The 41,357-nt window shown below is 41.5% G+C and carries 43 protein-coding genes (1 of these 43 only partly in view); 31 read left to right on the top strand and 12 right to left on the bottom strand.

What is annotated here, in order from left to right; translation table 11 throughout:
• A protein-coding gene (locus ED605_RS08245) for a toxin-antitoxin system HicB family antitoxin (protein WP_121978432.1) crosses the window boundary here: on the top strand, positions 1 to 84 show its 3' end. It extends 255 nt beyond the left edge of the window; only the last 84 of its 339 coding nucleotides appear in the window; its start codon lies off the left edge, out of view; its stop codon occupies positions 82 to 84.
• 6 nt (positions 85 to 90) lie between these two features.
• Positions 91 to 912, top strand: a complete 822-nt coding sequence (locus ED605_RS08250) for an SPFH domain-containing protein (RefSeq protein WP_121978433.1) — start codon at positions 91 to 93, stop codon at positions 910 to 912.
• Positions 913 to 968: 56 nt separating this feature from the next.
• On the opposite strand, the gene ED605_RS08255 is transcribed toward ED605_RS08250, so the two are convergent.
• Complete coding sequence (locus tag ED605_RS08255) at positions 969 to 1,610, bottom strand: matrixin family metalloprotease (RefSeq protein ID WP_121978434.1); 642 nt, start codon at positions 1,608 to 1,610, stop codon at positions 969 to 971.
• A 256-nt stretch (positions 1,611 to 1,866) separates the two neighbouring features.
• Between ED605_RS08255 and ED605_RS08260 the strand changes: the two genes are divergently transcribed.
• Complete coding sequence (locus tag ED605_RS08260) at positions 1,867 to 2,637, top strand: NUDIX domain-containing protein (protein WP_121978435.1); 771 nt, start codon at positions 1,867 to 1,869, stop codon at positions 2,635 to 2,637.
• Positions 2,638 to 2,750: 113 nt separating this feature from the next.
• Positions 2,751 to 4,178: a nicotinate phosphoribosyltransferase gene (locus ED605_RS08265; protein ID WP_121978436.1), complete on the top strand. Its 1,428-nt coding sequence runs from the start codon at positions 2,751 to 2,753 to the stop codon at positions 4,176 to 4,178.
• Positions 4,179 to 4,309: 131 nt separating this feature from the next.
• On the opposite strand, the gene ED605_RS08270 is transcribed toward ED605_RS08265, so the two are convergent.
• The gene (locus ED605_RS08270) at positions 4,310 to 4,807 is read right to left on the bottom strand and encodes a GNAT family N-acetyltransferase (RefSeq protein WP_121978437.1); all 498 of its coding nucleotides are present in this window, start codon (positions 4,805 to 4,807) and stop codon (positions 4,310 to 4,312) included.
• A gap of 227 nt (positions 4,808 to 5,034) precedes the next feature.
• Here ED605_RS08270 and croR point away from each other — a divergent pair, with 227 nt between their 5' ends.
• From croR to ED605_RS08295, 5 genes are all read left to right on the top strand, one after another.
• A complete protein-coding gene (gene croR / locus ED605_RS08275) occupies positions 5,035 to 5,724 on the top strand; it encodes a response regulator transcription factor CroR (protein ID WP_121978438.1) in 690 nt (229 codons plus the stop codon).
• Positions 5,725 to 5,759: 35 nt separating this feature from the next.
• Positions 5,760 to 6,938: a sensor histidine kinase gene (locus ED605_RS08280; RefSeq protein ID WP_121978439.1), complete on the top strand. Its 1,179-nt coding sequence runs from the start codon at positions 5,760 to 5,762 to the stop codon at positions 6,936 to 6,938.
• A 13-nt stretch (positions 6,939 to 6,951) separates the two neighbouring features.
• Positions 6,952 to 8,217, top strand: a complete 1,266-nt coding sequence (locus ED605_RS08285; protein WP_121978471.1) for a D-alanyl-D-alanine carboxypeptidase family protein — start codon at positions 6,952 to 6,954, stop codon at positions 8,215 to 8,217.
• A 140-nt stretch (positions 8,218 to 8,357) separates the two neighbouring features.
• Positions 8,358 to 9,143 (top strand): AzlC family ABC transporter permease, encoded by a 786-nt coding sequence (locus ED605_RS08290; protein ID WP_121978440.1) that lies wholly within the window; start codon positions 8,358 to 8,360, stop codon positions 9,141 to 9,143.
• An 18-nt stretch (positions 9,144 to 9,161) separates the two neighbouring features.
• Complete coding sequence (locus tag ED605_RS08295) at positions 9,162 to 9,491, top strand: AzlD domain-containing protein (RefSeq protein WP_121978441.1); 330 nt, start codon at positions 9,162 to 9,164, stop codon at positions 9,489 to 9,491.
• A gap of 75 nt (positions 9,492 to 9,566) precedes the next feature.
• Here the strand turns inward: ED605_RS08295 and ED605_RS08300 are convergent, their stop codons facing one another.
• Positions 9,567 to 9,947, bottom strand: coding sequence for a DUF1694 domain-containing protein (locus ED605_RS08300; protein ID WP_121978442.1), 381 nt, complete (start codon positions 9,945 to 9,947; stop codon positions 9,567 to 9,569).
• A gap of 375 nt (positions 9,948 to 10,322) precedes the next feature.
• Between ED605_RS08300 and ED605_RS08305 the strand changes: the two genes are divergently transcribed.
• The 4 genes from ED605_RS08305 to ED605_RS08320 all read left to right on the top strand — a co-directional run bounded on the left by ED605_RS08305 (position 10,323) and on the right by ED605_RS08320 (position 14,514).
• The gene (locus tag ED605_RS08305; protein WP_121978443.1) at positions 10,323 to 10,733 is read left to right on the top strand and encodes a hypothetical protein; all 411 of its coding nucleotides are present in this window, start codon (positions 10,323 to 10,325) and stop codon (positions 10,731 to 10,733) included.
• Positions 10,734 to 10,920: 187 nt separating this feature from the next.
• Positions 10,921 to 11,883 carry a hypothetical protein gene (locus ED605_RS08310; RefSeq protein ID WP_121978444.1) on the top strand — a complete coding sequence of 321 codons (963 nt, stop codon included), beginning with the start codon at positions 10,921 to 10,923 and terminating at the stop codon, positions 11,881 to 11,883.
• 320 nt (positions 11,884 to 12,203) lie between these two features.
• The gene (locus tag ED605_RS08315; RefSeq protein WP_263852944.1) at positions 12,204 to 13,199 is read left to right on the top strand and encodes an AI-2E family transporter; all 996 of its coding nucleotides are present in this window, start codon (positions 12,204 to 12,206) and stop codon (positions 13,197 to 13,199) included.
• A gap of 625 nt (positions 13,200 to 13,824) precedes the next feature.
• Positions 13,825 to 14,514 (top strand): 2,3-diphosphoglycerate-dependent phosphoglycerate mutase, encoded by a 690-nt coding sequence (locus ED605_RS08320; RefSeq protein WP_121978446.1) that lies wholly within the window; start codon positions 13,825 to 13,827, stop codon positions 14,512 to 14,514.
• Positions 14,515 to 14,605: 91 nt separating this feature from the next.
• Here the strand turns inward: ED605_RS08320 and ED605_RS08325 are convergent, their stop codons facing one another.
• Positions 14,606 to 15,073 (bottom strand): CinA family protein, encoded by a 468-nt coding sequence (locus tag ED605_RS08325; RefSeq protein WP_121978447.1) that lies wholly within the window; start codon positions 15,071 to 15,073, stop codon positions 14,606 to 14,608.
• A 229-nt stretch (positions 15,074 to 15,302) separates the two neighbouring features.
• On the opposite strand from ED605_RS08325, the gene ED605_RS08330 reads away from it, so the two are divergent.
• A complete protein-coding gene (locus ED605_RS08330; RefSeq protein ID WP_121978448.1) occupies positions 15,303 to 17,180 on the top strand; it encodes a DUF5776 domain-containing protein in 1,878 nt (625 codons plus the stop codon).
• A gap of 165 nt (positions 17,181 to 17,345) precedes the next feature.
• Here ED605_RS08330 and ED605_RS14625 read toward each other — a convergent pair whose 3' ends face one another.
• Entirely contained in the window at positions 17,346 to 17,507 is a 162-nt protein-coding gene (locus tag ED605_RS14625; RefSeq protein WP_162919781.1) for a hypothetical protein, read from the bottom strand.
• A 64-nt stretch (positions 17,508 to 17,571) separates the two neighbouring features.
• Positions 17,572 to 18,075 carry a DNA-3-methyladenine glycosylase I gene (locus ED605_RS08335; protein WP_191981361.1) on the bottom strand — a complete coding sequence of 168 codons (504 nt, stop codon included), beginning with the start codon at positions 18,073 to 18,075 and terminating at the stop codon, positions 17,572 to 17,574.
• A 320-nt stretch (positions 18,076 to 18,395) separates the two neighbouring features.
• Between ED605_RS08335 and arcD the strand changes: the two genes are divergently transcribed.
• Both arcD and ED605_RS08345 read left to right on the top strand, forming a co-directional pair.
• On the top strand, positions 18,396 to 19,838 hold the full coding sequence (arcD, locus tag ED605_RS08340; protein ID WP_121978450.1) for an arginine-ornithine antiporter: 1,443 nt from the start codon (positions 18,396 to 18,398) through the stop codon (positions 19,836 to 19,838).
• Between the two features lie 208 nt (positions 19,839 to 20,046).
• Positions 20,047 to 20,772, top strand: coding sequence for a hypothetical protein (locus ED605_RS08345; RefSeq protein ID WP_225419091.1), 726 nt, complete (start codon positions 20,047 to 20,049; stop codon positions 20,770 to 20,772).
• Between the two features lie 130 nt (positions 20,773 to 20,902).
• Here the strand turns inward: ED605_RS08345 and ED605_RS08350 are convergent, their stop codons facing one another.
• Positions 20,903 to 21,463, bottom strand: coding sequence for a C40 family peptidase (locus tag ED605_RS08350; RefSeq protein ID WP_121978451.1), 561 nt, complete (start codon positions 21,461 to 21,463; stop codon positions 20,903 to 20,905).
• Between the two features lie 253 nt (positions 21,464 to 21,716).
• Between ED605_RS08350 and ED605_RS08355 the strand changes: the two genes are divergently transcribed.
• The 6 genes from ED605_RS08355 to ED605_RS08380 all read left to right on the top strand — a co-directional run bounded on the left by ED605_RS08355 (position 21,717) and on the right by ED605_RS08380 (position 26,396).
• Positions 21,717 to 22,547: a hypothetical protein gene (locus ED605_RS08355; RefSeq protein ID WP_121978452.1), complete on the top strand. Its 831-nt coding sequence runs from the start codon at positions 21,717 to 21,719 to the stop codon at positions 22,545 to 22,547.
• 5 nt (positions 22,548 to 22,552) lie between these two features.
• Positions 22,553 to 23,383: a hypothetical protein gene (locus ED605_RS08360; protein ID WP_225419093.1), complete on the top strand. Its 831-nt coding sequence runs from the start codon at positions 22,553 to 22,555 to the stop codon at positions 23,381 to 23,383.
• 255 nt (positions 23,384 to 23,638) lie between these two features.
• The gene (locus tag ED605_RS08365) at positions 23,639 to 23,875 is read left to right on the top strand and encodes a hypothetical protein (protein ID WP_121978453.1); all 237 of its coding nucleotides are present in this window, start codon (positions 23,639 to 23,641) and stop codon (positions 23,873 to 23,875) included.
• Positions 23,876 to 24,333: 458 nt separating this feature from the next.
• Positions 24,334 to 24,960 (top strand): cation efflux transmembrane domain-containing protein, encoded by a 627-nt coding sequence (locus ED605_RS08370; RefSeq protein ID WP_121978454.1) that lies wholly within the window; start codon positions 24,334 to 24,336, stop codon positions 24,958 to 24,960.
• 68 nt (positions 24,961 to 25,028) lie between these two features.
• Complete coding sequence (locus tag ED605_RS08375) at positions 25,029 to 25,388, top strand: ArsR/SmtB family transcription factor (RefSeq protein WP_121978455.1); 360 nt, start codon at positions 25,029 to 25,031, stop codon at positions 25,386 to 25,388.
• A gap of 27 nt (positions 25,389 to 25,415) precedes the next feature.
• Complete coding sequence (locus ED605_RS08380) at positions 25,416 to 26,396, top strand: FAD:protein FMN transferase (RefSeq protein ID WP_121978474.1); 981 nt, start codon at positions 25,416 to 25,418, stop codon at positions 26,394 to 26,396.
• 56 nt (positions 26,397 to 26,452) lie between these two features.
• Here the strand turns inward: ED605_RS08380 and ED605_RS08385 are convergent, their stop codons facing one another.
• Complete coding sequence (locus ED605_RS08385) at positions 26,453 to 26,866, bottom strand: MerR family transcriptional regulator (RefSeq protein ID WP_121978456.1); 414 nt, start codon at positions 26,864 to 26,866, stop codon at positions 26,453 to 26,455.
• Between the two features lie 112 nt (positions 26,867 to 26,978).
• Between ED605_RS08385 and ED605_RS08390 the strand changes: the two genes are divergently transcribed.
• From ED605_RS08390 to ED605_RS08405, 4 genes are all read left to right on the top strand, one after another.
• Positions 26,979 to 27,995 (top strand): aldo/keto reductase, encoded by a 1,017-nt coding sequence (locus tag ED605_RS08390; RefSeq protein WP_121978457.1) that lies wholly within the window; start codon positions 26,979 to 26,981, stop codon positions 27,993 to 27,995.
• 15 nt (positions 27,996 to 28,010) lie between these two features.
• The gene (locus ED605_RS08395; protein WP_225419094.1) at positions 28,011 to 28,181 is read left to right on the top strand and encodes a hypothetical protein; all 171 of its coding nucleotides are present in this window, start codon (positions 28,011 to 28,013) and stop codon (positions 28,179 to 28,181) included.
• A 186-nt stretch (positions 28,182 to 28,367) separates the two neighbouring features.
• Positions 28,368 to 28,820 (top strand): CopY/TcrY family copper transport repressor, encoded by a 453-nt coding sequence (locus tag ED605_RS08400; RefSeq protein WP_121978458.1) that lies wholly within the window; start codon positions 28,368 to 28,370, stop codon positions 28,818 to 28,820.
• 190 nt (positions 28,821 to 29,010) lie between these two features.
• Positions 29,011 to 29,190 carry a hypothetical protein gene (locus tag ED605_RS08405; protein ID WP_121978459.1) on the top strand — a complete coding sequence of 60 codons (180 nt, stop codon included), beginning with the start codon at positions 29,011 to 29,013 and terminating at the stop codon, positions 29,188 to 29,190.
• A gap of 104 nt (positions 29,191 to 29,294) precedes the next feature.
• Here the strand turns inward: ED605_RS08405 and ED605_RS08410 are convergent, their stop codons facing one another.
• Positions 29,295 to 30,650, bottom strand: coding sequence for a threonine/serine exporter family protein (locus tag ED605_RS08410; protein ID WP_121978460.1), 1,356 nt, complete (start codon positions 30,648 to 30,650; stop codon positions 29,295 to 29,297).
• Positions 30,651 to 31,068: 418 nt separating this feature from the next.
• Between ED605_RS08410 and yjeM the strand changes: the two genes are divergently transcribed.
• From yjeM to ED605_RS08435, 5 genes are all read left to right on the top strand, one after another.
• Positions 31,069 to 32,589 (top strand): glutamate/gamma-aminobutyrate family transporter YjeM, encoded by a 1,521-nt coding sequence (gene yjeM / locus ED605_RS08415; protein ID WP_121978461.1) that lies wholly within the window; start codon positions 31,069 to 31,071, stop codon positions 32,587 to 32,589.
• A gap of 116 nt (positions 32,590 to 32,705) precedes the next feature.
• Entirely contained in the window at positions 32,706 to 33,479 is a 774-nt protein-coding gene (locus ED605_RS08420) for a hypothetical protein (RefSeq protein WP_121978462.1), read from the top strand.
• 39 nt (positions 33,480 to 33,518) lie between these two features.
• Complete coding sequence (locus tag ED605_RS08425; protein WP_121978463.1) at positions 33,519 to 34,178, top strand: endonuclease III domain-containing protein; 660 nt, start codon at positions 33,519 to 33,521, stop codon at positions 34,176 to 34,178.
• A gap of 93 nt (positions 34,179 to 34,271) precedes the next feature.
• Positions 34,272 to 35,006 carry an SDR family oxidoreductase gene (locus ED605_RS08430; RefSeq protein ID WP_121978464.1) on the top strand — a complete coding sequence of 245 codons (735 nt, stop codon included), beginning with the start codon at positions 34,272 to 34,274 and terminating at the stop codon, positions 35,004 to 35,006.
• Between the two features lie 234 nt (positions 35,007 to 35,240).
• A complete protein-coding gene (locus ED605_RS08435; protein ID WP_370824764.1) occupies positions 35,241 to 36,098 on the top strand; it encodes a GRP family sugar transporter in 858 nt (285 codons plus the stop codon).
• Between the two features lie 364 nt (positions 36,099 to 36,462).
• Here the strand turns inward: ED605_RS08435 and ED605_RS08440 are convergent, their stop codons facing one another.
• From ED605_RS08440 to ED605_RS08450, 3 genes are all read right to left on the bottom strand, one after another.
• Complete coding sequence (locus ED605_RS08440; RefSeq protein ID WP_121978466.1) at positions 36,463 to 37,866, bottom strand: uracil-xanthine permease family protein; 1,404 nt, start codon at positions 37,864 to 37,866, stop codon at positions 36,463 to 36,465.
• Positions 37,850 to 39,220: an amidohydrolase family protein gene (locus ED605_RS08445; protein WP_121978467.1), complete on the bottom strand. Its 1,371-nt coding sequence runs from the start codon at positions 39,218 to 39,220 to the stop codon at positions 37,850 to 37,852. The genes ED605_RS08440 and ED605_RS08445 overlap by 17 nt, the downstream gene beginning before the upstream one ends.
• 841 nt (positions 39,221 to 40,061) lie before the next feature.
• Positions 40,062 to 40,721, bottom strand: a complete 660-nt coding sequence (locus ED605_RS08450) for a TetR/AcrR family transcriptional regulator (protein WP_121978468.1) — start codon at positions 40,719 to 40,721, stop codon at positions 40,062 to 40,064.
• Positions 40,722 to 41,357: the final 636 nt, after the last annotated feature.

Here is a 41,357-nt window from a genome sequence, read left to right on the forward strand (position 1 = left end):
AATGGTCGAGTTGATAAGCATGCCCGCTACACAGTTATCGAAGCAAACGGCAATATATTGACTTTGCGAAAAATTAAGGAGTGATGAGCAATGCCCTTAGGAGTTAAGATTGTCCCGCAAAATAATCAGGGACTTGTTGAAACGTTTGGTAAATATCGCCGAAGTGTCACCTCGGGATTTCATTTTTATATTCCGTTGATTCAAAAGATTCGAAATGTTAGTTTGGCGATGGAACCCAAGGCATTACCAAATTATTCAATTATTACTAAAGATAACGCGGATGTTTCCGCCAGTTTAACGCTCAATTATCATGTCACGGATGCAGTTAAGTTTCAATATGAAAATACCGATTCAGTTGAATCCATGGCGCAATTGGTGCGTGGTCATCTCCGTGATATTATTGGCCGAATGGATTTGAATGAAGCACTTGGATCAACTGCCAAGATCAACCAGGAATTGGCGATTGCGATTGGGGATTTGACCAATACTTACGGCATCAACGTTGATCGAATTAATATTGATGAATTAACGCCCTCAACGGCCATTCAGGAAGCAATGGATAAGCAGCTAACGGCTGATCGGGAACGAGTCGCTGCCATTGCCAAGGCCGAAGGAGAAGCTAAGTCAATTGAGTTAACAACTAAGGCCAAAAACGATGCGCTTAAAGCAACTGCTAAAGCAGAGGCGGAGGCCACGCGAACCCGGGCAGACGCTGAACGTTACCGGATTGATACCGTTCAAGCCGGGCTTTCGTCCGCGGATGAGAAGTATTTTCAAAACCAGTCGATTAATGCCTTTTCTAATTTGGCAAACTCACCTACGAATCTGGTGGTTGTGCCGACTGATAAAGTCAGTGATCTGGGGCAACTCCCAGTCGCAGGCAAACTATTAAAAAAAGGTGCCGATTTGTAAGCGTAAATAAAAAAAGCGGGTCTCCGACTAATGACGGAAACTCGTTTTCTTATGGCTTAAGTTAATGATTGATCCCACTGAATTTTGTGGTAAAGCGTTGTTGGATCAAGTGGATCGTGAAAAGAAACGTCTTGAGATGTCGATGGAGTCGTCTCAAGTGGCGAAGCGTACAAATCCCGAACACCGGCAACGTCAACCGGCTGAATACCATAGTAACGATTAGCAGCGTACATCACGCTTTGCTTATCAGGATTGTGATATAAACCGATTGCATGGCCTAGTTCGTGTTCCGCAACGTTAGTTTCCTGGGATGGCAAGTACCCGGCATTGGCTAAGACCTTGGTATTGAGTGTGCTGGTCGCTTGAAGAATGATTCCTTGATTGCTGATTGTTAACTGCGTTATTCCTGAATCTCTATTCGGGAGATTTGTTTCCGAGTTTGCAATTACTTGAGCGTTTGGATCCTTAGACAACGAGAAGTTGAAAGCGCCCGTATTATTCCAAGCCCGAATCGCGTTCATCCAAATTGTCTTGTATGAATTACGGTTGTTGCTAATGTTAATAGTGGCATTTGGTGTCTCAAAGCGTGCAGTGCCATGTGGGGTAACCGGTGCCGCAAGCGCTCCGACTGAGAAAACGGTCAAAAGAATCGAAAGTAACAATAAAGACAACGAAAATAGAAGGGTTTTTCTACGCATCGGTCCCACTTCCTTTAACTAGCAAACATGGCCAACAATTAAGCAAGTTGCTTTTAAGGATAGGTGATTGATTAACAGCATGATGGATCTTTAGTACAAGCTAATTTTAAGGGTGAAGGGAAGTAATCACAACTAAATGCACGTCAATTAACGGCAGTTTGATCAATTTTGTAGTTTCCTACAACGCTAAAAAAGTTTATGATGAACTTGTCGTAGAAAAACGTTTTAATCAAAAAGTGGAAGGGAGGGCTTGCGTATGGATTCAGCTAATATTTTGGAGCAACCATACATTAACATTACCAACATTATTTGGAGCTTTGACAAAATCACTAATCAGGTCAATATTTTATTTGTCAAGCGAAACAATGACCCCTATAACGGCTATTGGGCATTACCCGAAACGTTTATGCGAACCAATGAAAGTGCAGATGACGCAGCGCTCAGGCTGGTAAAGGAAAAAATTGGGATGGCTTTATCTAACAGCCACACAGAACAACTGGCAACCTTTACCAATCGTTTACGAACCCCCGATCAACGGACGTTATCGTTAGCCTACATGACTTTTTTGCCGGATAAGCCGACGTTAAAACCGGGTTATGGGGCTTCGGATGCCCGCTGGTTTGGCATGGATTATACTGAGACAACGTATCGTTTTTCTGACGGGCAACTAACATTTTCGACGGCCACCAGTCAAACAGAGTCACAGTACTACGCCGAGTTGGCAGCGGCTGGTGATCGTAAAAGGCACTTGGCATATGATCACGAGTGGATTTTAAAGGTGGCCTGTGAACGAATTAAAAATAAATTGGATTATCAACCTAATATCCTGTTGGTACTCGGTCCAACGTTTACTTTAAAGGATGCTCGGCTGGTTTACGCCCCATTTTTAAAAGTTTCGTTTGATCAAATTGATAATTCAAACTTTAAAAAGAGCCACCGTCATTTATTCACGGATGTTGGCACTTCCACTTCCAAACATCCTGGACGACCGGCCAGAATTTATAAATTATCCCACTTAATTTCTTGATATTTTTGGAAATGAGCGTTAACGTAGAATAAAAGTTAGAGCGACTTTTATTTCTAGTTACATAAAAGTAACGATCACCTTTATTATGTTGAGTATTCGAAAGGAATTTAGATATGGATAATTTATCAATGCTAACGGATTTGTATGAATTTTCAATGGCTAATGGTTATCGGCAAACGGTCAAGGATGAAGAGGGTGTTTTTGACATCTTTTTCCGGAAAGTACCAGATAATGGTAGCTTTGTCATTTGCGCCGGTCTGCAGCAAGTGGTTGATGAACTGAAAAATTTCCATTTTTCAAAAACTGACGTAGATTATTTGAGAACGTTAAAGCTGTTTAAAGAAAACTTTTTGGATTATTTAAGTAATTTTCGTTTTAGTTGTCGAGTTTCAGCAATTCCCGAAGGAACGCCGGTTTTTCCCAGAGAACCATTATTAACGATTCAGGGACCACTTCTTCAAACACAATTGTTCGAAACCCTGCTGTTAAACATTATGAATCATCAATCATTAATTGCGACTAAGGCTCGTCGGATCACCTTTGCGGCTGGCAATAAGCCGATTATGGAATTTGGGGCACGGCGGGCTCAAGGGCCAAGCAGTGCCACTTTTGGTGCCCGAGCAGCTGTTATTGGCGGGTGCACCAGTACCTCGAATGTGTTAGCGGCTGAGAAGTTTGGCATTCCGGCAGCTGGGACGATGGCTCACGCTTGGGTTGAAGCTTTTCCAGATGAATTAACAGCCTTTAAGAAGTGGGCTGAAGTTTATCCGGATAATGCATCACTGCTGGTTGATACGTACGATGTTTTAAAATCAGGTGTGCCAAATGCCATTAAGGTCTTTACCGAATTAAAGAAAAACGGTCATCAACCGGTGGGCATTCGAATTGATTCAGGTGATATTACCCAATTGGCAAAGGGCGCTCGGCGAATGTTGGACGAGGCCGGCTTCCCGAATGCTAAAATTACGGCCTCTAATGCGCTTGATGAACACGTTATCCAATCCCTGTTGAACGAGGGCGCACCATTGGATAACTTTGGGGTTGGTGAAAAGTTAATTACCAGTTCGACTTCACCGGTTTTAAGTGGGGTTTACAAGCTGGCAGCAATTAGTCAAAATGGCCAATTGATTCCCAAAATCAAGGTGAGTGCCAGTCGTGAAAAATTGACTTTACCAGGATTAAAGCAGGTTTATCGGTTATATCGGCCAGGGACCAGTCAGGCATTTGCCGATATCATTGCCTTAAGTGATGAAGCCTTAGATCGACCGATGGACGTTGTGAAGGCTAATCCATTGGCAACTGAACGTCACCAATCAATTGAAAATTATGAAGCTAAACCACTTCAGGAGAGTGTCATGGATGGCGAAACGGTTAAAGTTGAATTGCCGGATGTATTTGCTATTCAAAAACACGCTAAACAGATGCTAAAAGAAATTCCGGCTGCTACACAGCGTTTGGTCAATCCGGATGAGTATCCGGTTTATATGACACCTAAATTAGCTCAATTACAGGAAAAATTAGTCACTGAAGAAAAGAAATAAATTAACGAGAATTTGATCTAACCGTTAAGGGTCAAATTTGTGACGGTAATTTAATTAAGAAATGTTAAAGCGTCCCAAAAGTTGGCATATTCAGATACACCAACTTTTAGGACGCCTTTTTTTAATCAATCTTACCGGTATCGGCGACCGAGAATGTCGAGGTCCCTTCTTTGACCATCCAATTCGGCGACTTCAGGTAAGTGGCCCCAGACTTCAAACCCATTTTTCTTAAATAATCCCAAGCTGGGCAAATTATGACCAAAGATAAATGAAACGATGGTGTCAATATCCAAGCGCACCAGCTGAGTCGCGATAAAATTCAACGCTTGTTGCCCAAAGCCGTGGTGGCGAAACTGTTGATCAATGTAAAGGCTGATTTCAGCTGTGTGGCAATAAGCAGCTCGGCCGTAAAAGTCTTCTAAACTAATCCAACCAACGATTTGGTTATTGAAAATGATTTTCCAAATAGGACGACGATTCGGCGTGAACGCATTGAACCAGTCACGTCGATCGGCAACCGTGACCGGTTCCAAATCGGCAGTGACCATGCGACTAGCAATGGTTTGATTATAAATCTCAACGATGCGGGGCAAGTCGATGAATTTTGCGTATGTAAAGGTGGCAGTCATTTTAGATATCCTCCGTAGAAATTTTGTTTAATCTGTATTATAGTATAGTTTCAAACCGCGCGTACAGGCCGATGGCAAAAAATGGATCGATTAATTATCTTTAAAGTTCTGATTGGGATGAGTTGTCGTTTTGGCCAAATAGTGTAGAATCAATATTGAAACTGTGAATTTTAAAAGAACTTACAAATATCATAAATTCGAATTAATAGTAATGAGGTAATTAAATTATGAAAATTTTAGTTGTTGACGATGATAAAGAAATTGCTCAGCTGCTTGAGATTTATATCAGAAATGAAGGATACGAACCAGTTTCGGCTTACAGTGGCAGTGAGGCTCTAACAAAATTGCGGACTGAGAGTGATATTGGCTTAATGATTCTTGATATTATGATGCCGGGGATGAATGGGATTGAAGTCATTAAAGAGGTTCGTAAGGATTCTCAAATTCCAATCATCATTTTATCAGCTAAGACAGAGGATATGGATAAAATTCAAGGGTTGATCAGTGGTGCGGATGACTACGTGACCAAGCCGTTTAATCCGTTGGAAGTGATGGCCAGAGTTAAATCACTGCTTAGACGAACGGAGGAACATGTTACGAACGATACGCCTGATGTATTGGACATCGGGCCGTTAACGATTAATAAGGATTCCCATGAAGTCAAAACCATTACCGGCACAACCATTCAGTTGACGGCACTTGAGTTTGGAATTCTTTATTTATTGGCCAGTCATCCCAACCGGGTCTTTTCTGCTGACGAAATTTTTGAGCGGGTTTGGCGTCAGGAAAGTATTGTTTCGGCCAAAACGGTCATGGTCCACGTCAGCCATCTTCGAGATAAGATTGAAGAAGCAACTAATGGTGAAAAGGTCATTCAAACCGTTTGGGGTGTGGGCTATAAGATTGAAGCACATTAGACATTGAATTTGTTTAGATAGGGATGGCTTAAAACGTGAAATTAACGGGTCGCGAAAAAACCGAATTATTTCTAGAGGGGATTGTCACAGTCATCTTACTGCTGATGCTCAACCTTTCAATCATTGTCTTAATCAATCAGTCGATCCATACGAATCCCGGCTTGCGAGACGGCATTTTCATCATCAAAAAATCTGTGTTAATTGGTCCAAATCATTATCATCTGTGGAGTTGGGAAAATACCTTCATCACACTGATGCTGATTTTTGACGCTGCCGTGGTATACTGGCGACTGATTCGACGTTATCATCAAATGCAACTGAGACACATTATCAGTGAGTTGCATTATATTGCCAATGGTCATTTGGACCATCGAATTGGGTTTAAACTCAAAGGAAACACCCAATCGGTTGTCGAAAGCATTAACGCGTTAGTTGATAGTGTGATCAAGTCGATGAATGAGGAACGGGCAATTGAAAGCTCTAAGGACGAACTGATTACGAATGTCAGTCATGACTTGAGGACACCCTTGACTTCAATTCTCGGGTATTTAGGCCTGATTCAGGATAAGCAGTATAAGAGTCAGGAAGATTTACTGAAATACACCGAAATTGCGTACTTGAAAGCCAAACAGATGAAATCACTGGTGGATAATTTATTTGAATATACGAAGGTCAAACAAACCGGAACGCCGTTATCGATTAATCGAATCGATTTGAGTCAGATGATGGAGCAGCTGGTTGCCAGTTTTGAATTGGAAGCAGAAAAAAGTGGCCTTCAGATTACAGCCAAAGGGACTGATCAGCCACTTTATATTGAAGCTGATGCCGAAAAATTGGGCCGAGTGTTCAATAATTTGATTTCCAATGCCATTAAGTATGGTAAGGGTGGTCATCATATTTATTTAAGCTGTCAGGTTGGTCGGCCTAACGAAGCCGTTGTTCATGTGTCAAACGATGGGCCGGAAATTCCCAAGGCATCTTTAAACCAGATTTTTGAACGATTTTATCGAGTTGAAGGTTCGCGAAATAAAGATACAGGCGGCTCTGGGCTTGGCTTGGCGATTGCTCAAAGCATTATTGACTTGCATGGTGGGTACATTGCGGTGACCTCGGCCAATCAACTAACCACCTTTGCCGTTCATTTGCCCTTGAAGCATGGGGAAAAACTGACCCGGCCTGATGAAGAAGCGGCTGGATCAACAACTTCGAAATAGAAAGGTTTTTTCAATGAAGTTTAAGTTTAAATTGTTGTTATTGATCGTTGGCTTGATTGGGCTACCAGTCAGCATGCAGACCAGCGCTTATGCCGCGACTGTGCAAACCAGTGAACCGGCAATTTATGCCAAGTCGGCAATTGCTGTCGATGCTGATACCGGTCAAATCCTCTATGAAAAAAATGCACATCAACCTTTGGCCATTGCGTCGATTTCAAAGTTGATGACGGTTTACATTGTCCGTCAGCAAATCAAGCAGGGAAAATTATCCTGGCATGATCGAGTCACTATTTCACCAGCAGTTGCCAAACTAAGCACGGCGAGCGGGTTAACCAATGTTCCTTTGAAGGCCGGTAAATCGTATCAGGTTCGTGATTTGGTCAAAGCAGCTCTGATTGTCTCCGCTAATGCTGCCGCAATTGTACTTGGTCAAAAGGTTGCCGGTAGTGCGCAAAAGTTTGCCCAAAAGATGACCAAAACGGCACACCATCTGGGCATTCACGATGCCAAATTTTATAATGCGGCGGGGTTAACCAATAAATTAACCGGTTCACTCGAGCTAAAAAAAGTGAATGCAAATTCGGAAAATCTCATGTCGGCCAAAGATGTGGCACTACTTGCCAGCCGGCTTGAGAAAACGTTTCCCAGCTTAACTAAAATCACCAGTCAGTCGAAAATGACTTTTGCCGGTCGATCCTATGCTGGCCACAACCAGCTGTTGTCTGACCATCAGATTGCCAAGGGAGCGGTGGTTAATGGGTTGAAAACTGGGACTTCGGACGAGGCTGGGGCCTGTTTTGCGGGCTCGGCAACTTATCACGGTCGCCGGATTGTGACAGTGATTCTTGGTGCTCGAAATACCAGTGCGACGGATCCGGCAAGATTTATCCAAACTGCTAAATTGATGAAGTTGATTTTTAGTAAGCAGCATCCAATTAAAATTGCCAGGCATACACAACTGAAGGGACTCAGTAAGGCTAAAGTACCGGATGGCAAGCAAACGACAACCCGGTTGGTTAATCAAAAGCCGACTTGGGTGTGGGTACCCAAGTCAATTAGTCAAAAAGAGGTTAAAGGTCATTATGTTAAAAAGCCTAAGAAATTAACGGCACCGGTCAAGAAAGGCAAACCGGTTGCTTCGGCCAATTTAGTTTACGATCATCAATTTTTGAAGTATCTAAATACATTTCCAGACAAGGTGACCTTGACACCAAGTAAATCGATTGATAAGGCGAATATTTTTGTGCGCTTTTGGAGAGCGCTTTCGCGACTTTTTTAAATGATAATTCGGTGAAAAGTGTTTATTAATTGTTCGATTTCTCATATAATTGAACTTGAATTGTGTTTACATTATTTTTACACGGATGATCGTAAATGGACTGATTTCAAATTTACGGTTATTTAGATGGAGGATTCCTTTTGGGTAAGTTTGCAGAAAGATCAGACGCTGACGCACCGTATTGGAAGAAAATATTAGACGCTTCGTTACCGGTTGATCTAAGTTACATACCAATCGGACTGGCATGCGGCATTTTATTGAATGCTTCCGGATTTAATGTTTGGACAACACTGATGGTTTCGGTCATGGTGTTTTCTGGTGGTGCTCAGTTTTTGATTGCATCTTTGTTGGCCACTAATGCCCCAATGCTATCAGTTCTGTTAATGATGTTTTTCTTGGAATTACGATATGCATTACTTGGGTCAAGCCTTTCGAAATATTTACATCACCAATCGTTAGGATTTACGATGATTTTCGCGGCTTCAATGAATGATGAAAACTATGCATTGAACTATTTGAAATTTTCAACCGATAAAAAGTTTACACCTAAAGAAGCCTTGCACGTCGAACACACGACGTTGGCTTTTTGGACAGTCAGTAATTTAATCGGTAGTTTAATTGGCAGTGCAATTAATATTGACCTGACAATTGTGCACTTTGCTTTGACAGCACTGTTCCTTTACATGATCGTCATGCAATTGAAGAACCGATTGATCATTGTCATTTGTATTTTAGCCGGTTTTTTGGCTGCCTTTTTCATGGTGTTGACCAAATCAACGTTGGGGTTGGTCATTTCAACTTTAGTGGCTTCGTTTATTGGGTTTATGGTGGAGGCAACAATTCGAAAGCACCATCCTAAGAGTGGCTGGTTGAAGACGATGAAGAACCCTGCCGGAACACCTGATGAAGATGTTGATAACGAGTAGCTAGGAGTAAGAGCTTTTATGGAATGGACGACGACACAACATGTTTGGTTGGTTTTAGGGTGTTTTTGTGTGGCTTTCGCGCCGCGTTTAATACCACTCTTATTTTTCCGTACCCGGAAGATCCCTGATTGGTTCAACGAGTGGATGAGGTATGTACCAATTTCATTGTTTACAGCATTGGTAGTAAAGGATATCTTTATTACGTCAACGTATTCCGTCACCATTCAACAAATTCCGGATATGTTGGCCGCAATCATTGTCATTGGTGTTGCTTATTGGACGCGTTCAATGGCAATTTCGGTTATTTTAGGCTTGCTGGCAGTCTTTTTGCTTGCGATGTTTGTTTGAATTCAATTGAAAATTAATTTTAAAATGAAAACGCCATTTCCTCAAGACAACGAGGAGTGGCGTTTTAAAAATATCTTAAAGTAAGATTCGACGCTTAATTTTTTTCTTGGGATCCGCAACTACCAGGCCGAAGTCGTTTGGGCCGACCGGTTGGGCAACTCGAACGCCGTTTTGAACCAGGATGGTAAATTGATAATGATGATCGATTGCCAATCCCATGTAGTCATCAATTAATGACTGGGGCATCTTACCATTCAGGTAAGCCCGATACTCCGGATATTGTTCAAAAATTTTAGTGACCATATCCTTTGTCTGAGCTTGGCCAAGTTGAGAGATGGTAAGGGCAATCGCTACTCGTTCACGAAAATTACCAAGAAAGGCCCGCTTTTCATCTGGTTTGAGTTGTGGATTGCCAAACATATGTTGCTTAATAAAATCTTCTGAGTCGTTAGCCATTAAAGTTCTTCCTTTCAATTGAGAATATTGGCAAGAACCGTTACCGATTGCATTAATCATACTATGTTTTGCAAAGATTCGAAAGCTTGTAGTTCATGGTTAGTTAAAGGGACAATTGTTAGGCTCACTGGTTAATGGAGTTGCCGGTTAATGAGAGGACTGTTTTGTTACATAAATGTAACATTTGGAAATGAATGACAAGTAACCGATTTGTTTACAAAAATTTTATAGTTGTTTCAAACATTGATATATCAGTTTTCCTCTGCTTAAACTACGTTAAGAAAATCTTAAGGCGTCTCAAAAAACGCCTTTTTGTTTGAAATATTTTTGTAACAGAAATACAATGTAGTCAATAAATATTAGGAGGCTTTGATGATGAAAAAGATGACTAAGTTAGTTTCTGTTGTTGCACTGGCATTACCGTTGGCATTTGCAACACCATTGGCTGCGTCTGCTTCAACTCAAGCAACACAGACAACTCAAGCAACCAAAGCAAAAAAATATAGTTACACAATCAAGAAATCTTACTTCTACAAGAAAGCAAAGACTTATCATACTAAGGATGCATCACCGACTGTTTATAAGGCTGCCATTGGCGCAGACACCTCGTCCTTCGTTTTAACCAAGAAGGGTAAGCTGAAGTCTGCAACAACTTATTATGTCACAAAAGCGGTTAAAACTGATGCTACCAAGACAAAGAAATCCAAGACGTTCTTCTACGTTAAGGGTCATGGTTGGGTAGCTGCTTCTGCTTTAACAGCTGGCCAATTTAAGCAAGCTGACTAATCGACACTTTTAATTTTAACGAAAGAACCGATCCTTGGAAAGTGATGCATGGCATCGCACCGGGACCGATTTTTTTGTTTAGTCAGGCTTAATGGTCAACTTTGGCCATCAACATGCTTGCGTTTTAAGCTGTCGTCTTGAAATGGTATAATAAAAATGAAACATGAATTGACGAGGAGGTCTTGTTTTGAAAAAGTGGATTTGGATCGTAATCACCGTTTTAATTATTGCGTCAGTAGGTGGTTACGCATATGCCCGACATTCTCAAAATGAAAGATTATACCATGATTCGATGCAGCGGGCTGGTCTTCAAATCTCCAACAAGCGCTATATTGCTGCGGAGACCTCTTTTACAAATGCCTTAAAGAGAAAGCCCAATGATAAAAAGGCAACGCGATTATTAAGCCAGACTCAGGATTATCTGGCAGCTAATGATTCATTTACGGATCGGGATTATCCCAGCGCTCGGGATGGGTATCAGTCGGTCATCGATGTCAAGAACGGCAACGAGACGTTGAAAAAGCGATCTAAGGATAAACTGTCAACGGTTAAGACGATCCAAGGGAATCTGAAGAAATATAACCAAATTTACAATAAAGCTTTGGATGAGACTGGCGCTGGTAACTATACCCAATCTAATAGTACGTTGGACAAAATCCTTTCTGATAAAACGGCTAAACAGGATTATTACAAGGCTATTTTGACAAAGGCTAAACGCTTACGCTCGAAGAATAATGCTGCTTTATCCGGAGCTTCCAGCAGTAGTAACAGCACGACAAGTAGTGGAACGAGTAGCAGTGCAACGACACCAAGTAGTTCGACTAACGATTTTGAGTCATCGACTTCTAATAGCAGCACTAAAAATAATCCCAACGTTGCGCCAAACAGCAGTGCCAGCTTGACATCCTCGGAAAAGAAAGCGGCTGCCGCCTATAAGGGATCAAACGAATTTACCGTTAATCCGAAGAAGAATGAGATCAATGGTCAGCAAATCACAGAAGCTCAGGTTAATAGTGCCAGAAAGCAAATCAGTGCCGCTGGAATCGATTCAAATGCGATGAGTGATCAGGATGTAAAAGACATCATTAAAGGCGCTCACGAGAAGCATGAGACGATTGATCAATACGTTAAAGCGCGTTACGGAAGTTAAAAACTGGTAACTTAACTGATAAATGACATTTGGTTTGAGCCATGAAGACTGAGATAACTTTTGTCTCAGCCTTTATTTTTTACTTTTTCGAAAGCATCATTAAAATTTAACGTATATATATAAATGTGTGCACCTGAAATTAAGTTGATTTATTAAAAATCCTTAATTTGATCTTAATTTCTGGTTTGCTGCTTGTGGAAAAATAGACGAGACGTGTAAGATAATGACCAGAGAGTAGACTTATTTGAAGGGGTGGTTTTTTGTCGATTTGGGACAAATTTGTGAGTAATGTACCGCTTAGAAGATTTACGGTTTTGGGCTTGGTTGTATTGATTCTTTACTTTGCTCGAAGCATGATGAGCACATTTTTACTAACATTTATCTTTTGCTTGCTGGTAGTGAAGTTAACTGACTGGATTCGACGCTTTGTTAAAATTCCATCAGAAATTATTGTGGTGGTGGTCTACGTCTTGGTCTTAGCCGGCTTTTATTTTGGGATTACAGTTTACATTCCGCAGATCGCTGATCAGGCCATTCGATCAACCAGAGACATTGTCGACTTTTATTCTGATCCGAATAACTTGCCGGATGATCAAACCATGCAGTGGGTAAATGAGTTTATCAAACAGAGTAATATCATGGATCAAATGAAAAATGGCGTGTCACTGATTTGGAAATACATTGCTGGTGTTGGGACGATGGGAGTCACACTGTTTCTATCAATGATTTTGAGTTTCTTTTTCACGATTGAAAGAAAAACGCTTACCAAATTTTCTCACCTGTTTTTAAACAGTGACTTTGCATGGTTCTTTCAAGACATCTACTTTTTTGGAAAGAAATTTGTGGCAACTTTTGGGGTTGTCTTGGAGGCTCAATTCTTTATTGCGATTGTCAATACGATTTTAACAACCATTGTGTTGGCAGTAATGCATTTGCCTCAGTTGGCTGTTTTGGCTTTAATGGTTTTCATCCTAAGCTTGATTCCGGTAGCGGGCGTCATTATTTCGTTTGTCCCATTGTCCTTGGTTGGCTATTCTGTAGGCGGTTGGCAGGATGTTTTGTACTTGGTTATCACGATTGTAGTCGTTCACGCGTTGGAAGCTTACGTTTTGAATCCCAACTTTATGGCTTCTAAGACTAATTTACCAATCTTTTTCACCTTTATTGTGCTTTTGGTGGGTGAACATTTCTTTGGCGTTTGGGGCTTGATTTGTGGTGTACCGGTCTTTACGTTCCTGTTAGATATTTTAGGCGTTAAGCGACACGATGAGGCAGTGCCGCCAAGTAAGCCGACGTCGAAGTCGTTTAAATATTAGGCATGGGTTGCAAAACATTCCAGATGCTAACCGCTTGATGACGCCCACTGCTATTAGGACAGCTACGTCAAGCAATCCACTGCGTCTAAGGGATCTCATGACAAAAAGCCGATAGCAGGCTTCTCACCACGAGACGCCTTAGTCTCCGTGAATTAACCGCTTGATTACGCTCACTGTTATTAGGACAGCTACGTCAAGCAGCATCATTCCATATAAGGGATCGATTGAAAAAATCCAAGTTCAGGATTTCCCCAATCGACGCCTTATATTTCAGATGCTAACCGCTTGATGACGCCCACTGCTATTAGGACAGCTACGTCAAGCAATCCACTGCGTCTAAGGGATCTCATGGCAAAAAGCCGATAGCAGGCTTCTCACCACGAGACGCTTTAGTCTCCGTGAATTAACCGCTTGACTACGCTCACTGTTATTAGGACAGCTACATCAAGTAGCATCATTCCATATAAGGGATCGATTGAAAAAATCCAAGTTTAAGATTTCCCCAATCGACGCCTTATATTTCAGATGCTAACCGCTTGATGACGCTCACTCAAAATTAATACTGAAATTTTCCCCGAATTGGTGTAAAATCAATCTGATAGAGATATAGAAAGAGGTAATGATATTGGCAAAACTTGTTTTAATTCGTCATGGTCAAAGTGAATGGAATCTTTCCAATCAATTTACTGGTTGGGTAGACGTTGATTTAAGTGAAGAAGGCGTTAAGCAAGCCATTAATGCCGGTAAATTAGTTAAAAAAGCCGGGATTGAATTTGACTATGCGTTTACTTCCGTTTTGACCCGTGCGATCAAGACACTGCACTATGTGTTGGAATACTCAGATCAACTTTGGATTCCTGAAGAAAAAACATGGCGTTTAAACGAGCGTCACTACGGCGCATTGCAAGGCCATAATAAAGCTAAAGCTGCTGAAAAGTACGGCAAAGACCAAGTTCACATTTGGCGTCGTTCATATGACGTTTTGCCACCACTTTTGGATGCAAGTGATGAGGGTTCAGCTGTTCACGATCGTCGTTATGCCAACCTTGATCCCCACATTGTTCCCGGTGGTGAAAACTTGAAGGTGACGCTTGAACGAGTAATGCCTTACTGGGAGGACAAAATTGCACCACTTTTGCTTGATGGTAAGAATGTGGTAATCGCAGCCCACGGTAATTCACTTCGTGCGCTTTCTAAATACATCGAAAACATTTCGGATGAAGATATTATGAATCTTGAAATGGCAACCGGTGAACCCGTTGTTTACGATTTTGATGACAAATTAAATGTCACCAACAAGACTAAACTGGACTAAACAAAAAATCATTAGCATAAAAAGCGCTTTGAAATCATCATGTCAAAATGATGGTTTCAAAGCGTTTTGTGTCCCAACCAAGGGTCACATCTTAGCTTTTTAAACAAGTGGCCGCTAACAAATTAAGACCTTCATTACAGGATTGTTCGACGATATCAGTACTGGTGCCTTCAAACCGGTAATGATTGGCAAAGGTAGAGGCGCTTGTTGAGATACCAATATAAACTGTGCCGACTGATTGATTTTCCAATTTGTCGGGACCAGCTACACCAGTAAAACTGATGCCAATGTCGGCCTGAAGGATCTCACGAGATTTGGCTGCCATTTCTTTAGCAGTTGATTGACTGACGACGCCGTATTTTGAGATTAGTTCAGAATCAATTCCCAACATTTTAATTTTAGCTTCGGTGGCATAAGTGACGAAACCACCTAAAAATATATCTCCAGCATTTGAAACTTTGCATAGATTGCTTTGAAAACTACCACCAGTTAAACTTTCAGCGCAAGTTAGGGTTAGTTTCTGCTTAGCCAGAACTCTAACTAAATTTTGATAGTCCATTGAATTTCCTCCGTTCGTTAATGGGGTTATGTTTCAATTAGTTTTACACGGAAAGCGAAATCTTGCAACTATTAGAAATGGTGGTTTTATTTGCATTAAAGTTGGCTGGATACCTTATGAAGACAGCATTTTGGGAGGTTATAAATAGTAGGCTTAAATATCGCATTATTTTTTAAAATCAGTTAAAATATAAGTAAGAAAGAATATGAATTGAAACGGAGGGCTTATGATGAAGGGCAAGGTTGTGGCCGCATTAATTGGTCTAAGCTTGGGAATGAGTGGGGGAGTGCTACTAAGTAACAGAGTGAATCTTCCAACTGTACTGGCTGATAAAACCGAAAATGATAGTGATAGCGAGCCTAATGGCAATACGATTGTCAGGGGAGAAAATTACTTTGATAAATCAATGTCTGTTGAGGATTTAAAAGATGTGCTTTTAAAAAATTATGCGAACATTGCTAAACGATCATTTTTGGTGGTTAAAAATCAAACTTCATTATCAGGACATCTTTCAGATGTATTGGAACCCTTGTTTAATGAATTTTATAGTAAGAAAGAACAATTAGATGTGTTGTATTTAATTAATGATGGCTTGGATACGAAAGATTTCAATGAATTAATGCAATTGCTTCAAAAATACAAGATTGAAGCGGGCGTTTTTCTTGATCATAATCAAATTGCTGATTTTAGCAGCGCGAATACGATAAATATTTCTGCTTGGGAACAAAAAACAGATCCAGCTGTCAATCGTCAATTACCCACGCTCTCAGTTAATAACCAGCAGCAAGTTTTAATTCCTCTGAAAGATATTTGGAAATTTGGTGCATCAAAAATTGGGTTTTCAATTACATCAGTGTCCAATCCAAAATTTCCTTTATCTGAAGGTCTTGGTGAACTCGGATATGACGATTTTCGAGTACATGATTTCACAACTGGTCTGTATAGCGAGGAAGCGTTAGACTATCGTTTGCCTACCCTTGCTTATCTGCCAAATCAATATCAGGTTGAAAGCGATATTGATGATTATGTTCAACACCACAACAATGAGGATTACATTGATAAAATTAAAAAGTATGGTTTTACAGTTGATTCCTATTTCAAGTATTTAAATGATGTTAAACAAAGAAATGTCGTCATTAATCACGTCGCTCCCGATGCCAAAAAATTAGAGCTGAGGTTAGTCGCTGCGCCGGGTTCTGGGACTGGTTTTGATCCAACCTTGGAATTTTCATTGAAGCCAGCTGAAAGTTCCAGCAGCTCGGCAAATCCGCCTAGTGCTGGATCTTCAGAAAGTTCAAAAGTGCCGGCTTCGTCTGATCATCCTTATGTTCCGTCAGCTGATTCAACATCCGATAATCCATCGGGTGCTTCGTCAAGGGAAGTCACTGAAGCGCCACAAATTAACAAAAACCCATCAATTGCCAAAAAAGGTCAGGCAGTTTATGCATTGAATAAAATTCATTTGTATCAAAAAGCGACTTTTGGCAAAACGCAACGGGTTGCCTCCTATGTCAAAAAGCCGCGGATTAATCGACCAATGTTTGTGGTGACGGATTACTTGTACTCAAATGCCGGTCGGTTACGTTACAGAGTTCGCGATGTCAATCATCATAGCCCAACTGCCGGTAAAAAAGGGTATATTACTGCTAACTGGCAATATGTTCGACCAGTTTATTATACGGCTAAGCACTCAACGTTAACGGTCATTAATCCTACCGGCGTTAATGAATACCGTAGTCGAAACTTAGCGGGTAAAGTTCGCAATTTTAAGCAGGGAACCAGAATTAAGGTGACGGGATTCGTAAAGCATCGGTTGACAACGCGGTATCGTTTAGCAAACGGTCATTATATTACCGGTAATCGAAAGCTCGTAATTGCTGGTAATTATCCATCAGTCAAGAAGATTAAAACTAACCGGACAATCTATCTCCACCACAATCCCAATCTTAACCAACGAATCAAAAAGATTAACCGAGGAACCACTTTAAGGGTGAAAAAGTGGCTGTATTCTCACCCGTATTCAACAACCATCTTTGGGGCCCAACGCTATCAAGTGGTGGGTGGTTACGTAACAGCGAACCAGGATTTCATTAAGATAATTAAGTAAATGAATCGGCAGTCAAACGATAGGCTGCCAATTCATTATGTGATTGGAAATCTTTTACCGGGAAATAACTATTTTAAAAAGGTTCTGTCAATATCGGTTAATCAGCTGATATGACAGGGCCTTTTTAAAGTTAAAATGAAATCTTTGATAATCCTCTTAAATAGTTTAGGACTTGTGGTCTGATAGCGTGTCAATCAAGGCGTCATAGGTAATTCCCAATACAATTCCATAGACCAGATTTTTTGAAATAAGGCCAACGGTGGTCCCCACGACCAGCCCGATTCCGGGAACGGTGGCAATCATTTTAAGTCGGGGTTGTTTAGCCATTGTTAATCCTTCTTTCTGTCAATTCTATCCAAAGACATCATTAGATCTGATCAAATCAGTGACGCTAAGGCTTGATTTGCTTGACAATTCCAGTTCCTACTAATAATAATTCAACCGTGATCGGGCCAACAAACGTAAAGCCCCGTCGCTTCATATCTTTAGCAACCAGTGCGCCAAGGGTTCGTGAATCCTGGGCTAATTTGCCATTGACCAAGTGATCCTTTGGCTTGAATGACCAGAGATAATCGGCCAAGTCTTTGAACTCGGGACTTAAGTTGAGAGTTGCTTGGGCGTTTTGGACAATCGCCCGAATTTTACGGGGATTGCGAATCATTTCAGGATTTTCTTCGAGGGCTTCCAAATCAGGTTCATCAAATTGAGCAATCTTTGCGACATCAAAATGTTTGAAGACTTTATCGAAGACTGGTAGTTTGCTGGCGGCCACCCGCCAATTGAGACCGGGTTGAAACACGTTGACGGTCAACATTTCAAACATCACCCGTGGGTCGTGTATTTCCGTGCCGAATAGTGAATGATACAATGCGACACCATTAGTTGGTTGCGCCATATAAGATTCCTCCTTCTTTAGGTTTGCTGAAGCCAGCATAGCACTTTTTAGACTCGCAGTGGCTTAAAATGTGCCGGTTATTTTTTAAAATTCATTTGTAAGCGTTTAATGGAAGTGCTTTTACCGTTTTTTAATGTTGGTATGCAAAAATAAACGGGTTATTGAATTTGATTGGGTTAAACCGGCGTTATTATTTTGTTAATTGATCAATTCATGATATTCTAATGTTTATTGAAAAATCATCGTGACTATTGATTAAAAATAACCAAATCCAATTATTTAAACATTTTGACTTTAAATGGATTGAAAGGAATCAAAATATGGGAGTACGTGGAAAACAAAAAGAAAAGCCTGGTGGCATTGGGTTAACGGCACTTACAGCGATGGTGGTGACGTCTTCAATTGGTGCCGGCGTGTTTGCGTTAACGTCAGATTTGGCAACGGCTGCCTCACCCGGTCCGGTTTTAATCGCATGGGGACTGGTGGGCTTTGGTATTTTGATGTTAGCACTCTCACTAAATAACCTGGTGCTGAAACGACCGGATTTAGAAGGTGTCTTTGCCTATGCTGAAGAAGGCTTTGGTCAATATGCCGGCTTTATCAGCGGATGGGGGTACTGGTTGTCTTCCTGGATGGGCAATGTCGCCTTTGCGACCGTGATGATGAGCGCGGTCGGATACTTTATCCCGGTTTTCAAATCTGGTAATAATCTGCCGGCAATTTTAACTGCCAGTTTGATCTCGTGGGGGTTGACTTACATTGTCAATCGAGGAGTGGAAAGCGCCGCAATTTTAAATGCCGTGATTACAATTTGTAAATTAATTCCGATTTTCACGTTTATTGTTTTTTCAATTTTATTGTTCAAAGCCAATGTTTTTACGGCTCATTTTTGGAATAATCTGAGTGGTCATTTCAATGGCGGGGTTGGAATCGGAACGCAAATTAAAAATTGCATGATGGTTATGATGTGGGTCTTTGTTGGTATCGAAGGCGCCACGATGATGTCGTCGCGGGCTAAGAAAAAATCCGATGCCGGTAAAGCAACTATCCTGGGATTGGCTTGTTTATTGGCAATCTACATTTTGGCTTCTATCTTACCATATGGTTATCTGAGTCGGGCTGAGTTAACAACCATTCATCAGCCAGCTATGGTTTACATTTTCAAGAGTATGGTTGGTAGTTGGGGTGGTGCACTAATCAGTCTTGGGCTGATCATTTCAACCCTTGGATCATGGCTATCTTGGACAATGTTACCGGCAGAAACGGTGATGCTGATGGCAAAACGGCACTTGTTGCCGCCGATTTTTGGCAAAGAAAATCGGCATGGTGCGCCGACCTTTTCCCTAATTGTGAGTGGTGCGCTGATTCAAATTTTCTTATTTACGCTGTTATTTACTGATCGAGCTTATAATTTTGCCTATTCGTTATGTACAGCAGCGATAGTGATTTGCTATATCTTTGTGGCCGCCTATCAGGTTAAATTAGCTTATCGGCATTTGCATGAAAAAGGTAATCTGGTTCAGCTGCTAATTGGCGTTGGGGCTTTAATTTTCGAGTGTGTCGGCATTTATATGGCCGGCTTACAGTTTGTTCTTTTGTGTGCCATTGCCTATATTCCCGGCTTCTTCCTGTTTATGAAGACCCGAAAAGATGCCGGGTATGACCAGTGGCTCTCCAAGCTTGAATCCATCGTCACTGCCGCAATTGTCACCGGGGCGGTTTTAGGAATCGTCCTTCTGACAACGGGTAGAATTAGTGTCTAACAATTAAAAGCTGCAAAAAAAGTCAGTCTGAAATGGCTGGCTTTTTCTATGTCGAAATTAATTGGTTCGAAGCTCGAAGTTTTATGCTATTATTAGTTTATGGTTCTGATATACATATATTTAAAAAACATGGAAGGAAGGGGTTACTATCAAAAGCCCTCGCAGAGGCCGCCACAGAAGTCGTTGGTATCAGCAACGGCGGCTTTTAATGTTGATTGGATTAGGTGGCCTGTTAATTGTGTTAATTAGTGGCCTGTTGATTTTTAATCAGAGTGTCGCTGGTCCAGCTGATCATCATTCATCAAGCACCCAAATGGCTCAAAAGGAGGATCATCATCGGATGGATCGCCATAAACAGGATCGACGGGATCCTAATGATCTTGATCATGCACCTCTTTATAAAATTGGCCAGTATTACGACAGTTCAAAATACGGGCGGATTCGATTAAAAGGAATTTCGACTGAGCGAAATTTGGTATTTTCAGAAGGGCAGTTAACGACCACCATTAACTGGGCTAAGGTTTGTACCAACACCCCAAAGACCGCTGCCCAACGGACAAATTCAGCAAGTGATTACAATTTAGATAAAGTGGTAAACCCGTATACTTACTTGAAAGTTCGATACACAGTAAAGAATCTTTCACACAATTCGGTGAGCTTTGGCGGTGTTAGGCAAGTGGCGTTGGCAAACGGCACTACTTTGGCCGGAACCGATGAATTAGTGATTGATGATGGCCAATCTGAGCAATTGGCACCGCACACTAAGCGGGTTTTCACAATTCATGTGTTAGTAGACAGGTTTACAGATCAAGCGCGTCCACAAAGTATACGGCTGAAATTTAATGGCGCCAAAGGATCATTGACATTGAAGCAGGTGTCAAAAGGATTTAACTGTCGCTTGCCAATAACCTATACGCCGGCAAAAAGTGTTTAAAAAAACGGGACTCAACGAAGCTTTGCTTAAGCTAGGCTTCGTTGAGTCCCACTTTTTAAAGAAAGAATAGAGAAGATCACCATGATTCACGGAAATTGTGATCGATTGAGTGATTTAACGATAATTAGAATTACCCGTTAACGTGGCCGGCAAAACTTGGCATAAAGGAACTGCTGATGGTTTGAATCTCAATGTTTTGGCCGGGTTGTGGTGCGGCAACGTATTGTTGGTTACCAATATAGATGGCTACGTGGTGGGTAGCGCCTGATTTACCCCAGAAAAGAAGGTCACCCGGTTTGGCATTGGCAACGGCTTCTTTAGTGACGTGACTTTCCTGAGTCACCGTATAGTGACCGAGACTGATCCCGGCTGCGTGCTGATAAACGTAATCAGTTAAGCCGGAGCAATCCATGCCCTTTAATGATTCGCCACCCCAAACGTAGGGGATATTTTTGGACGCTAGTTGCTTGGCCAGGCTAACCACGGCGTCGGCTGAGTCATTGGTTGTTGTAGTTGTTTTAGTTGTTGTGGTGGTAGTGGTTCGAGTAGTTGTGGCCGGCTTGTAGTAGCTTTGGGTAGTTCGAGCTGGATTAACTGAATGAGCGGGTGTTGCAGCATTGGCACTAACTGCGGTTGCCCCGAAAATTGCGCCGGCAAATGCAAAGCTTAAAATTGTTTTACTGATTTTCAAAAGTAGCACCTCATTAATTTCTTGATTAAGTTATTGGTGCCTATCTTAACGAATTGACGTTTCAAAGGCGTTACAGAAAATTTGTGATCCGTTAACAGAAATTTTCAGCTTGAAATAGTGTTTAAGATTTTGCATGCTTTTAGTTAAAATTTTAGTGGAAGGGTTGATTTATTCGACCCCTTTTCTTGCCTTTCAACGATGTTTAGATGAAAATATAAGTTAGTTAACTTCATTGATTGGGGGATGATTGGGGATGCGATTACGCTTTTGGCTTTTATTAAGTAGTTTAGCAGTTGGCAGTTTATTGATTAGCCGACCGGTACAAGGTGCCCAGGTTGTTAAAGGGAGTTTTCTAACAACGAGTCGGAGCATCAAGACAGCGAATGGTCCCAAAACGGTTAAATTAACGATTCCTAAGAAAACAACCACGTTGGTTGCAGGAATTAAATATGTACATGGAAAAAAATATGTTTCGTTAAATCTTAATCGATTGCACTATCAGCTCCGAAAGCCACTGCTGACTTCTCAAAATCATAGTCGGGTTAGTCACTGGATTTTAGCAACCGGGAAGAATTTTAAAAAGGCCACTGAGCCAACCTATTTAAAATATTATTCGCTAACCAGGCATTATCCGACGCAACAGCTACGAACCTATATTGCCAGTGGGGATCTTTGGCTGGGCCAGTCTTTACCGGCTGATTATGATCAGGTAACCGGCACCAGGGTGACCATCACAACTGACGGTTACTTGGAGTTTTTTAAGCAGTCAGCTTATCACTATCAAGTGAGCCCTAAGCCAAATCAGTTGCTTAAAATTCAGAAGTCGGTTTTGAATCAAAAGTCGCGGCAGTTGCGACTGTATTTTAAAACGCGATTGTCAACGCTACCAATGACTAAAGTTGCTGCGAAGGGGGCCAACCGCTATCGGCTGATCATCACTCGGACCGGTGAAACGACCGCTACGGCAATTCCAAATAGCGATCAGGCAACGCAAGTCATCCTCAATGAAATTTATCAGTTGGGAAAAACGACTTATTACATGGCGATTGAAAGTGCCCGATTTCTGGGAGGGAATGAATCTTGAAGAAAATGAGTCGAGTTTTATTAGCCTTGACCATCGGCATGTTGATGGTCGGCTTATCACAACAGCTGACTGTTCAAGCCAAGAGTTCTTATTTGAAGGTTGCCAAGCGAGATTATCTGCAAACCAGGCGAAAAGTGACGGTTACTAATTCATACTATAAAAACACTAAAATTACTTTACCTAAAGGCACCGTTGTTCAGGTAGCCGCAGCCGCTAAAAGTAAGAAAACCCACCATCCCTATTTTACGATTGACATGGACATGATGAGTTACCGACTCCGAAAACCGTTTTATAAAGCTAAGGGAAAACCAAATTTAACAGCCGGTATTTGGGCTACCACCCGTGATTTTAAAAAAGTGGCAGTGCCTCAGTATTTAGCTTTCTATCACGTTTCTAAGCCGGATCAGCGCTCTGCCGGAGATTACATTGCTGATGGTAATTTATGGCAGGGAATCAAATGGCCAGTTAATGAAACCAGTGCTAAGGCCAGTGGTGTCAAAATTACGGTAGATGGCTATCTGGAAGCTTATTCAAAGGTCAAAGTCTTTCAGGCATATGCACCCAAACCGGTCGGCTATGCAAAAATCCGAAAAACGGTTGTGAACGGGCAGACTACGAATTTTTACGTCATGAACAACGTCAAAGGGGCACCGCTTAGCAAAGTGGCAAAAACTGGTAAGGATCGTTATCGCTTATTAGTGACTCGGACCGGCAACCATGCCATAACGGTGATTCCTGAAGAAGGTCAGTCACAATACGTTGACTCCGTGGAAGTGTCGGAACGGTATTTAATCAACCAGCAGAATTATTATATGCATACGGAAGTTTTGTTTTAAAACAATTGATAACAGTCGAGAATCTGTCTGAAGCATTTTAGGTAGTAGGTTTGCGAGGCTAAAAATCTGTGTTTAATCGCCAGTTTAGCCACATTGATAAGTCATCGTAACTCAAAATGAATTTTTTGGAACCCACTTCTTTGGGCTTAATATCGGCAATAAATCGGTACCCCCTAAAAAATAGTTAAGGGATACCGAAACTTTTTGTTGCTTATTATTGAAAACTTGTTATTATAAAAGCGGGGAGGTGAGAAAATGACCGAACTGCTGGTTCGCAATAATAATCAAGCTCAACCACTTAAACTTTCAGATGGAAAACCCGGCTATCTGTTTGTTAAACGTCAAGGGAATCTGTTTCGTTATTCCTTTACGTTCCAAGCTCATGAACATCATGATTTTTGGTATGATGCACCAACGTTACCGGATGGGTTAGTGGTAAAAGTGGCTTCAATCGACGGTCCGGAAGAATTTAAGATCAAGCTGATTGATTGATATATGGAGAAATGTTGAATGTCTGTATATATCAATTAATCAACGATCGACAGAATCAAGCCCCTTATTCGACAAACTAAAAGCTGACCACAAATTTCCATCTGTGGTCAGCTTTTAGTGTTCAGAATATTGTTAGAGGATTAATTGGAAAATAGTTGGCAATTAGTATAAAACGGGATAATCTCAGCTAAATTAAAAGGAGATAAAATTTACATATATTCATATTTATTAATCAAGTAACAATGTTCTGAACAATTAGTATTATATCATAAACTATAACACATCGCTAGAAGTAATTTATTAATTTTTAAAGAATGTCAAAGTAAGGCAGGGGTTAACTTTCCAACGGTTAATTTTTGTCAGCTATTACTACGACGATATTAAAGAAATGGTGGCATTTAACCGGAAATATGTTATAGTTAACATATGAATAGTATAACATATTAAGGGGATACAAAATGGAAAAAGAAATTCAGAAAACCCGTCTAGTTTCAAGCAGTTTGCGAACGGAATATTTTTCAACTGGTTGGATGGCCTTTGAATTTCTAGTGGGCTTGGTTTCGGGCTTAAAAGCTGGTTCGATCCTTTTGATTGCGTTTGGGTTGGATAGCTTTTTAGAAATTATTTCAGGTGGAACGCTAATTTGGCGTTTGCGTAAAGAAGCAACCGAGGCTGATCCTGAAGTTGTTGAGCGGGCTGAGAAGCGATCATCGTTAATTGTTGGCATTGTGTTATTAGGACTATCCGTGTACGTAGTTTTAGTGTCACTCGTTAATTTAGTGACACATCAGGCAGCCGATACCAGCTATTCCGGGATTGCCATTGCCTTGGCTTCGGTTGCTTTAATGCCGGTGTTAATGTTCAAGAAGCGGGCGCTAGGCAAACAACTTCATTCGGATGCCTTAGTTGAAGATGGGATGTGTAATATTACCTGTGCCTACATGGCCGCAACAGTCTTGATTGGTGGCTTACTGACATTTCTGTTTAACTGGTGGTGGGCCGATTCAGTGGCCGCGTTGGTCTTAGTATACTTCATTGCCAGTGAAGGCTGGGAATCCTTTCAGGAAGGCCGACGAGGTGCTTAAAGTGAATGCTGACTTAAACAATTTTCAAGAGATGGTATAATAAGCAGCATGGTTATTGTGAATTGACGATGGGAGTGGCAAATTTGACCGAAGAAGCGTCGTTAGCTGATATTGATTTAATTGATGAAAAACATTTAGCGGAGTCAGAACGAATTTTTAAACTGCTTAGCAACCGGACACGACTCCAAATGTTAAAGATTCTAGAACAGCGTGAATTGAATGTTGGCGAAATTGGTAACCTATTGGGATTAGAGCAATCCGTTGTTTCTCATCAACTAGCGTTACTTAGAAAGCACCAGCTGGTAAGTTCAGAGCGCGTGGGTAAAGCAAATTATTATCGGTTGGATGATCCTCATATTTTAGACGTGATCAATGAGATGCTGGAACATGCTGATCACGTCATGCGTGGCAAGACTCATGGTCATTAGGAGATAAAAGGATTGGGAAAATTAATGATGAAAGAAGCGCTGGCCCGGGTCAAAACTACTAAAACATACTATGGCTTGGGAACCAAGATTAATTTAACGTTATACGGTGAAACTTCCGCCTCACAACTTGACGCGACTAATCAACTCATTGCTTATTATGAAGATCGATTGACGGTTAATCGGCCGCATTCAGAAGTGATGGCTGTTAATCAGGCGGCCGGCCAACACCCGGTTCAGGTTTCAGACGCGACCTATACACTGACTAAACGGGCTATTCAGTTGAGTCGTCAGCAATTTGGTTTTAACGCAACGATTGGACCATTGGTTAAACTTTGGCAAATCGGTTTTGAAGGTGCGCATGTTCCTGATCAAACAGCGATTCAGGAAAGATTGAAGTTAATTGATCCAAAGCAAGCCGAGTTCAATGACCAGAATTTAACCATCTTTTTAAAGCGGTCGGGAATGCAGCTGGATTTGGGTGGCATTGCCAAAGGATATATTGCGGATCGAGTTGCCGATTTTTGGCAGGCTTATGGTCGACGAGCGGGAATTATTGATCTTGGCGGTAATCTTTTATTGATTGGGGACTCGCCGATTCACGCTGATCATAAATGGCGAATTGGCATCCAAGATCCATCGGCCAAACGTGGTCAGTCGATTTTGAACGTGGCGACGGGGCCTTGTTCGGCAGTGACCAGTGGGATTTATGAACGTCACCTGGAAGTTAATGGCCACTCGTATCATCATATTTTAGATCCGCACACCGGCTATCCCAAACAAAATGAGTTAGCCAGCGTGACGATTTTTTCGAAAAAGTCGATTGATGGTGAAATTGAAACGGCCAGATTGTTCTTTGCCGGCAAGCCGCTTGCCAATTGGGCGGTTGATCGACCGGACATTATGGGAGCTGTTTTTGTGACAAAGGACAAACATGTCACGATTGTGGGCCTTGAAAAGGCGACAGTGACCCTTTTGGACGATCGTTATCAGATAGAAAAGTTACCCTAAAATAAATGATTGGTAGTAAACGCGTCATAGCGTAGCTGCCAATCATTTTTTAGAATCTAGAAAATTTTTGAACGGTAATCTGCCCAGTCTGGCGAAGGAGACCCCGCTTGTTCAGCAGTTCGAATATCTTGATAGAAATGTAATTTGCGTTTGATTTGCTGATGATTTTGTTCAAGCAGTTTTAATTTTTGATCAACTTCTTTATCGTGCCGGTCGAGTAGCGCAATAATTTGATTCAGGCCGTTGCCGTGTTTATCATAGCCAAATAGTGCTTGGAGTTCACTGAGAGTCATTCCGGTATTTTTGAAGCAGCAGATGGCACTCAATCTTGCCAGATGTTGCTCATTATAAACCCGCCGATTCCCTTGACGGGCTACGTTAAATAAGAGTCCCAGATCTTCGTAATATCGAAGTGTAGTTGTTGGGAGATGGTACATTTTAGCCACCTCACTGATTGAATAGGTTTTCAAATTTGATTCGCTTCTTTCTTTACTTCAAGCTAACTTGAAGTTGTATGCTGATACTAAGGATAAAGAAAAACTGAACAGAAAGCAATTTAATTTTAGAAATGGAGCGTCTAATATGTATCAAGCAAATGCGCATCGGTATGACAAAATGATTTATAACCGGGTTGGCAAGAGCGGGCTGAAATTGTCTGCACTGGGATTGGGACTTTGGCATAATTTTGGCAGTGTTGATCCCTACGAGAATCAGCGAGCCATTATTCATCAGGCTTTTGATCTTGGGATGACTTATTTTGATTTAGCTAATAATTATGGCCCGGTTCCTGGCAGTGCCGAAACCAATTTCGGTCGGATCATGGCACAGGATATGAAAAGTTACCGGGATGAGATGATTATTGCCAGTAAGGCCGGCTACAAAATGTGGGCGGGGCCATACGGGGATTGGGGGTCGCGGAAAAGCATTATTGCCAGTGCCAACCAAAGTTTAACCCGGCTGGGGTTGGACTATGTTGACATCTTTTACTCACATCGTCCTGATCCACAAACCCCGGTTGAAGAAACCGCGTTGGCTTTGGATCAATTAGTTAAGACAGGTAAGACTCTTTACGTTGGAATTTCCAATTATAACGGTCAGCAAACAGCTGAAATTGCTAAAATTTTTAAGACTCTTCACACGCCATTTGTCATCCACCAACCGCGTTATAATCTCTTTGATCGGACCATTGAAAAGGACTTGTTACCGGTACTGCGTAAAACAGGAAAGGCAGCGGTTAGTTTCAGTTCGCTATCTCAGGGACTTTTGACGGATAAATATTTAAACGGGATTCCTAAGAATTCTCGAGCAGCCAAGTCAACCAGTCCATTTTTGCATCCATTGCAGGTTGACGAAACCATCAAAACAGTTCGAAAACTGAATGAAGTCGCCAAAAGGCGGGGACAAACATTGGCAGAAATGGCGCTTGCCTGGAATCTTCGGGAACCGGAAATCGCCAGTGTCTTGGTAGGGGCCAGTCGACCGCAGCAATTAATTGATAACGTGAAAGCGCTGGATCACTTGGACTTTAGTGAGGCTGAATTATCTGAAATTGATCGAATTTTGGCGACGCAGACAAAAATTGACTGGGGTGCCCATTAGAGTGGGATATTGCCAGTGGCTATTATGGGCATCATTATTGCCATTGATCCGATTGTTGACATGGCTCGAACTCTGGTTAACGTGAATGACAGTATCGTTGCCGGCTTAATCACCGCCAGACGAATTGACAGTCTCAATAAGGAAACGTTAAACGATAGCACCAAAGTCGTTGAATCAACTCTATAGATTACTTTTGACTAAAACCATCTCAATGACCAAACTTGAGGTGGTTTTTTAAGTACGTTCATTTTTCGTTATTGATCATTGAGCTCAGACCTTGCTTTTTAATGACTACAATTGTAAACTAAGTGATAGTGGATATGTGCAATTAAATTAGTATAAAGAGTTCAGACAATTAAAGGGGCTTTAAAAATGATTGATGCAAAAGACGTGACAATTTCCGATTCCGAATGGGAAGTTATGAGAGCAATTTGGACTTTGAAACGGGTAACCAGTCGGCAGTTAATTGAAGCAATGGCCTCGGCCCGAAAGTGGTCAGAGTCAACGACTAAAACGCTGCTTCACCGGTTGATTACCAAGAAAGCTGTGACCCGAGTCGGCAGTGGTCGGCCATTTGAATACGAACCGGCTGTTGATGAACGGGATTCAATGGGAAAAGCAGCCGTTAACTTGTTTGACCACATGTGTGCAATGCGTGCCGGTGACGCCTTGGCAGCGGTTATTAAGTCCAGAGATCTGTCGCAGGATGATATTAAAAACTTACAGGCATTATTGGCAGAAAAAGCCAAAACAGCACCGACTCAAGTTAAGTGTAACTGTTTGCCTGAGGAAATGATGGCAGACGCTGGTTGTGGCTGTGATTAGTGATTTAAAAATCTTTAAACTTACTTAATTGGCTGCGAAGGCTGATTTAACAGCTAGTCAACGGTTTTAGATAAGTTGGGTTAACAAATCGCTTGACTCTTCCATGATTTGGATTAAACTGAATTCAATTATCAAGATGGTTTGATAATCAATAAAAACTTAAATTAGATTTTAAAAGAGAGGTTTCTCAATGATTACATTACTTCTATTGGCAGGGATTGCTGCTTATTACATCATTTCTCGTTCGACTACTAATCAAAATCGCAGTACCGATCAATTTGGTCGTCAACGGGAATATGCCCGAAATGATGAGCCCGAGATTTTGGATAAGGGACAAACCAACGGCCGATCGAGACATCACGTTAACTAGCAGTTAGTGGCACTATCGTGAGTTAACTTAAAAAAGAAGTGACTAGGATAATTGCAATTATCTTAATCACTTCTTTTTTTGAACTGAGATGGTTGGTTTTGCGGTTAATCGAAATGTCGCCATTCTTTATCTAACAGTGCTCGGGCAACAAACAATCCGAGTGGCAGGAACATGATAATCAAAGCCGCTTTTGTCAGCCAAAGGGCACCAACCGCAATTTGATTGGTCCCAATCATGTAAATTGCCCGGTAAATGTACAAACCGGGGACCATGATCACAATGGATGGAACAGTTAGCGAAATGCGGGGATAACCGTTATAGCGGTTAACGACGGAAGCAATTAGGCCGGCTAACAGCGCACCAAAAAAGGCCGCGGCAGCCGGTGGCATCGGCGTTAAGTCAACCAGTTCAAGCCGCAGGGTATTAGCCAGTGCACCAATAAACCCAGCCACCATTGCCATCTTTTTGGAACTATTGAACATAATTGAAAAACCAAAGACACCGCAAAAACTGGCGGGTAACCTCAACAACATGAGCATGATTGGTGAAAGTCCCAGCGGTAGAAAATCGGCTGGCCGGAAGTTAAAGATTAGGGCAACCAGCCAACCAACTAAGGTGGCAATTAAGGTAATCATGATTGCATAAGCTAAGCGTTCCAGACCGGAGCGCATATCCAATTTGGAAATATCCAGCATACTGGTAATGAAAGGGAAACCGGGAATTACAAACAGCATTGCGCCAATGTAACCGGCTTCGTGTTGAGCAAGCACTTGAAAGTAGAATTCAAAAATTTTAAATGTATACATATAGCTTAGACAGGCAATCGCCACACTAATGGAAATGCTGGCAACGGTTGTCATAGCGTGTTTACCCATCATTGCTCGGGTCCAGTTGCCGATTCCGGCACCAATAAAAGAACACACCATTTCGGGAATGCCACCGCCAAGTAGAAAAATAAAGGCACTGCAGGCCAAGGCGGCAGCTAATCCGGAAATCAAGGGTGAATATTGTTTGGGACGCTGTTGGACCTCATCAATAATATTATGAATCTGGCGAACGGTTAGGGATGAAAAATCATCATCAAAGTTTTTGACTAAATTTTCCAAAATATTTAGCTTATCGGTATTCACGCCGGTATTTGGCAGTGATAAAACCTGTGTATAACTATGTTCGTTACTAAAACACGTGAATTCAAGTGAAATCAGGCCAATGTCTGCCGAACAGGTTAGTTCTAATTTACGGGCCACTGTGTCCATTGCGTCACGGACTCGCCAAGCCCCGGTGCCACAGGATAACATAATAATCCCGATGCGCCCCACAATAGATGCCCGTTCACGAAGACTGGCCTTTCTAGCCGGTAAGTTGTCATTTTGAATAAAGCTTTTCCACGGGATTGTCATATGATGACGCTCAGAAAGATGGAATTTTCTTGGCGTTTTTGATTGATTGTCGTTATCCATGTTAACCCTCCAAATTAGACTCTGGTGATCTGATAATCCTCACAATTCATTAATTATAGTCGCACTTCAAAGCCGAATTCAAGAGAGTGTTAACGTGAAACCCTTTTCAAATGGGCTTCAAGAAACTTAAAGCGACGATTGGTTAAACTAACGCTCGAATGTTGGACAATTCTATAAGAATAATTATTCACTTAGAATTAGGCAAGTCTCTCATTTGATCCAGCACCTTCCGGTATGACAGTGATGACGGCGATGTGAGTAAACGTCGCTTCTGTTACTAATAGTTGCTCTCATTCGTTTGGAAATCTTGCCATTAGTTTATCACGACCTTCACAGGCGGTTTTTATTTGTAGCTTCTATACTATTTTTTGTCTAAAAGTTAGATTTTTATAAAATTATAAAATGGAGCGTTTCAATTATGGAAAAACCGCATCAAATTAAAACAAGCGGTCTGGTCTTGATGATTATTTCAACCATCTTTGGTTTTGCCAACACGACTGTCGCTTACGAACAAATGGGGTATGCCAGTATTATTTGGTATGTCTTGGCAGCTGTCTTCTTCCTGTTGCCAAGCTCACTAATGTTTGCGGAATATGGCGCCACCTTTAAAGATGCCCATGGCGGTATTTATTCCTGGTTGGCAGGTTCGATTGGTGAAGAGTGGGCGTTTATCGGGACCTTTATTTGGTTGTCATCCTGGATTATTTGGATGACTTCAACGGCCTCCAAAGTCTGGATCCCCTTTTCGACGACCCTCTTTGGCCATGATCAGACCCAAAGTTGGGGAATCGCCGGGTTAAATTCCAATCAGGTCATTGGCATCTTAGCTATTCTATGGATTCTGACAATTACTTGGTTTGCTGTCCGGGGAATGGATTCAATCGCGCGAATCGCCTCGATTGGTGGTATCTTTACGATTCTTTTAAATGTTATTTTTGGGCTTGCCAGTTTAATGATCCTTTATTTAAACGGTGGTCACTTTGCCCAACCAATTCACGGCTTAACAAGTTTTATTCAGTCACCTAATCCGCAGTTTCAATCGCCAATCACATTGATTTCCTTTATTGTTTATGCAGTCTTTGCCTATGCTGGAACTGAATCGATGGGTGGCGTGACTGATAATATGGATCGGCCGGAAAAAACGTTTCCGCGTGGTCTGATTATCTCAGCATTGATTATTACGCTTGCCTATTCGCTGACGATTTTTCTTTGGGGAATTAGTACTAATTGGCAACGGGTTCTAGGTAACAATCAGGTCAATTTGGGAAATATCACGTATGTGTTGATGAACAATCTTGGTTATGCTTTAGGAAGCGGTCTGCATTTGTCTGGTACCGGCAGTGCCTTTTTGGGCAGTCTATTTGCCAGGTTTGCCGGTTTGGGGATGTTTATCGGCTACGTTGGATCATTCTTTGTCCTCGTCTATTCACCGCTTAAATCATTTATTATGGGGTCTAATCCCAATTTTTGGCCAAAGAGAATGACGCAGCTTAATCAAAAAGGGATGCCGGCTTTTGCAATGTGGACGCAAGCCGCCGTTGTGGTTGTCATTATCTTCTTCGTCAGTTTTGGTGGTTCCAGCGCCCAACAATTTTACGTAATCCTGACGAACATGGGAAACATTTCAACTTCGTTTCCGTATTTGTTTTTGATTGCTGCGTTTCCATTCTTTAAACGTAAGCGAAATCTCCAACGCCCGTTTGAAATTTATACCAATCGGCGTTGGACAGATATCATCGTCGGTGTTGTTTTATTCGTTCTGGCCGCTGGCATCGGCTTTACAGCCATTGCCCCCGTTTTAGCTCATGATTATGAAACTGCCTTTTGGACAGTCATCGGGCCGATTTTCTTCGGCTTTGTTGCTTGGGCGTTTCTTCAATATCAGAATCGAAAGAAAAATCGGGCCCAAAATTTGGTTAAGAATTCAGATAACGAGTAATTTGCATAACATTAAAAGCATTCGTAATTGCGGATGCTTTTTGTATTAAGGCTCACTTAAGTTCCAATCGTTAGACTATCACTTAATCATTAAGTTAATTGACAAGGAGCCTTCATATGCAAACAAACAACTATTCCATAACTACAAACTTATTTAAGCAAGTTCGGCTGTCACTATTGGTTTCGGTGAATTCGCCCAGACAGGCAACGGCTTTAAAACCAATCTTAGCAGCAACAGTTGCCAAGATTAAGCAACAATTCAACTACTATGATCGGCTGTTTTCACCAGAAAAAACCGATTTATTAATGACCCAATTATCGGCTGGTGATCTCCGCCCCTTATTTAAAAATCAAAATTTCCAAAAGATTTATTCGATTGCGACTCGGGCAAAGTTAATGACAAATGGTTACTTTGACGCATTCTATGATGGCCGATATCAGCCAACTAATTTAGTCAAAGGCTGGGTTGTTAAGCAAATTTTTGCTAAGTTGAAGTTGATGATGGGTCCTGTGATTAAAGGTGGTTTGATTGAAGCGGATGGCATTGTTCAAACAGCCGTTACAAGCGGGGTTACCTATCAATGGCCGGTTCGGACTGAGGATGCTTTAACAAAGCGGGACTTGTTGACAAGTTATCCAATTCAAAATGACAGTCTTGTCTCTGTCACCGCCCAATCTTTAAGGCGACCGCAAAGTTCAATTAAGCAATTAGTGATCACTGACCAGCAGATGCTTAAAGCGGTGATTTGGGCGACTGCCGGGATAAATGCTGGAACAGGCAAATTTCTAAGGTTGATTAAGCAGCATCAACTTAGTGGTTTGCTGGTTGATCGAGCACTTGGGGTGATCTGGTTTAATCACGGTCAATTGAGATCGCAACAGGCATCGTAAAACGTGGCGTGCTAAACTATGGCTAGAGAGGTGAAACAGATGGCTGAGATTAATCCGATGCCACTCTACCAACGGATGTTGGCTGAAATGGGGCCGCAGCATTGGTGGCCGGCTGAAACGAAAATGGAAATTGTGATTGGCGCCATTTTGGTTCAAAATACCAATTGGAAAAACGTGGACTTGGCACTGCAAAATTTGCGTCAGGCAACTCAACTTAATCCCAAGCGCATTCTAAAGCTTTCGAATTCTCAGTTGCAGCAATTGATCCGGCCAAGTGGATTTTACGTTCATAAAGCTAAAAGTCTCTTTGAAGTTTTAGCGTGGTTTGACAGATATGACAATCAGTTTTCAGAAATTGTTAATCAATATAGTCGAGCAAAATTGCGCCAAGCGTTGTTGAACTTGACCGGAATCGGTGAAGAAACGGCGGACTCACTGTTGGTTTACGTTTTTGATCAGCCGGTTTTTATTGCAGATAAGTATGCGCGGAATCTGTTTCAGTTTTTAGGCTATCAAAATATTAATACCTATGCCAAATTAAAACGGCGAATTAAATTGCCATCAAACTTTAAAAGCCAGGATGCAAAGGAGTTTCACGGTCTAATTGATGAATTCGGTAAGCAAGTTAAAACAAACGACCAGTTTAAGCAGAGCTTTTTAAATGGCTTTTCGTTGAGGAAGCAGACCAGTTTGGGGTAGAATTTAATTCGATGACAGTCTTTTTGACAGTTTGATCAGAAGATCTATCATCGAATGGAATAAGACTATCGTGTTGAATGAGGAGGAAAAAGCGTGACAATTAAAGATAAAGTTGTTGTCATTACCGGTGCTTCTAGTGGAATTGGCAAAGCAACTACGGAAGTTTTGGCAAAAGCCGGTGCAAAAGTGGTCATTGGTGCTAGGCGGAAAGATCGGTTGGCTGAACTGGCCGGCGAATTTCCGGCAGGCCAGGTTTTGTATCAAGTCACTGACGTCACTGATCGTCAAAGCGTTCAAAACTTGGTTGATTTGGCTAAATCAAAATTTGGCAGGGTAGACGTTTTGTACAATAATGCCGGTTTGATGCCGATTTCTCAACTGGCCGAATTAAAAGTGGCCGAGTGGGACCGAATGATTGACGTCAACATTAAAGGTGTTCTGTACGGAATTGCTGCTGTGTTGCCGACGATGATTCAGCAAAAGCAGGGTCACATCATTACGACTGATTCGGTGGCCGGTCACATTGTGCATCCCGGCACGGCCGTTTATGCCGGCACTAAATATGCCATCCAGGCAATTATGGATGGCTTGCGTCAGGAACAAATTGCCAACCACATTAAAACCACGATGATTTCACCCGGTGCCGTTGACACGGAGCTTTATAGCACCATCAGTGATGATGCAACGCGGGCGCAAGTTCAAAAGGATGAAAAGGAAAATGGCCTGTCACCGATTGACGTTGCCAATGCAGTTGCTTATGCAATCGATCAACCGGATAAGGTGGCCATCAATGAGGTGCTGCTACGGCCAAGGAGCCAGGAGCGATAGTCACCACTAATCAACGTTAAATTGTCCATGTCTCTTTTTTGAAATAACTGTTTTAGCAAATCAACTTACCGACTAGTTTAAATTCGGTAAGTTTTTTTCGTTTTTCGAGATTATTTTTTAAATAATTGAAAAGAATTTACAGGAATCCGTTTACATTTCTTAAATTTAATTTTAAGATGAAGACATGCGTTTTTTAAATTGAAAAGATGATTCACTTTAGAGAGGATGTTTTATTTGAGTACGTTGCTGTTATTACTACCCGCGTTGGGCTGGGGATTATTGCCACCAGTCGTTGCCAAAATTGGCGGTAAACCGGCCAATCAAATTTTTGGCACTGCTGCCGGGCTGTTGTTAGCCAGTTTAGTGGTCTTTGTGGTAGTTCGGCCCACTACTGATTTAAAAAGCTTTTTACTGGCTGGATTGGCCGGTGCTTTTTGGATTGCCGGTCAGGTTGGTCAATACATTGGCTATAAAAAAATTGGAGTTTCAACAACCATGCCGATTTCAACCGGCTTGCAGTTAATCGGCACTTCGCTGATTGGCGTGTTCATTTTTGGCGAATGGTCAACCGGCATTGAAAAAATGGCTGGGATCAGTGGAATTGTCTTACTAATCATTGGCATTTGGCTGACCTCCATTAAAGACAAAGGGAGTCAGGGAAATCGAAAAGAATTGACCGGCACAATTATCATGCTGATTTTTACGACAATTGGTTATTGTGTGTATGAATCAATCCCTAAAGGGTTCCAAAGTTCCGGTATCGCGATTTTCTTACCTGAATCAATTGGGATGTGTGTTGGGGTTCTAATCTATTTATTGTTTAGTGGCCAAATGAGCGCATTTAAAGAGAAGACCAGTTGGTTGAACAGTCTTGGTGGAATCGTCTTTTCCTTTGCGGCTGTGTCATACATCTATTCGGTTCGCTACAATGGGGTCAATACGGCGTTCATTGTTTCTCAATTATCGGTTGTGATTTCAACCTTAGGCGGCATGCTGGTCATGCACGAATCCAAGAGCAAACGTGAATTAACCCTCACCTTAGTCGGCTTGGTTTTGATCATTAGTGGTGCATTTGTGACATCTGTCTTTTAGTGAGCGAATAGGAATTAACCGCTTAGCTTCGCTCACTTTCATAAAACCCCTTGTCAACTAAATTAACAATGCTATAATAAGCATTAATTGGGGGATAAATTTGATGCTATTGGCAGTGGGGGCGCTCAATGGCTGATGATGTTGTGACATTAATCATGATTAAGCCGTTGAGTGTTAAAATAGCCAATGATTTGGTAGTATTATGCAATTTGAAACTGAAATAATATCCTTCAACCAAATGAATAGAGATCGGAACATCCTTCAATATCAACCGATCTCTTTTGTTATAGATTGATAGTCGCTAGGTGCAAAAAATCGCCGGACAAGTCGTTCGACGATTTTTTGCACCTTTATTTTATTAACATCATTTGTTCGAGGTTGCCAGTTTTGAATTCGTTGCTTTTACTTTGGTGGTAGCTGCTGCCGGCTTTTCAGCGGCTTCACTTTCCGGGCGATGATCACCCATCACCAGATTTAAAATAATCGCACTGATTGCCGCAATGGTAATCGGCGATCCCAGAAGGTATTGAATCATTTGAGGAGTACTGTTAACCAAGTGGCTTGGTACCAGAATAACGGCCATTGTTAAAACAATTGGAATGCCCAAGATATAAATTGAGCTTTCATTAGTATCAAGATAACGAATAACGTTTAAACCGTTCAACATAATGATGACACAGATGATTGAGAAGATACCACCAATTACCGGTGCGGGAACGGCGGATAAGAACGCTGACAGTTTACCGAAGAAACCAAGTATCATGAACCAGATACCAGCCGAAACAAAGACACGGCGGCTAGCCACCCCAGTAATTGAAATGACCCCGGCATTGGTTGAATAGCCGGTCATCGGAGTTGTTCCAAGCAATGCGGCGAAGAAACAGCTAAGACCTTCACCGATAATTCCTTGATTCCACTGTTTCTTAGAAATCTTTTCACCAACGACCGCACTCATTGCGAACCAGGTCCCAGTCGTTTCAGTTGTTAGCACCATGTAGATGACAATGAAGGTCAGGATTGCCGGTAATGAAAAATGGAAGCCATAGTGTAGGGATGTAAATTTCGGCAGACTAAACCATGGCGCATTGTTAACGGATGACCAGTCAAAACGGCCCATGAACGAAGCCGCAATAGTACCGGCAATAAGCGCGATGATAATCGAACTAACTCGGAATAGTCGTTGCAGTTGAGGAATTCGAATGCCAATTGTGATCGCCAGTAGCATCACAGCTCCAGTGATTGCAGCAATCTCAATGTTTTGACCGGCATTACCGGTAGCCTTAAAGATATTATCGTTTAAAGCTGATGGTAAAAGAGAAAGTCCAACACAGGTAATGATCGTGCCACCAACCAGTGCGGGTACCAGGGTATTAATAATTTTCTGATAAATTCCGGATAATCCCAAGAGAACCAATAAAACGGCACCGATAATCAGTGAACCTAACACGGTGGCCATGCCGCCATGGGGACCACCGTTAGCTAAATAAACGCCGGCAACCGCACCGATTGGGACAAAGGATGGCCCTTGAGAAACAGGCAGCTTCATAAAGAATTTAGTTTGAAGAATGGTGCCAATACCACAAGCTAAGAAAGCGGCCTGCAGGAAACCGGTTTTTTGGACGACACTCATTGACAATAAGCCGGCAATAATCAATGGTGGGACATAGACATCCATTGCTAAAACGTGTTGCAATCCCAAAAGACCTGATTGAAAATAGGAAACTTTATCTTCTGGACCATAAAGTAAACCATTATCTTTGCGTTTCATGTTGACCTTCCTTTACGAGTTTTCCTTGAACAAAAACCTGGTTAATTGTGGCTTTTGTTGTGTGATAGATGAGTTTTTCAAAAATTTGATCGGGGGTTTGAGGATAGAAAACCGGAAATGGCGCTTTGACAACCTGGAAATCAGCTAAGTAGCCGACTTTGATTTGGCCAGCTTTTAAATGAAGACTCGTTGCACCGCCAACGGTTGCCAAGTAAAAAGCGTTTTTAGCGGTGATGGGCGCAGTTGAGGTGCCACGCTTTTCCGGCGGTAATTGCCGATCGACGCCATCATGCAGTAAGCGTGATGAAATAATTGCTTGATTCATATTACGATAAAGGCTTGGTGAATAGCCACCCGAAATGTCGGTTCCCAAACCAACTTTGTTCTCTTGAGCTAATAGTTGACTAACTGGTAATATCGCATTGCCAAAATAGGCGTTTGAAATGGGGCAGTGGGCAATTGCAACGCCACGTTGTTTGAATAGGTTGAGATCTGTTTGGTTCAACAAGGTACCATGGGCCATGACGGCTTTATCCGTTAACAGGCCAAAGTGATCTAAAACGGCCGCGTCACGCATATGGTAGTGACTTAAGGCATAGCCATCCTCCCAATCACTTTCACTACAGTGCGACTGGATTGGCAGATCGTATTTTTTAGCCAAGTCACCTAGACCACTCAGTGAAGCCGGTGTACAGCTTGGGACAAATCTTGGCGTAATGACTGGGGTTTGCGGTAAAGCAGCGGTTTGGTTCAAGTCGGTTAACTGATGGATGAATTTTTCAGTGTTGTTAACTGCTTGAGTAGCGGATGCATCCCGGTAGTAAGTCGGTGTTTGCTGCGGATTGTCCATGGCGACTTGACCAATAAAGCCCCGTTGTTGATGATGAATACAAGCTTTTGCCAATTCGAGATTGGCTTGATTGTGAATTGTCCCAAAATAAAGTGCCGAAGTGGTACCGTTGGCGATCAATTCCTGAACCAGGTTATTATAAACGGTTTTGGCAAACGCAACGTCTTGATATTTGGCTTCCAAGGGGAAAGTATACGTGTTCAACCATTCGTTGAGTGGTTGATCCAAGGCAAGACCGGCATTGGGCCACTGTGGCGCGTGGACGTGTAAATCAATAAAACCTGGCAACAAATAGTTGTTATCTTGAAGTGTCACTAAGCGATCCTGTTGTGCTGCCTGTTCTTTAACTGAAAGAAAATCCGGATCGTCTTCATCGAGCAAACGGCTAATGTAGCCTTGATGATCGATGCAGATGAGTTGTCGGGGATGCAGTGAAATGGCGTCAGGCCCTAGTGATGTGATGGTTGGGCCATCAATAACTGTTGAAAATTGAATAAAACTCACCTCGATCAAAATTAATCAGTTAAAACACGAACTTTATTTTAAAAGAAAAACTAATAATTCGTTTTACTGTATAGCGGTAATTATAAACTGACAATCGTTTTTCTTCAACACGAAAATCAAAATTGGTTTTAATTCTAATGTTCGTGTTTTGAGGCCGTTTAGTATTGACCTAATATTTTTAATTCAGATTACCGGGATGTCACCGTTTAACCTGGCTTAAAAAAGGAACAATCGGATGCTTGTCAATTTTAATTAAAAAAGATGGTTAGATTTTTTCTAACCATTTGCTAATTTTACTAAGTGAGCTATTCTATTACCAACTAAAACTTAAGGAGTTAAAAAAAATCCCCCAATCCCCAACAGTGGGTCAATGTTTGCAAAAATTGGGCTTAGTGATCGAATGACTTAAATTGTGACTATGTAATTGTTGAGCTCTTTTAAAAATTGACTAATCAAAAGCGTCGATCATCCCGCTGCTGGGTTGGTCGGCGCTTTTGATTGGATAAGCACTTTAGAAACGAACGACTTGAATTTCAATGATTTAATGGTTAGTTATCAGGGATGTGAATGATTGCTCAACTGATTATCAAAATAAATAGATTGGCGTTTCGGCTGATAGCCGCTATGCCGACACTCCCAATAAAGGTAACCCTCAATTACCAACCCGACACAAATGCTTAGGAGACAGAAAATTACAATCTCAACTAAAACCGTCATGTGATAGCCCCTTCCTTTGATTAACCGGTCAACGCCTGATCCGGTACCATCTTGTTGGTCTTTACATTGTTATTATAACTGTTTTACATATCGATGATAACCCTGCTAAGCGAAATAGTGGTTATTAATCAATTCTATCTTTACTCAATGCCTTGGTTAAAGCATCAACAGTGTGGTTAATTTTATCGGTTGTCACTGGTTGATTGAAGAATAAGTAACTGACGACTAATCCGGCAACCATCGACCACATGATTCGCAAGATCTCCGGGTTCTCCCAGTCAATCAGGGCCTGCTTTTGTTTGAAAATTTTTAGGTTCTGATCAATAGTTTTAAGATAAGAAATTGCGGAGTTGGCAAATTGGGCCTGAAAATCCGTTCTTAACTGATCGTCATAAATCATTTCGGCAATGAAAATTTTTAGGACGTCCGCATTATCTTTCATGAATTTGATGCGATCTTCAATAACAGCTTTAACAAAATCGTGCAAATCAGTATCACGAACAATTAACTTGGCATCGGTAAACTGACTGAAAGTTGCCGGAAAAATTGATCGGGTAACCGGTTTGATAACGGCTTGCAGGAGGCCGTACTTATTCGTAAATCGATTAAAGATATTCTCCTCTGCGACACCAGCGGCCTCAGCAATTTCTTTTGTGCTGGAATTTGAATAACCTTTCTTAGCAAAAATTTTAATGGCGGCAATTAAAATTCTTGATTGTTTGTCGGTCAGTTCGTCGAAAACGTGGGTTTCGGTAAATAGTTTATAAGCCACTTTGGTTGGCAAAATCATCCCTCCTCGTTAAAAAATTAACTTGCTACATTTTTTAGTATACCTGTTAATTGAATTTTTACAATGAGTTGATTAAAAATTTATGTGTCCCAAACTTTTTATGTTTTATTCCCGTTATTAAAGTATCTTAAAAAATAGTTGAGTTCTCAGATTTGATAAAATCACTATAAATAAACAATGGATATTCATTAAATTCATACTTAAATGGCGGGTTCAAACTTAATTTAATCCCCGATTTAATCAAAGAAGATATCAAAAACGGGAGAACGTTACAGTACAAAAACATTTTTTTAAAAAATTAGGGTAACCTGGATAATCTCTAAAAAAATAAAAAGAGGCCGCTGACCTGATCAAATTAATGATTTGGGCAGCGGCTTTTTTCACCCAATGGGTGAAAAAATGACTCCGATCTGTTAAATTAAATTTACCAGAAAAAACCAACAAAAGGAGTCCTCTCTAATGACTTTATCGAAAATTCCGTTACAATTCAACTCTAAAATTGATGTTTCGCATACTGGTGGCACGTTAACGTCGGATAGCGGCTTAATCTTAGTTCAAGAATTCATTCACAAAACTCACTTGGATCAACTGCTGGCGCAGGTACCCTTTAATGATCAGCGTAAATACTGG

This window comes from Lentilactobacillus raoultii (genome assembly GCF_900411375.1).
GTDB classification, from domain to species: Bacteria; Bacillota; Bacilli; order Lactobacillales; family Lactobacillaceae; genus Lentilactobacillus; species Lentilactobacillus raoultii.

Bases quoted from the DNA above. Each gene is read 5' to 3' on its own strand.
- ED605_RS08250 (WP_121978433.1), top strand. From the start codon at position 91: ATGCCCTTAGGAGTTAAGATTGTCCCGCAAAATAATCAGGGACTTGTT.
- ED605_RS08255 (WP_121978434.1), bottom strand. From the start codon at position 1,610: ATGCGTAGAAAAACCCTTCTATTTTCGTTGTCTTTATTGTTACTTTCG.
- ED605_RS08260 (WP_121978435.1), top strand. From the start codon at position 1,867: ATGGATTCAGCTAATATTTTGGAGCAACCATACATTAACATTACCAAC.
- ED605_RS08265 (WP_121978436.1), top strand. From the start codon at position 2,751: ATGGATAATTTATCAATGCTAACGGATTTGTATGAATTTTCAATGGCT.
- ED605_RS08270 (WP_121978437.1), bottom strand. From the start codon at position 4,807: ATGACTGCCACCTTTACATACGCAAAATTCATCGACTTGCCCCGCATC.
- croR (WP_121978438.1), top strand. From the start codon at position 5,035: ATGAAAATTTTAGTTGTTGACGATGATAAAGAAATTGCTCAGCTGCTT.
- ED605_RS08285 (WP_121978471.1), top strand. From the start codon at position 6,952: ATGAAGTTTAAGTTTAAATTGTTGTTATTGATCGTTGGCTTGATTGGG.
- ED605_RS08295 (WP_121978441.1), top strand. From the start codon at position 9,162: ATGGAATGGACGACGACACAACATGTTTGGTTGGTTTTAGGGTGTTTT.
- ED605_RS08300 (WP_121978442.1), bottom strand. From the start codon at position 9,947: ATGGCTAACGACTCAGAAGATTTTATTAAGCAACATATGTTTGGCAAT.
- ED605_RS08305 (WP_121978443.1), top strand. From the start codon at position 10,323: ATGAAAAAGATGACTAAGTTAGTTTCTGTTGTTGCACTGGCATTACCG.
- ED605_RS08325 (WP_121978447.1), bottom strand. From the start codon at position 15,073: ATGGACTATCAAAATTTAGTTAGAGTTCTGGCTAAGCAGAAACTAACC.
- ED605_RS08330 (WP_121978448.1), top strand. From the start codon at position 15,303: ATGAAGGGCAAGGTTGTGGCCGCATTAATTGGTCTAAGCTTGGGAATG.
- ED605_RS14625 (WP_162919781.1), bottom strand. From the start codon at position 17,507: ATGGCTAAACAACCCCGACTTAAAATGATTGCCACCGTTCCCGGAATC.
- ED605_RS08335 (WP_191981361.1), bottom strand. From the start codon at position 18,075: ATGGCGCAACCAACTAATGGTGTCGCATTGTATCATTCACTATTCGGC.
- arcD (WP_121978450.1), top strand. From the start codon at position 18,396: ATGGGAGTACGTGGAAAACAAAAAGAAAAGCCTGGTGGCATTGGGTTA.
- ED605_RS08345 (WP_225419091.1), top strand. From the start codon at position 20,047: ATGTTGATTGGATTAGGTGGCCTGTTAATTGTGTTAATTAGTGGCCTG.
- ED605_RS08355 (WP_121978452.1), top strand. From the start codon at position 21,717: ATGCGATTACGCTTTTGGCTTTTATTAAGTAGTTTAGCAGTTGGCAGT.
- ED605_RS08360 (WP_225419093.1), top strand. From the start codon at position 22,553: ATGAGTCGAGTTTTATTAGCCTTGACCATCGGCATGTTGATGGTCGGC.
- ED605_RS08365 (WP_121978453.1), top strand. From the start codon at position 23,639: ATGACCGAACTGCTGGTTCGCAATAATAATCAAGCTCAACCACTTAAA.
- ED605_RS08370 (WP_121978454.1), top strand. From the start codon at position 24,334: ATGGAAAAAGAAATTCAGAAAACCCGTCTAGTTTCAAGCAGTTTGCGA.
- ED605_RS08375 (WP_121978455.1), top strand. From the start codon at position 25,029: ATGGGAGTGGCAAATTTGACCGAAGAAGCGTCGTTAGCTGATATTGAT.
- ED605_RS08380 (WP_121978474.1), top strand. From the start codon at position 25,416: ATGAAAGAAGCGCTGGCCCGGGTCAAAACTACTAAAACATACTATGGC.
- ED605_RS08390 (WP_121978457.1), top strand. From the start codon at position 26,979: ATGTATCAAGCAAATGCGCATCGGTATGACAAAATGATTTATAACCGG.
- ED605_RS08400 (WP_121978458.1), top strand. From the start codon at position 28,368: ATGATTGATGCAAAAGACGTGACAATTTCCGATTCCGAATGGGAAGTT.
- ED605_RS08405 (WP_121978459.1), top strand. From the start codon at position 29,011: ATGATTACATTACTTCTATTGGCAGGGATTGCTGCTTATTACATCATT.
- ED605_RS08410 (WP_121978460.1), bottom strand. From the start codon at position 30,650: ATGGATAACGACAATCAATCAAAAACGCCAAGAAAATTCCATCTTTCT.
- yjeM (WP_121978461.1), top strand. From the start codon at position 31,069: ATGGAAAAACCGCATCAAATTAAAACAAGCGGTCTGGTCTTGATGATT.
- ED605_RS08420 (WP_121978462.1), top strand. From the start codon at position 32,706: ATGCAAACAAACAACTATTCCATAACTACAAACTTATTTAAGCAAGTT.
- ED605_RS08425 (WP_121978463.1), top strand. From the start codon at position 33,519: ATGGCTGAGATTAATCCGATGCCACTCTACCAACGGATGTTGGCTGAA.
- ED605_RS08440 (WP_121978466.1), bottom strand. From the start codon at position 37,866: ATGAAACGCAAAGATAATGGTTTACTTTATGGTCCAGAAGATAAAGTT.